We start from the raw sequence: 57,671 nt of genomic DNA, 5'->3' as shown, positions 1-57,671 counted from the left end.
TATCCTAAATTATCTGCAAGTCAGGTAAAACATATTATTATGAATTCTGGAACTAAAATTAACATTCAAGTTACAAAACCAGGTTCTGCTTCAAGAGAAAATCCTAAAGGAGAATTAGTTTCATTTGAAGACTTATCAGTTACTGGTAGAGTTGTAAATGCATACAATGCCTTAAAAATGGCTGATAGAATTGTAAACAGAAAAAAATAATTATTTAAATAAAAAAAGCGGCATTTTAAAAAATGCTGCTTTTTTTTGAAATTAAATCAACTTATATATGAGAAAAATTTACTTTTTAGGATTGTCACTAATCGTGTTAACAGCTTGTAAAGTTACAAAGGATACAGTTTTTGTAGCTAAAGAAACCTATTGGCAACAACATGTAGATTACACGATGGATATTGATGTAGATGTAAAAAAACATCAATACAAAGGAAAACAAACTTTAGTGTATACTAATAATTCTCCAGACGATTTAAAAAAGGTGTTTTATCATTTATATTTTAATGCATTTCAACCTGGTTCTCAAATGGATGTTCGTTCTTTAAACATTAAAGATCCGGATAAAAGAGTTAGAGACCGAATTAGTAAATTAAAGCCAAGTGAAATTGGTTATATCAAAGTAAACTCTTTAAAACAAAACGGAGTTGTAGTTTCTCATGAAACTGTAGGTACAATTTTAGAAGTAGTATTAAATCAACCTATAAAATCTGGTGAAACCGTTACTTTAGAAATGAATTTTGATGCTCAAGTACCTGTTCAAATTCGTCGTTCTGGAAGAAATAATAAAGAAGGCGTTGCATTGTCTATGGCACAATGGTATCCTAAATTAGCAGAATACGATTTTCAAGGTTGGCATACACCACCTTATATTGCAAGAGAATTTCAAGGTGTTTGGGGAGATTTTGATGTAACGATTCATATTGATAAAAACTATACTGTTGGTGGTTCTGGTAATTTACAGAATCCTCAAGAAATTGGTCATGGTTACCAAGATGATTCAAAGGAGATAAACTTGCCAACTGGCGATAAATTAACATGGAATTTTAAAGCACCAAATGTGCACGATTTTATGTGGGCTGCAGATCCAGAATACAAACACGATGTTTTAAAAATGGAAAACGGAATAGATTTACATTTTTTATATAAGAAAAATCTTGAAGAAGTTTATTTAAAAAACTGGAAAGAATTGCAACCTAAAGTTGCAGAATTAATGACTTATTTCAGTGAGAATGTTGGTCAATATCCATATAAACAATATTCTGTAATACAAGGTGGAGATGGAGGAATGGAATATGCAATGGCTACTTTAATTTCTGGTAAACGTAAATTTGGAAGTCTTTTTGGCGTAACTGCTCACGAAATGGCACACACTTGGTTTCAGTTTTTATTAGCATCAAATGAAAGTTTACATCCTTGGATGGATGAAGGTTTTACAAGCTATATTTCTAACCAAGCAGAAAATGAAATTTTAAAAGAGAATAAAAAAAATCCACATGCAGGTTCTTACAAAGGGTATAGAGCTATTGTTGCAAAAGGGTATGAAGAAACTTTAACTACGCATGCAGATAGATATCATACAAATAAGGCCTATGGAACAGCAAGTTATTCTAAAGGAAATATTTTCTTATCACAATTAGAATACATAATAGGAAAAGAAAATGTTGAAAATGGATTGAAAAAATACTTTATAGATTTCAGTTTTAAACATCCAACACCAAATGATATTAAGCGTTCTATGGAAAAAGTTTCTAATATTCATTTAGATTGGTATTTAAATGAATGGACACAAACTTTACATACTATTGATTATGGTGTAAAATCTGTTAATGGAAAAACAATAACACTAGAAAGAATTGGGCAAATGCCAATGCCTATGGATGTTGCAGTAGCTTATGTTGATGGAAGTACAGAAAGTTTTAATATTCCTTTAAGAATGATGAGAGGTAGCAAACCTACAACTTCAATAGTTTTAAAAGATTGGGGTTGGGCAATGCCAACGTATTCTTTTACTGTTTCTAAAACTGTAAAGTCTGTTACGATTGATAAAAGCGGATTAATGGCAGACATTAATTTAACAAATAATGTTTTTGAAGTAAAGTAAAGTCAAATAGATATATTAAAAAAAGCGAGGTGAAAACCTCGCTTTTTTTATGATTATTATTTAAAGTATGTTTAAAAGAAACCAGTTCCTGGCTCTTCCATACTTGTTGCTTGCGCTTTCTGAGGGTTTAATATTAAGTAAGTTCCTAATGCTGTTAATGCAGCATATTTACCATAATTTCCTATTTTTTTAATTGCTTGTTTACGAGTAATTTCTTGAGCAATATCTTGAGTTTTGTTTGTGTTCTTCATGATGTCTTGTCTTAAAAATTATCGTTATTATTCTAAAATTATTTTCTTATTCAACTTCCCTTTATCGGTCTGTAGTTGAACAATGTAAACACCAGTTGCTAATTTGGGTAAAGAAATGTCTTTAACACCATTTGAAGAAAAAGAAGTATCCATAATTTGTTTTCCAATAATATTAAATAATTTGAAAGAAGCATTTTTAGATGTTATTCCGGTTATTCTTAAAGAAGTATTGTCTAGTTTATATACACTTATGTTTTCTAATAGTAAATCGTTGTTAATACTTAATGTACTATTAGTAGTATGCATATAAAAACGACCAATTCCGTTCAAGGTTTCCTCTAAAGTGACTTTATAATTATTGCTATTTTCATCTAAACGAGTAAATGTATTTGTTAATCTATCTTCTAAATATATTTTTAGGTCTGAAGAAAAATTAGAAGCAACCATTGAGAATGTAATTTCTTTACCAGCTTCTGCATTTACACCAACAGGAACTACCATATTCTCATAATTAGTATTTGGTAAAGCTTGTATTGCAAGATCTACGCCTTCATTATTACTTACCAAATGAGTATATACCTTAAGGTTATTACTAACACCCGTAAAAGTACCTACATCAGAACCAACATCTAAACCAGTTGTTCTATTCTGTATATATCTAATCTTTGTTGAAGAGTTTTTAGTACCATCAGTAATTTGTAGTATTGCTTCAGGATAACTAGAGCCACTTTTCAAAAAGATATTTCCTGTTTGATGTGTTTGCATTGCTTCTGTAAAACTTGCAGAAGTACTACCTCCATCTGGAGCATGTACAAAGAAAGCTTGACCCGGTGCAATAAAGAAATCGTCATCTACCGATTTTTCTTCATAGGCAGTACCATTCCATACAGTTAAACCTGCTCTTGATGGGTCTAAAGTACTTGCATCAATATTTACTCTTAAAAAAGAATTAGTATCATCTGTACTACTTCCTCCTTTTAAAGAAGCTGTATATGGACTACTTATTAAATTCCATCTATTTCCTGCAGGATTATCTCCACCATCTGTAATAGCAATTGTTTCTCCAGCATTATTTACGTTTAAAGTCCCTGTAAAATCTAACGTACCTGCTGTTCCTATTTTAGCAGAATATCCTTTTGCAGTCACAAAATTACCAGCACTTGCAATAGGGTTTGCCATATCGGTTGTGTAATAATTCCAACGAGAAGCTGATACAACATTATTAACATAAGGCGTAATCGCTTTTTTAGTACCACTAGTTATAAAAGAACTAGAAAAGCTATTAATAGATTGTCCATTAACAGGAGCACCAATTAAATGCCAACCTTCTGCATTAACTCCAGAAGTTGTAAGGTGTCTTTTATAAGTTACATTTCCTGCAGAAGTACCTTTTACAATTAAAGAACCATTTGTTGTGGCATCAGAATTTATATTTAATGTTCCATTTTGGGTAAGGTTTCCATTTACAGTTAATGAGTTACCCGTTTGAATATTTAGAGTTCCTGTTATATTTAAATTGTTAATAGTGACAGAACTAATATTTAGCTCAGGACTATTAGGAATAACAACATTATCTGTACTTATAGGAATTCTATTTAAAGACCAATTACCTCCAACATTCCAGTTACCACCTGCAGAAAAATAAGTATTTGTTTGGTTTGCTTCTGTTGTAAAACTTAAGTCTGTTGTACTTGTAATACCTGCATAATTATTATCGGCAGCATCTTTAAAAGCAGTATTGTCTATTTGAATGTAATATTCAGTATTTAAATCAAAATTAGAAGAAGGATTTATAGTTGCAGATGTTGTATTTGTGGTTACTAAACCTGTTGTTACATCTATGGTAGCCATAGTACTATCATCTGAAGTTTTTTTGATGACAATATTCCCTGTTCCTTTACTAATATTCTCGTTAAATGTTAATACAATATTGGCACTCACCAAAACATCATTAGCATCATCTGCGGGAGATGTAGAAGTTAATGTTGGATTAGCAATATCTACTGTAGTAAAATTTAAGGTAGTCTTTACACTAATTCCGTCATAAGAATTTCCACTTGTATCGTCAATGGATGTTGCAGGTATTGATAAATAATAGCTTGTTTCATTATCTAAAGCAGATGTATTAGGATTAATTGTTAAAATATTATTACTAATTGAAGCTATATTAGAAGTAGCAGTAGGATTTGCAGCATCAATTGAAAAAACTGCGGAATCATTACTAGATTTTTTTAACTGAATAAAACCTGTACCAAAGGCAATGTTTTCATTAAAAGTCAACACAATATTACTATTGGTTGCTATTGTTGTAGCACCATTTGTTGGCGAAGAACTTGTTAAGGTAGGGTTTGTTACATCTAATGTTGTTACGTCTACTTTTGCTAAGCTATTTTGAGTATTACCAAGATTATCAACTGCTACTAAATAAATATCATAAGCTGTTTCAGAAGTTAATCCTGTCACGTTAAAAACATGAGTTTCCATATCTCCAAAAGGACCATTTGAATTTCCACTCGTTATTTGCCCCGAACCTCCGTTACCTGTTCCAGACTGAACATCGTTAACAGTTGGTGCTGCTGAACCATCAGGCACTATTACATAAAAAATAACTCCGCTTGTATCATTAATGTCTGCATTTAGTGTTAAAGTTGTAGCTGTAATAGAAGATGCAGTAGGTGTAGCGTCAAACAATGGAGCCATTGTGTCTTCGGTCGTAAAAGTTAATGTTGTATTGTTAGTAATTCCTCCATAAGAATTTCCACTCAGATCATCAATCGCTGTCGCCGCAATTTGGATAGCATAATAAGAAGGACCACCACTCATTAAGCTACTGGGATTAATAGTTAACACAGCTCCACTAATTGAAGCTTGTGCTCCTGGTGAAGCTGCATCAATAGTAAATGTACTAATGTGGTGTGAGACATCAATTACTTGAATGGTTCCTGTTCCAAAAGCGATGTTCTCATCAAAAGTCAACACAATATTACTACTCGTTGCAATGCCTGTAGCTCCGTCTGTTGGCAAAGAACTTGTTAATGTAGGATTTGTTTCATCTGCAGTTGTAAAATTGAATGTTGAATTGTCGGTAATTCCTGCAAAACTATTGCCTGCAGTATCATCAATTGCTGTCGCTGCAATCTGAATAGCATATACAGAGCTCTCAAACATTGAAGAAGTTGGATTGATATATAATTTATCGTTTACAATACCTAAAGCACCGTTTAAAGGACTAGTAGTTGCCGTTGCCGTTGCAATATCAATCGTTTCATAAATTGTACGTTCCCTAACATTATGCAACGTGATTAAACCTGTTCCCTTTACAATATCCTCATCAAAGTCAAGAACAATATCAGCGGATGTAGACACACCTGGTTCATTATCATTTGGAGTTGAACCTGCGCTATTAAAGTTAGGATTCGTAGTATCTCCTATAGTTTTAAAATTAAAGGTTGTATTGTTAGTTATTCCTGCAAATGCTTCACCACTTGTTGATACTATTGCTGTTGGAGCAATTTGAACGGCATAGTCTGTGTTTTCATCAAAATTTCCAGTCAAGTGAAAAATCACTTCTTCAGGGCTACGAATATCGATTTCTGCCTGTGTACCAGGATTAGCAACATCAATTGTATAGGTGCTTGATCCATCTGTTAAATCAATTATTTGAATATTCCCCGTACCAAAATTAATATTCTCAGAAAATGCAATATAAAAACTGTTACTTGTATCTCTTCCAAGATCAACTGCAACGTCCGTTGCTTCATCATTAGGATTTTGATAAATTATATTTAGTGAATCAAGTGTAGTAGCTACTATTCTTAGGGGAGTTGTTGATAGATTCTTAGTGGTTTCATCATCTTCGGCTACAACCCAAACATAATAAAAATGGTTCGCGGTCAGGCCAGTGACATTAATACTATTTACAAAATTGCCACCACTAACAACTGCGGTTCCATAATAGTCCGAATGACTTACTCCATCTCTTACGTTACCTGCTGTAAATCGGCCAGGTCGTCGGGGTGGATAACCTTCTGCAGGAGCAGTACCAGTATCTTCTAAGATATAATAAACGGTTCCTGCTTCGTCTAAGTCTATGTTCAAGGTAAACGAAGTTGTTGTTATATTAGAAACATTTGGTGTACCGTTTTCAAATACTGGCGCAGTAGTGTCTTGTGCATTAATAGTTGGTGTAATAAAGAAAAGAACACAAATAAAAAATAGAAGTTTATACTTAAGCATATTAAGTGGTTGTTTAAAACAAGGTTTAAATGATTTGTAATTGGTACTGCTGTTTTGAGTAAAATTATTTTTCATAATTAAAGTTAGCAGGGGGAGATTATTAGTTGACTTACAATGTTACAACTAATATGTAGAATAAAGGTCAATATTATAAAAATACAGGGGGTGGTTTTTCCCACCCCCTTAAATGTATTTTATTGATTTTTAGATTATTACATTTATTAAGAATAGGGTTTTTTTACAGTCTAGAATAATGAATAAAAATAATATGCTATAAAATAAGGGAGGTAAGGGTAATTTATTTTTTAAATAATAAGATTTAAAGGTGTATTTATTTATAATAAATAAGGTTTTTTTAATGAATTAAACTATCAATTTTTTCATTAGGGATAAATCCTTTTAGCATTAAAATTACACCAAAAAGAATTAAAAGAATTCCCATAATTTTTTTAACTCGATAAATTACTAAAGGAGTCATTCTATTTTTTAGTTGTTTTGCTAAGAGTATTTTACCTAAATCTGTAAGTGCATACCCTAAAATTACAGTTGCAAAGTACCAAAAAATACTTGTAGGATTCATATATAAAGTTGGCCCTACTACAACTACAATTCCTAGCCAACCAGCTAAAACACCAACGTTTATAAAGTTTAAAAAGTACCCTTTAAAAAACAGTTTTATATAATTACTTTTAATAGGAACTTCAATCGTTTTTGCATTCTCTAAAGCCTCTTTTTTACTTTGTCTATCGAAGTAGGTAATGAGTCCGTAAATAATAAGCACTAAACCACCGATAAAAAAAAGTCTAGGGTCATCTTTAATCTTTTCTAACATAGATCTACTTCCAAAGTAAGCGATCAAAATAAAAGTAATATCACCTAAAATAACACCAATATCAAAAGAAATTGCAGCTCTAGCTCCTTTTAAAATACTGGTTTGAATAAGTTTAAAAAATACGGGTCCGATCATGAAAGCCATGAAAAAACCAATTAAGAATGCATTTTTAAAGTCGTAAATATCCATTGCGAAAAAAAGATTAAAGAACTAAATAATTAAAAGATTCAAAAATTTAATAATCAAACGAAACAATTACACAATTAACCATTTCAACAATTAAACATATTACTAAACATCATCAAAATCAATACTAATTTTTGAAGTAGTTGGATATGCTTGACAAGCTAAAACTAAACCTTCTTCAACTTCACTATCTGATAAAATTGAGTTTTTAACCATCACAGCTTTTCCTTCTGTAACTTTACATAAGCAAGAGCTACAAACGCCACCTTGACAAGAATAAGGAGCATCTAAATTATTACGTAAACTTGCTGATAAAATATCGTCAGTTTGTTTCATTATAAATGTAGTTTCCTCATCATCTAACAAAACAGTTATTTCTGTATTTCCTTCTTTTATTTCAGAAACTGCCTCTTCATCAACAGAAACTGTAAATAATTCGAAATGAATATTTTCATCAGCAATACCATGTTCAGAAAGAGTGGTAGAAACTTCTTTAATCATTTCTTCTGGTCCGCATAAATAAGCAGCATCAAAAGTGGTGTCTTTGTATTTGTTATTGATGTAGAAATTAGTGTGTGCTTTATCAATTCTACCAAATAAAGAATCTTCTAATTGTTCTCTACTACAAATGTAATGGAGGTTAAAACGATCTGAATTTGCTTCTTTTAAAGCATCTAATTCGTTTTTAAAAATAGTATCAGCAACTGTTTTGTTTCCGTAGATTAATGTAAAAGTAGACGAAGATTCATTTTCTAAAACATCTTTAATCATAGACAGAATTGGCGTAATTCCAGATCCAGCAGCAAAAGCGATATAATTTTTATTAGGTTTTGGTTCTAATATAAATTTTCCTTCTGGTTCAGAAATTTCTATAAAATTTCCTGATCTTAATTCTGATGTAGCATATGTAGAAAAAATACCATTTTCAACAGCTTTAATTGCTACTTTTAAATAACTGTCGGTTGGAGAAGAACAGATAGAATATGCTCTTCTAACTTCTTTACCGTTAATTGTTTTTTTAAGTGTTAAGTATTGCCCAGAATGAAATGCAAATTTAGATTTTAAATTTCCAGGTATTTTAAAAACAAGAGAAACCGCATCGGCGGTTTCTCTTATCACATCTTGTATATTTATTTTGTGAAATGTTGCCATTAAAAATGTATGTTTTACACCAAATTATTTGCTATTAAATATTCGGCAATTTGAACTGTGTTTGTAGCAGCACCTTTACGTAAGTTGTCTGCAACGATCCACAAATTTAAGGTATTTTCTTGAGATTCATCCCTTCTAATTCGTCCAACAAAAACTTCATCTTTATTATGCGCATTTATTGCCATCGGATAGACGTTGTTATCTAAATCATCTTGAACAATAATACCTGGAGTATCTGTTAATATCTGACGAACTTCAGCTAAATCAAAATCATTTTCAAACTGAACATTTACAGCTTCAGAATGTCCACCAGCAGTAGGTATTCTAACAGCAGTTGCTGTTACAGAAAAAGAATCATCACGTAGAATCTTCTTTGGTTCTTTAACCAATTTCATTTCCTCTTTTGTGTATCCGTTTTCTAAGAAAACATCACAGTGGGGTATTGCATTTCTACCAATTTTATGAGGATATGCCATTTCACCATCAATACCAGCTTCTTCATTATCTAATTGCTGAACCGCTTTTACACCAGAACCAGAAACAGATTGATAGGTAGAAATTACGACACGTTTCATTTTATACTTTAAATGTAAAGGAGATAAAGCAGCTACTAATTGAATTGTAGAACAGTTAGGATTTGCAATAATTTTATCCTCTTTTGTTAAAACATCACCATTAATTTCTGGAACGACTAATTTCTTAGTAGGATCCATTCTCCAAGCAGAAGAGTTATCAATAACAGTGGTACCTACTTCTGCAAATTTTGGAGCCCATTCTAAAGAGGTATCTCCACCAGCAGAAAATAAAGCCACATCTGGTTTCATTTTTAATGCATCTTCTAAAGTAACTACTGTAAAATCCTTCCCTTTATAGGTTAATTTTTTACCAGCAGATCTTGCAGATGCTACAGGTATTAATTCTGTTATAGGTAAATTACGTTCTTCTAAAACTTTTAACATTACAGTTCCAACCATTCCAGTTGCTCCAACTACAGCTATTTTCATCACTTTTAATTTTAGTATTCTAAATTGAACTGCAAAGATGCTAAAAAAAGAAATAAATTAAATTACATAAAACGTTATAAATCAACCAAAGTTTAAAAATTTAGCAAATAAATTTCTAATGTTTAAAATTAAACTATTTGATATAAAATTAATATTTTTGAGGACTATACATATCTTCTTTAAACCCTTTCCATTTAGCAATGTCTCCAGTAAAGGAATATGTTGTTGTTTTTTTAAAAAGAGAAGATATAAAGCCAGCGGTTGTACCAACTAAGGTTAAAAAAATAGCCCCAACAGAAGCATAAGCATCATTGGAAACTGTTAAAAGAACAACTCCAGGTAAAGCACCCATTAACACGCTGTGACCTTTCGTTCTTTTGGTTTTTATATACATAATTTCACTTGATGGAACTGTAATTGATTTACTCCCTTTTTTTAAGACAAGTGTAGAGTCAGTAATCTGTAATATTTTACCTTTTGCAATTTTTTGATTTGAATTGTTGTAAACTCTTACAAATATTTTAGATTTTTTTGGTAATTCTTGAGCAGTAATGTTTAAAGATAAAAATAATGCAATGGCAAATAATAAGTACTTCATAGTAATAATTGTTTAGTTAGTTTTTTACAAGGTAGACTAAAAAAGTTTAACCATTTCTAAAATAAAAACCTCCAATAAAGGAGGTTTTTGATTTTTTTAATCTTTCTGGTTTTGTAAAAGACACCAAATATAGATATGAGTAATTATATATTTTTATCACAAGAAAGCTTCAATACCATAGCTTCCTTTTAGCATTCCTACTGTAAGAACTGCGGCAATACAAATAAGAAGTATGCTGAGCGGAATCACAATTCGATCTACCACTGATAATTTTTTTGCTCTTTCTTTATCTCCAATTAAACCATTATTATCTAAAAACATAGCTAAAGCCCAAGCTAAAACTGGGTTTGTTACCATTGCCATAAAAATACAGATTCCTGCAGCTTGTGCACAAGCACTTTCTCTAACCATTTGTATACCCGCTTCTACCATTGGTAAAAATACACCAACAAGTAAAGCAATAGATCTTACAGGTGGCCAAACAGCTACGTCCATTGGGCTTCCTAAAATTGCTACAGCCATAACCATTAATCCTAAAAGAATAGCTCCAGCAGGAATAGGTCTTTTTGCAATTGCAGCAGGAATCATGTAAGTACCCCAAGATGATGTAATATTACCACCACCAACTGCTGTACCAACAACTTGTCTAATAGAACACATTGTCATAGTATCATCTACATCCATTAAAACTTTTTCAGTTTTTTTCGGATAATTCATTTCTTGAAAAATACGGTGTCCTAAGAAATCTGGAGACCACATAGCAACTGCTAAAATAGCAAAAGGTAAAGAAGCTATAAAGTGTTGTGAAGTTGGTAAACCAAGCATCCATCCTTTATCTGTACTTCCCCACCAATAAGCAGGGTTAAGATTTGGTAATCCCATTTCTGTTGTAAACTGAATATCAAAACCAGCACCACCGATTAAAGCAATTGCTAATGCAGTAACAGCACAGGCAGGAATTGCTAACCATCGTTTACCAATTCTAGCAAGGTAACTGTATAAAATTACGGTAATAACTAAAATTATTAGCCCTAAATATCCCATTGATCCAGATTCTACAGCGGTAGATTCAAGTCCTGTACTCCAAGTTTGAATTGTCTTAATTTGACTCAATGCACCCATGAACCCTAGAAATATCAACAATCCACCAGCAACACCTTTACTAGTTAAATTTACTAAACGAGAACCTCCTTTAACAAAACTAAGTGTAAGACCAAAGACACCAATTAAGATTGCTAGCGCCAATGGATGAGCTCCAGCTAAAGCAATACTTGCAATAAGAGGAATCATAGGTCCGTGGTTTCCCGCCAAATTTGCTCTAGGATTAAAAAATCCGGATGCAAGAATAACAAACAAAAAGGCAGGAATAATCATCTCTACTCGAGAGACTTCAATAGCAAAATCTTTGCCTAAATTTACGTGATCCCAAGCTTCTGTTAAACCATCTGCCCAAGCCATCATTACAGAAGAATACATTGCAATAATACCAAGAGTTCCTGCGAGAGCTGGTACTAAATCTTCCCATTCGAATCTAAAATCTCTACCAGGAAGGTTTAATTTATACCTTCTAGGTTTCATTATTTGTAATTCGTGTTCTAAGTATTCCGATCGACTTTTAAACTCTGAAGCCGGTTTATGAAGTTCTTTGTAAGTTTTCATGCTATAATGTTTTGGGGGGGAATGAGGCTTTTAATCAAAGTTTTATTAAGAATTTTTTATATATAATTAAGCAGTTATCACCTTAAACTATATTAAAAGCAAAGTGGTAATGCGATTATAAATTATCTTGTAAAAAATATATATTGTAGACTCTATGGTTTGTTTTAGTTGATTTTTACTTTTTTGAAATATTTACTTAAAATATCTGACGCTTGTTGTAATTCTTCTTTTGTATTTTCTCTTGCGTCTTTCAATTCATAATCCCAACCTAAAGCTTCCCATTTATGGATACCTAATTTATGGTAAGGTTGTAATTCTATTTGTTCAATGGTTTTGTAGTCTTTAAAATAATCTCCTAATTGATGTAATAATTCTGGTGTGTTTGTAATGCCAGGAATTAAAACATAACGTAACCACATTTTTTTACCAGATTCTTCTCTGTGTTTTGCAAAATTGAATGTAGTTTCTATATTTCTTTTACCAGTAATATATTGAAAACCATCTTCAGTCATATGCTTAATATCTAGCATTATTAAATCTGCATAATCATCTAATAATTCAATAGTAGGATGATTTAACATTCGTCCATTAGTATCAATATTAGTATTAATTCCTTCTTCCTTTAATCGTTTAAAAAACGGAATCAAATTATGAGCTTGTAATAATGGTTCTCCACCAGAAACAGTAACACCACCTTTATCGCCATAATAAGCTTTCATTTTAATGACTCTTTGTACCAAATCTTCAATGTGGTGTTCTTCACCTCCATGAGTGTCTATTGTATCTGGGTTATGACAGTACAGGCATTTTAATTTACATCCTTGTAAAAAGATAACGGTTCTAATTCCTGGTCCATCATGAGTCCCAAAGGATTCAATAGAGTGTACATTTAATATGTTTTCTGAAGTTTTGATAATGTATAAGTTTAGTTAAATAAAAAAAGGGATTCGAAAAAATAAAATTAATACTTTCTTAAAAAGTAGGCTCTATAAAGAGTCAATTTTATTTTTTGAATCCCTTAATTAATACATAAAAAGGACTACATAGATTCGTGGAATGAACGCGAAATGACTTCCATTTGTTGTTCCTTAGTTAATCGTATAAAATTAACTGCGTATCCAGAAACTCTAATTGTTAATTGAGGATGATTTTCTGGATGCTCCATTGCATCTATTAAAGTTTCTCTATCGAATACATTTACATTAAGGTGTTGTGCACCGTTTTCAAAGTATCCTGTCAAGGTTGCTGCTAAATTGTCTATTCTTTCTTCTTCTGTAGAACCTAAAGATTTAGGTACAATAGAGAATGTATTAGAAATTCCGTCTTTAGAATCTTTATAATCTATTTTTGCTACAGAGTTTAAAGAAGCAATTGCACCATTTGTGTCACGCCCATGCATTGGGTTTGCACCTGGAGCAAAAGGAACACCTAAAGCTCTACCATCTGGTGTTGCTCCGGTTTTCTTACCATAAACAACGTTAGATGTAATTGTTAATACAGACATTGTTGGGTCTGCTTCTTTATAAACTCTTAATTTTTTAAGTTCATTACTAAAGTCTTTAACACCGTTTTGAGCAAAGATATCTACTCTATCGTCATCATTTCCATATTTAGGAAATTCTCCTTCGATTTTGAAATCTACAGTTAAACCTTCTTCATTTCTGATTGGTTTTACTTTTGCATATTTAATTGCTGATAAAGAATCTGCTACAATTGATAAACCTGCAATACCATAAGCGATATTAATTTGTGGGTTTGTATCAATTAATGCCATTTGAGCTTTTTCATAGTAGTATTTATCATGCATGTAATGAATAATATTCATTGAGTCATTATAAACACGAGCTACTTGCTTCATAGCAATTTTAAAGTTAGCCATAACTTTATCAAAGTCTAAATATTCGCTATCATCAGCTTCAATTCCATCAACCATATGAGTTCCTGAAATTTCACATTTACCTCCATTTACAGCTAATAATAATGTTTTAGCTAAGTTAGTTCTTGCTCCGAAAAATTGAATTTGTTTTCCAATTTCTTGGTAAGAAACACAACAAGCGATACCATAATCATCAGAACCTCTTACAGTTCTCATTAAATCATCATTTTCAAATTGAATTGATGAAGTATCGATAGCAACTTTAGCACAGAATTTTTTAAAGTTTTCTGGTAATAATGGAGACCATAAAACAGTAATATTTGGTTCTGGTGATGGACCTAAGTTGTATAAAGTATGTAAGAAACGGTAAGCCGTTTTTGTAACTTTAGATCTTCCATCGTTAAACATACCACCAATTGCTTCAGTTACCCAAGTTGGATCACCAGCAAAAATATCATCATAAGCAGCCATTCTTAAGTGACGTACCATTCTTAGTTTCATTACAAACTGGTCGATGTATTCTTGTGCTTCAACTTCAGTAATTGCTCCGCTTTGTAAATCTCTTTCAATATAAATATCTAAGAAAGTAGAAACGTTACCTAAAGACATTGCAGCCCCATCTTGTTCTTTTACAGCTGCTAAATAAGCCATATAAGTCCATTGTACTGCTTCTTGAGCAGTTTCTGCAGGTCTATTTAATTCTAAGTTGTAAAAGTTACCCATTACAACAATTTCTTTTAATGCTTTAATTTGATCTGCAACTTCTTCTCTTAAACGAATTGTTGCATCAGACATTGGTCCTCCAATGTTTGCTAAATCTTGTTTTTTAACTGCAATTAATTTGTCAACTCCGTATAAAGCTAAACGTCTATAATCACCAATAATTCTACCACGAGCATAATTATCTGGCAATCCTGTTAAGAAACCTAAAGATCTAAATTTTTTGATTTCTGCTGTGTATGCTGCAAAAACACCATCATTGTGTGATTTTACATATTTTGTAAACAAAGTATTAACTTCTTCACCTGGTTCTAAACCTTGTTCTTGTAATGCTTTTTGAACTACTTTGTAACCTCCAAAAGGTTTCATAGCTCTTTTTAAAAGTGAGTTCGTTTGTAAACCTACAATTGTTTCATTTTCTTTGTCGATGTAACCAGCTTCAAAACTAGAAATTGAAGAAATAGTCTCTGTATCAATAGAGTGTACTCCACCGTTTTCTCTTTCTATTTGAGTTCCTATTTTACAAATTTCCCAAAGTTTTTGAGTTTTTTTACTTGCCCCAACTAAAAATTGGTCATCTCCATAATAAGAAACGATATTTTTTACAACGAAATCTCTAACATTAATAGATGTATTCCAAGCTCCGTTAGTAAATGCTACTTTTTGTGGTTTTTCTAAGATTAATTCTTGTACTTCCATTATAATTTCTAATTTATTTTTTTTATGTATTATTTAATCCTCATTAACACTGCAAATTTATCTCTGAAGTATTTTTAAAAATATGATATATGTTAGCTTTAGGTCTTATTTAAGAAAACGATGTAGTAGTCTTTTATTCAATGTTAATGAGATAAAATGTTCATTTTTTGAATAATTCAGTTTTAAAAATTAACTACATTTGCAAAAAATATATTTAGTTTAACCTAATTAGTATAGCATGCAACTGTACAATAAGTTAAGCGCAATAGAACGCGCTGCATTAATTGATGAAGCTGGTAAAGACCGCCTCACAATATCATTCTATCAATATTATAAGATAGAAAACCCACAATTATTTAGAGATAAGTTATTCCTGGAATGGAATGCTTTAGATGTCTTAGGAAGAATTTACGTTTCTTTTGAAGGCATAAATGCTCAATTATCTGTTCCATCAGAAAACTTTTATGCCTTAAAAGATCAATTAGATAGTATTTCTTTTTTGAAAGATATTCGTCTAAATGTTGCTGTAGAACACGATAATAAATCATTTTTAAAGCTTAAGGTAAAAGTTAGAAACAAAATTGTTGCTGATGGTTTAAATGATGAAACTTTTGATGTTACTGCCAAAGGTGTTCATTTAAATGCAAAGGAATTCAACGAAATGTTGGCGAATCCTGATACAGTTTGTGTAGATATGCGTAATCATTATGAAAGTGAAATTGGTCATTTTGATGGAGCTATAACGCCAGATGTAGATACATTTAGAGATTCTTTAGATATTATTGAAGAAGACTTAAAAGACAATAAAGAAGACAAAAATTTATTGATGTATTGTACTGGTGGAATTCGTTGCGAAAAAGCATCTGCTTATTACAAACACAAAGGATTTAAAAATGTTTTTCAGCTTGAAGGCGGAATTATAGAGTACACACGTCAGGTAAAAGCCGAAGGAGTAGAGAATAAATTTATCGGTAAAAACTTTGTTTTTGATCATAGAAGAGCAGAAAGAATTACAGATGATGTAGTTTCTAATTGTCATCAATGTGGCAAAGCCTGTGATGAACATACAAACTGCGCAAATGAAGCATGTCATTTATTGTTTATTCAATGTGATGAATGTTCAGAAAAGATGGAGAATACTTGTTCTACAGATTGTCAAGAAGTAATTCAGTTGTCTTTTGAAGAACAAAAGGAATTAAGAAAAGGAAAAGGAAATAGTAATAAGATATTCAAAAAAGGACGTTCAGAAGTTCTAAAATTCAAAAAATAAAGTCATGCAAAAAATCGAATTAATGGCGCCAGCAGGAAACTTTGAAAGTTTACAAGCGGCTATAGATAATGGTTGTGACTCTATTTATTTTGGAGTAGAGCAGCTAAACATGCGAGCAAGAGCAACTGTCAATTTTACTTTAGATGATTTAGAAGAGATTGAAAAAAGATGTTCAGAAAAAAATGTGAGAACCTATCTTACATTAAATACGATTATTTATGATCATGATTTATCAATTGTAAAAACATTGATAAAAAGAGCAAAAGAAGCAAATATAACAGCTGTAATTGCAATGGATCAAGCTGTAATTTCTATGGCTAGAGAACAGCAAATGGAAGTTCATATTTCTACACAAATCAATATTACAAATATTGAAACAGTGAAGTTTTATAGCATGTTTGCAGATACAATCGTGTTAAGTAGAGAATTGAGTTTACGTCAAGTAAAAAAGATTACAGAAGATATTGAGAAAGATCAAATAAAAGGGCCTTCAGGAAGATTAATCGAGATTGAAATTTTTGGACATGGAGCTTTGTGTATGGCAGTTTCTGGTAAATGTTATATGAGTTTACATTCTCATAATTCATCAGCAAATAGAGGTGCTTGCAAACAAAACTGTAGAAAAAAATATACAGTTATAGATCAGGAAACTGGTTTTGAAATGGAGTTAGATAATGAATATATTATGTCTCCAAAAGATTTATGTACCATTGATTTTTTAGATCAAGTTGGAGATGCAGGAATTAAGGTTTTAAAAATTGAAGGTAGAGGTAGAGCACCAGAATATGTTGCAAAAGTTATTAAATGCTACAGAGATGCAATTGATAGTTTAGCAAACGGAACTTACGATAAAGAAAAAGTAATTTCTTGGATGCAGGAATTAGAAAAAGTTTACAACCGTGGTTTTTGGAATGGATATTATTTAGGTCAAAAATTAGGAGAATGGAGTAAAGAATCTGGTTCTCATGCAACTCAAAAGAAGGTCTATTTAGGAAGAGGAGAGCATTATTTTGATAAAGCAAAAATTGCTCAGTTTAAAATTGATGCTTATGATGTTGCTATTGGAGATACTATTTTAGTTACTGGACCAACAACAGGAGCGCAAGAAATGGAACTAAAACAGATGTTTGTAAATGATGCGCCAGCAGAAAAAGCTACAAAAGGAGATGAGGTTACCATGAAGTTAGATTTTAAGGTAAGAAGATCTGATAAGTTGTATAAAATTGTAAAAACTGAATTTGCAGAAAACTAATGGTTGTAATTACACTTCAAAGAAAAAAATGCATTGGTTGTAATTACTGTGTAGAGTTAGCGCCAGCACAATTTCAGATGTCTAAAAAAGACGGAAAAACGGTTTTGCTACATTCCATAGAAAAGAAAGGTTTTTTTACCATAAAATCTTTTGATGAATCTATTTTTGATTGTTCTAATGAAGCAAAAAAAGCCTGTCCTGTTAATATTATTGAGGTGAAACAAATTTAAGAAATACATAAATTTAATATAGAAAGACCTCAATTTTGAGGTCTTTTTTTTGCTTGTTAGATTTTTGAAGTTGAAGAGGTTTTGAGGTCTTTTAATGTTTAAAAAACTGATTATTGTACGAATTCTAATTCAATCCGAGCAAATTCTAAAGAGAACAAAAGTTAAGCAAACGTTCGAACTATATTTGGAGTATCATCAAATTAAAAAATAGTTATAAGAACTTTACATTAACCTATTTTTTCATTCTTTGAGAATGCGTATATTTACGAATTAGTGAAGATTAGGCTGTGTTTTTGTATCAGTCTGATAATCAATTTATGAACCAAGAGGTTTTTAGTCTTTTTGGCGTCTTTTTTAGTGGATTTGCTGCTAAAAATAAACCTTAAAGAATATTAACTATAAAAATATATATACTTACATGGCATGTGGAAGTTGTGGTACAACAGAGAATGGTGTACCAAAAGGTTGCAAAAGTAATGGTAATTGTGGTAGTGGAACTTGTGGAAGTGGTAGTAATAAACTAGCCGTTTTCGATTGGTTGTCTAACATGACTTTACCTAGTGGACAAGAAAAATTTAATATTTTTGAAGTTCGTTTTAAAAACGGAAGAAAGCATTTTTATAAAAACCCTGATAATTTACCCATAACTATGGGAGATATTGTTGCAACAGAAGGTTCACCAGGACACGATATTGGTACAGTTTCTTTAGCAGGAGAGTTGGTGAAAGTGCAAATGAAAAAGCGCAAAATAACTGCTGATCATGAAGATGTAAAGAAAATTTACAGAAAAGCAAGTCAGAGAGATATCGATATTTGGCAACAAGCAAGAGGAAAAGAAGAAGAAACTCAAAGAAAAGGTAGAGAGATTTTAGGGAAATTAGGTTTGCAAATGAAATTATCTGATGTAGAATATCAAGGTGATGGAAACAAGGCAACTTTCTATTATACAGCAGAAACAAGAGTAGATTTTAGACAGCTAATTAGAGATTTAGCAAGTGCTTTTTCTATTCGTGTAGAAATGAAACAAGTTGGTGCAAGACAAGAAGCTGCTAGATTAGGTGGTGTTGGTTCTTGTGGTAGAGAATTATGTTGTTCTACTTGGTTAACAGATTTTAGAAAAGTAACAACATCTGCAGCACGTTATCAACAATTATCATTAAATCCTTTAAAATTAGCAGGACAATGTGGTAAGCTTAAATGTTGTTTAAATTTTGAATTAGACACGTATTTAGATGCTTTAAAAGCGTTTCCAAAACAAGATTTAGTTTTAAAAACAGAAAAAGGAGATGCTGTTTTTGTAAAGATGGATATCTTTAAAAACCATCTTTGGTATACTTATAAAGAAGAACGTTTTAAGTGGTTTAGACTTACTTTAGAACAAGTTTTAGAAATAGTTGAGGTTAATAAGAATAATGAGAAATCTATTTCGTTAGAAGAATATGAAGCTGATGTTGAGATCCCTGTAAAAGTAGATTTTGAAGATGCTGTTGGTCAAGATAGTTTAACACGTTTTGATTTACCAAAAACTAACAAGCGTAAGAATAATAACAGAAATAAGAATAAGAAAAAACCAGTAAGAGCTGCTGCGACTGCTAATAATAGCAAACCAAAGCCAAACCCAAATCAAAAAAGGAAGCCGCAAGCAAAAAAGCAGCCAAATCAAAACCCAAACCAGAAACCTAAGCAGAATCCGAATTCTCAGCAGAAACCTAAACCCCAACCTAAACCAAAACCAAAACCTCAAGGGAATGCAAATCAACCAGAGGGTGAAGTTAAAAAGGTAAATAAACCAAGAAGAAATAATAGAAATCGTAAAAATAATAATCCAAAAAATGACGACAATTCTGAAAAGAAATAGTTTCTCAATTTTTTTATTATCTCTTTTTTTGATGTTTTCCTGTAATGATAAAACTGATTTTAATCAATATAAATCAATAGATACAGCAGGTTGGAAAGCAAATGAAAAAGTGTCGTTTGAGTTTGATGTAAAAGATACAATATCATCTAAAAACCTATTTATAAATATTAGAAATAATAGCAAATATGAGTTTAGTAATTTGTATGTTATTACTGAGCTTGTCTTTCCAAATGAAACGATAGTTGTTGATACTTTACAATACCAAATGGCTGATGAAACAGGTAGGTTTTTAGGTGTTGGTTTTACAGAAATTAAAGAAAATAAATTATTTTATAAAGAAAAAAAGGCGTTTCCAGTTTCTGGAAAATACATGTTTAACATACGTCATGCAATGAGGAAAAATGGTGCTATTGCTCCGATTGAATTCTTAAAAGGAATTCAAGATGTTGGTTTTAGTATAGAAAATTAGATTACAAGATGGTAAAAAAGAAAGTAACAAGTTTTAAAAAATATATTAAATGGTTTTGGATGATCGTCCTTGGAGGATTTTCTCTACTAATATTACTATTTTTTCTAACCTCAATAGATGTTTTTGGAGCCTTACCAACTTTTGAAGAGTTAGAAAACCCTGAAAATAATTTAGCTACAGAAATAATATCTTCAGATGGTAAAACTTTAGGAAAGTACGCAACAGAAAACAGAACTCCTATTAAATATAAAGACTTACCTGAGAATTTAGTAAAAGCTTTAGTTGCTACTGAAGACGAACGTTTTTACGAGCATTCTGGAATCGATTTTAAAGGAACTGCAAGAGCAGTTTTAAAACCAGGAAGTGGTGGTGCAAGTACTTTAACACAACAACTAGCAAAAATGTTGTTTACTGGAAAAGCTTCAAGAAATATTTTCTTTAGGATTGGTCAGAAAATGAAGGAATGGGTGGTTGCTATTAAATTAGAAAGCCAGTATACAAAGCAAGAAATTTTAACGATGTACTTAAATAAGTACGACTTTTTAAACCAAGCAGTTGGTATTCGTTCGGCAGCACGTATTTATTTTGGAAAAGAACCAAAAGAATTAGATGTTCAAGAATCTGCAATGTTGGTTGGAATGTTAAAAAATTCATCTTATTTTAATCCTTTAAGAAGAGCTGAATTGGTAAAACAACGTAGAAATGTTGTTTTAAAACAAATGAATCGTAGTGAGTTTATAACGGAACAAGAAAAAGACTCTTTACAACAATTAGACTTAGGTTTAGATATTCATAAAGAAGGACATAGTGATGGTTCTGCAACTTATTTTAGAACGTATTTGCAAAAATACTTAAGAAAATGGGTGCAAGAAAACCCAAAGCCGAATGGAGAACAATACAATATTTTTAGAGACGGTTTAAAGATTTATGTAACCATAGATTCTCGTATGCAAAAGTATGCTGAAGAAGCTATTACAGAGCATGTATCTAATTTACAATCTTACTTTTTTAAAGAACAGAAAAGAAATAAAACAGCTCCCTTTTATGATTTAGAAAAAGATCAAATTAAAGGAATTCTAGAAAGAGCAAAGAAAAATTCTGATAGATATAAGAGATTAAAAATTGCAGGAAAATCTAAAAAGGAAATCGATGAAATTTTCAATAAAAAAACCAAAATGAGTGTTTTTTCTTGGAAAGGTAATATTGATACAATTATGTCTCCATTAGATTCTGTAAGATATTACAAGTACTTTTTACGTTCTGGATTGTTATCTATAGAACCACAATCTGGCCATATTAAAGCTTGGGTAGGTGGTGTTGATAATAAACATTTTAAATACGATGCAGTTGCACAACAGAAAAGGCAAGTAGGTTCTACTTTTAAGCCATTTGTATATGCTACAGCAATAAATCAATTAAAATTATCTCCATGTGAAGAGTTTCCTAACATCCCATACACAATACCAAAAGGAAAATATGGAATTCCAGAAGCCTGGACTCCAAAAAATTCTGATGATAAGTATGGAGGAATGTTAACTTTAAAAGATGGTTTAGCAGGATCTGTAAATACAATGTCTGCAAGATTGGTAGATATGGTTTCTCCAGAAAATGTGGTTCGTTTAGCGAAGTCTGCAGGTATAGAAAGTGAAATTCAAGCAAACCCATCAATTGCATTAGGAGCAGTAGATTTATCATTATTAGAAATGGTAAGTGCATATGCTACTTTTGCAAACAAAGGTTTACGAGTTGCCCCAATGATTTTAACAAGAATTGAAGATAAAAACGGAACAGTATTAGAAGAATTTATACCAGAAACTAAAGAAGTTTTAAGTGAAGAAATTGCTTATGTTGTTTTAGATTTATTAAAAGGTGTTACATTATCTGGTTCTGGTGTTCGTTTACGTTTACCTTGGAAAAAACCAGATTATGTTACTGGGCATCCATATAAATTTACAAACCCAATTGCAGGTAAAACAGGTACAACTCAAAATCAATCAGATGGATGGTTTATGGGGATTGTTCCGAATTTAGCAACAGGAGTTTGGACTGGTGGAGAAGATAGAGCAACCCATTTTGCAGGTATTGCAAAAGGGCAAGGAGCAACAATGTCTTTACCTTCTTGGGCATTATATATGCAAAAATGTTATGCTGATAAAACATTAAATATTAGTTTAGAAGATTTCGAAAAACCAGAAAATTTATCTATCAATATTAATTGTGATGAAAAACCTGATAAAATAAATGAAGACAATAAAGATGTAATTCCAGAAGAAGAAGATACAGATTTTTAATTTTTGCAGAATTTACTTGTACTGAATTTGTTTTAGTACTTTTTAAACATAAATCATAAATAGAATTAGTATGATAAATAAAAAAGTAAACAACGTAGAAGAAGCTTTACAAGGTGTAAAAAGTGGAATGACTTTTATGCTTGGTGGTTTTGGATTATGTGGAATTCCGGAAAATGCCATATCAGAATTAGTCAAATTAGATGTTAGAGATGTTACTTGTATTTCAAATAATGCAGGTGTAGATGATTTTGGTTTAGGGTTATTACTTCAAAATAAACAAATCAAAAAAATGATTTCTTCTTATGTAGGAGAAAATGATGAGTTTGAACGTCAAATGTTATCCGGAGAATTAGAAGTAGAATTAACACCACAAGGTACTTTAGCTGAAAAATGTAGAGCTGCACAAGCAGGATTTCCTGCGTTTTATACACCAGCAGGTTATGGAACAGAAGTTGCTGAAGGAAAAGAAACGAGAGAGTTTGATGGAAAAATGTATGTTTTAGAGCCTGCATTTAAAGCAGATTTTGCATTTGTAAAAGCTTGGAAAGGTGATGCTGCTGGAAACTTAGTTTTTAAAGGAACTTCAAGAAATTTTAATCCAAATATGTGTGGAGCAGCAACAATTACTGTTGCAGAAGTAGAAGAAATGGTTGAAGTTGGTGAGTTAGAACCAAATAATGTTCATATTCCTGGGATATTTGTACAAAGAATCTTTCAAGGAGAAAATTATGAAAAAAGGATTGAACAACGAACTGTAAGACAAAAACAATAGTTATGGCTTTAGATAAGAATGGCATTGCCAAAAGAATCGCACAAGAAGTTCAAAACGGATTTTACGTAAATTTAGGAATTGGAATTCCAACTTTAGTTGCAAACTATGTTAGAAATGATATAGAAGTTGAGTTTCAAAGTGAAAACGGTGTTTTAGGAATGGGACCTTTTCCTTTTGAAGGAGAAGAAGATGCAGATATTATTAATGCAGGTAAACAAACGATTACCACAATGCCTGGAGCAAGTTTTTTTGATTCTTCAATGAGTTTTGCTATGATTCGTGGTAAACATGTTCATTTAACTATTTTAGGGGCAATGGAAGTTGCACAAAATGGAGATATCGCTAACTGGAAAATTCCAGGAAAAATGGTGAAAGGTATGGGAGGAGCAATGGATTTAGTTGCTTCTGCAGAAAATATTATTGTTGCAATGATGCACACAAATAAACGTGGAGAATCTAAGATCTTAAAAAAATGTTCTTTGCCTTTAACAGGTGTTGGGTGCGTAACAAAAGTGGTTACTAATTTAGCAGTATTAGAAGTAAAAGATAATGAATTTCACTTGTTAGAAAGAGCTCCTGGAGTTTCTGTTGAAGAGATTCAGAAAGCTACAGAGGGAACTTTAATTGTAAATGGAGAAATTCCAGAAATGAGTATTTAATATGAAACTATTTAAAAAAACATATTGGTTAATTTATCCAATTCTTATTGTAGTTTTTATGTTGATTTTTGATCAACTTTATAAAATGGATAGTCTGCCTATAAAAGCCGGTATTTGTGCTCTTTTAGCGTTCTTTTTATCACCAAGAAAAAAGATAATTCTAACACAAACAAGGAAAGTAAAACAGATAACTTGGTTGTTTTTAAAGGAACCAATAACTATAGATTAATTTTAAAGAAAGAGTATTTTCCTCTTAAAGGAAATGATAAGAGACTATATGAAAATAATATCATACAACGTAAACGGAATTAGAGCAGCTTTAAAGAAAGGTTTTTTAGATTGGTTAGAAGCTGCAAATCCAGATGTAATTTGCATTCAAGAAACAAAAGCACGTGAAGAACAGTTAGATGTAACTGAGTTCGAAAATGCAGGTTATCCTTATCATTATTGGTTTTCTGCTCAGAAGAAAGGATATTCTTCAGTAGCTGTTTTTTGTAAAGAAAAACCAAATCATATAGAATATGGAACAGGAATCGAATCTATGGATTCTGAAGGAAGAAATTTACGTGTAGATTTTGATGACGTTTCTGTGATGAGTTTGTATTTACCTTCTGGAACAAATTCTGAAAGATTGAGTTTTAAGTTTAATTATATGGATGAATTTCAAGAATACATCAATAATTTAAAACAAGAAATTCCGAATTTAGTAATCTGTGGAGATTATAATATTTGTCACGAAGCAATAGATATTCACAACCCAAAAATGAAAAATGTTTCTGGTTTTTTACCAGAAGAAAGAACTTGGATGGGAGATTTTATAAACAACGGATTTATAGATAGTTTTCGTTTTCTAAATCAAGAGAAACAAGAATATTCTTGGTGGAGTTACAGAGCAAACTCTAGAGCAAACAATAAAGGTTGGCGTTTAGATTATGCAATGGTTTCAGAACCATTAAAAGAGAAGATTTCTAGAGCGTATATTTTACCAGAAGCAAAACATTCAGATCATTGTCCTATTGTTGTAGAATTAGATATTTAAAATAAAAAATGAAGAAACTAATTATATTCCTCCTATTAACTAGTTCTATTTTTTCTCAAGAGAAAAAAGATACTTTATTTCTTAAAGTGAAAACGGATACTATATTTATAGCCAAAGATTCTTTAACAAGACAAGTTAAGGTAGATCCTTCGTTTATCGCTAAAGATTCAATAACTCAACCTATTGAAGAAGATTTTTTTTCTGATAGCGATTTAAAAATAATAGATAGTTTACTTGTTGAACAAAAATTTAATTCTGCATTAATTGATACACTTGTTTATGTAATTAATGACAAGGATATTATAGGAAACACAAATACAGTGTTAACTACCGATTTATTAAAGGTTCGTCTTTCTAATTTAAATGATAAAACGCCTTTTGATTTAGCTTACAATACTTCTTTAGAAAAAGTAATTAATAGCTATTTACTGTATCGTAAAAAATATTATCCTGCCTTAATGGCAAAAGCGAAATATTATTTTCCAATGTTTGAGCAATATCTAGATCAATATGATATTCCTTTAGAAATGAAGTATTTGGCGATTGTGGAATCCGCTTTAAGACCTAAAATAAAATCGAGAGTTGGCGCAACAGGTTTGTGGCAATTTATGTATGGAACAGGGAAACAGTTCGATTTAAAAGTGAGTTCTTATGTTGATGAGCGCCAAGATCCTGTAAAAGCAACCGTTGCAGCTTGTAAATATTTAAGTCAGTTATTTACCATTTTTGGTGATTGGGATTTAGCTTTAGCAGCTTATAATTCTGGTCCAGGAAACGTAAGAAAAGCGATAAAACGTTCTGGAGGTTATAAAAATTATTGGAATATTAGACCTCATTTACCAAGAGAAACAGCAGGGTATGTTCCTGCATTTTATGCAACGATGTATATTTTTGAATATGCAAATGAGCACAAAATTTATTCTGAAATTCCACAGTTTTTTGATTTTCAGACAGACACAATTCAAGTGAAAAGAACGATTAGTTTCGATCAAATTTCAGAAAAAATTGATGTTGATGAAGCCATTTTAACGCATTTGAATCCTTCTTATAAGTTAGATATTATTCCGTTTGTAAAAGATAGAAATTACGCTGTAAGATTACCAAGTAATAAAATTGTTGAATTTTTAGAAAAAGAAAAGGAAATTTATGATTTGGCTACTGCAGATGATGCTCAAAGAGAAAAACCCTTACCAAAATACTTTGAAATGGATAAACGTATTCGTTACAAAGTTAGAAGTGGAGATTTTTTAGGAAAAATTGCTAATAAATTTGGTGTTCGTGTAAGTGATCTTAAACGTTGGAATAGCTTAAAAAGTAGCCGATTAAAAATAGGTCAAAGATTGTCTGTTTATCCTAAGAAGTTAGGGGTTTCAGTAACAAAAACATCAAAAAAGAAAACAGTAAAATCTACCGTAAAAGGTGCACATAAAATCTATGTAGTTAAAAAAGGAGATTCACTTTGGAGTATTTCTCAAAAATTTAAAAATGTTTCTGTTGATAAAATTAAAAAATGGAACAATATTTGGAGTGCTAAAGGTTTAAAGCCTGGAACTAAACTTAAAATATTTAAAAGCTAAATTTATGAAAAAATTAATTGCGCTATTTGCTATCACAGTTTTATTAACATCATGTGGAGGTAATGATAAAGTTATTTTACGAGACTCAATTGGTAAAATAAACAAAGTATTGGTTGTTACTAAATCAAGCGATTGGGCAGGTGATATTGGAAAAGAAATTAGAAATTCTTTTGGAGAATTAATGGTCGGTTTACCACAACCAGAAACTCTTTTATCTGTATCTCAAACTGCTCCAAATGGATTTGGAACGATGATGAAGGTTACTAGAAATATTTTAGTGATTGGTATTGGAGATGAAGAAAAATACTTTGTAAGAAATAACGTTTATGCACAACCACAAACAATTATCTATGTATACGCTAAAGATAATGAAGGTGTTGTAAAAATGTTTAAAAAACATGAAAAAGAAATTATAAAAACATTTATTCAATCTGATATAAGTAGAACTCAGAGTCTGTTTAGAAAGAATAAATTAGATGATTCTCAATTTAAAACATTGCAAAATTTAGGGGTTTCATTAACGATTCATAATAAATTTAATACTGTAGATGATACAGGGGAATTCTTATGGTTACGTAATCATTTATCAAGTGGAATTGCAAAAACCGGAAGTAATAATATTTTAATATATTCAGTTCCTTTAGAAGATGAGACTAAGGTGTCAGATAGTATTGTTGCTGTTAGAAATAGGATTGGTAAAAAATATATTCCAGGTTCAGACCCAAAAACGATGTATATGATTACTGAATTAGCATACACACCTTTTACTTTTGATGCTGTTATAGATGGAAAAAAAGCTTATGAAACTCGTGGTAAATGGGAGGTTCAAAACGATTTTATGGCGGGTCCATTTTTAAATTATACAGTAGTTGATAAAAAGAATAACAGACTTGTTGTTTTTGAAGGGTTCACTTACGCACCATCTGTAAATAAAAGAGCCTTTTTGTTTGAATTAGAGGCAATTGCAAAATCTATGAAGATTAAATAAAAAAACATTTAATTATAAATTGAAACCGAAAGTATTTGCTTTCGGTTTTTTTTATGGAATTAAGTGTCAATTTCATATTTCCTATATTTGACATTCAACCAAAAACTATTTTATCATGGAAACAAATTTTTATATCTTTTTTTTAGCAGCATTAATTCCTTTATTAATGGGTTTTATCTGGTATGGTCCTATATTTGGAAATGCTTGGATGAAAGAAATGGGCTTCACTAAAGAATCATTAGAAGGTCAGAATATGGCTAAAGTATTTGTACTTAGTTATATTTTTAGTCTTCTAGTCGCTTTCTTTCTTCAGTTTATTGTAATTCATCAAGGTGGTGTTTTCTCTACACTTTTAGAATCAGGTTCAACTGAATTAGAAGGTGATGTTCTAGTCTATTTTGAAAACTTCATGGCTAAATATGGTACTAATTATAGAACTTTTAAACATGGTGTTTTACATGGTGTTTTATCTGGAATCTTTTTTGTGTTACCTGTATTGTCTATTATTGCAATGTTTGAAAAGAAGAGTGCAAAATATGTAGCTATAAATGCCGGTTATTGGATTGTTACTTTAGCAATTATGGGAGGTATTATTTGTCAATGGTTATAAACTATAAACTTTTACAAAATAAAAAACCACGCATAATGCGTGGTTTTTTTATGAATTTCGATTCGATTTAATATCCTATTTTAGCTCTTACTCTTTTTAGAACTCCATTAGCAACTTCATTTGCTTTTTCTGCACCAACTTTTAAAGCTTCATCAATTTCATGCTTGTTTTCCATAAAGTGATTATAACTCTCTCTAACTGTTGAAAATTTTTCAATAATCAACTCGTATAAAGCTTTTTTTGCATGACCATAACCATAATTTCCACCTTCGTAATTTGCTCTCATTTCTGCAATTTGAGCATCAGAAGCTAATAATTTATACAAACCAAAAACGTTGTCTGTGTCTGGGTTTTTAGGTTCTTCTAAACCTAAACTATCCGTTTTTATAGACATTATTTGCTTTCTCAGTTTTTTGTCTGGTAAGAAAATATTAATAATGTTATTTCTAGATTTACTCATTTTTTCACCATCAGTTCCAGGAACTAATTTTGTACCTTCTTGTATTTTAGCTTCTGGCGGAACCAATGTTTCTCCTACAATATTGTTAAATCTGTTGGCAACATCACGAGTCATTTCTAAATGTTGTAATTGATCCTTTCCAACAGGAACAATTTCTGCATCATATAATAAAATATCGGCAGCCATTAACATCGGATAAGAAAATAACCCTGCATTAACATCTCCTAATCTATCAGCTTTATCTTTAAAACTATGTGCCAATGTAAGCCTTTGGTAAGGAAAGAAGCAACTTAAATACCAGGTTAACTCTGTTGTTTGTGGTACATCACTCTGTCTATAAAAAACAGTTTTACTAATATCTAAACCACAAGCTAGCCAAGTAGCTGCAGTGCTGTATGTGTTTTCTCTTAATTCTTTTCCATCTTTAATTTGAGTTAAAGAATGCATATCTGCAATAAATAGAAAAGCTTCATTTTCTGGATTATTAGCCATTTCTATGGCAGGTAAAATAGCACCTAATAAATTCCCTAAATGTGGTGTTCCAGTACTTTGTACACCTGTTAAAATTCTTGACATGAATAGTATATTTAATATATTTTGAGCATGATTGAGTTACCTAATCGGTCTGCGACCGTAAAAATAAGGTTTTGTTTAAGAAAACCAATCAAACAAAAGAATAATAGTATTTTTGTCTGCATTGTAGCGTTTAATAAGTCAACTTTGTTTATTACCAGATAATTAAAATATTAATTTAACGTTTATAGATTCTGTGAAGTATATTAAAATTCCTTTTTTATTAATTTGGCGATTATGGTTCTATCTTTTAATGATTATAACCGTTATCGTTTTGTCTCCTTTTTTATTATTATTTTCTTTTAAAGAAGAACATTATCATATTTTTTGGAAAGTTGCCAGAATTCTTTCTAAAATTTTAGTTTACGGGATGGGGTTTCGTTTAGATTTCGAAACAGAAGAGAATATTCATCCAGATAAAAGTTACATGTTTTGTCCTAACCATGCATCAATAATGGATCCATTTGTGTTGATTGCTTTAAGTAAGAATCCAATAGTTTTTGTTGGTAAAAAGGAGTTAGCCAAAATACCTGTTTTTGGATTTTTCTACAAAAGAGTTGTTATTATGGTAGATAGAAGCAATCCTAAAAGTAGAAAAAGAGTTTATGAAATGGCTAAAAAGAGATTGCACGGTGGGGTAAGTATGGCTATTTTTCCTGAAGGATTAGTGCCAACAGAAGATGTAATTTTATCACCATTTAAAAAAGGAGCTTTTAGTTTGGCAATAGAATTTGATATACCAATTGTACCACAAGTTTATTACGATTGTAAGCGTTTATTTTCTTGGGATGTTTTAAAAGGAGGTTTTGGAATTTTTAGAGTTCGACAGCATAATTTTATTTCAACAAAAGAGATGTCTATTGATGAAATGGAGAATTTAAGAGACAAAACATTTGATCTTATTTACAATGATTTGGCAAATGATATAGAGTATATGAAAGACACAAATAGAAAAAAATGAGCGAGAAATTAAATCATACATATTCAAATTCTGAAGAGCAATTAAATATTTGGTCTCATGGTTTAGGTTTGGTTGCCAGTATTATTGCATTTCCTTTTTTAATACTAAAAGCAATTTCTTATTCATCTTTTTGGGATATAACCAGTTTTATAATTTACGGGTTGAGTTTAATTATTTTATATGCAGCTTCAACTTTTTACCATGCTGCAAAAAGTCCGAAGAAAAGAAGAAGACTAAATATTTTAGATCACGCTGCTATTTATGTTTTAATTGCTGGTAGTTACACACCTTTTTGTTTGGTAGCTTTAGACTCTGACTTAGGTTGGTATATGTTTATTGCTGTTTGGATTTTTGCTCTAACAGGTATCATTCTTAAACTATTTTTTACAGGAAAATTCGATAAAATTTCTACTGCTATGTATCTTTTAATGGGGTGGCAAGTAATGTTTTTTATAAAACCATTAATAAATGCATTAACAACTTTTAGTTTAAACTTATTAATTGCTGGTGGAGTGTTTTATACGGTTGGAGCAATTTTATATTCTATTAAGAAAATGCCATATAATCACGCGATTTTTCATGTGTTTGTTTTACTAGGAAGTGTAAGTCATTTTCTGGCCTTGTATTTTTTGTAGTTAAAAGATTCTTTTAGAAAGACTTGAAAAATTTCAAAATCTTTAAGTTGGATGGAAATTTGACAATCCCATAAAAAAAAAGTATTTTTGTAGTGCTTGGTATTTTAACGAAAGTTAAATGTCTAAGTATTATAAATCTTATTTAGGGGGTAGGTTTATTAAATTTCCTCGAACTTTTGTTCGAGGTTTTTTTATGCCCAATCTTTAAAAGGTAGTTTACTAATACTTGAGTTATAGTATTTTATGTCTCCTGTAACTTCTTCATTTAACCAATCTGGTTTTGTGAAGTTTTCAGCTTCATTACTTAATTCGACTTCTGCAATAACTAATCCTTTGTTATTACCATAAAACTCATCAACTTCAAAAGTATGCTGACCAACTTTTACTAAATATCTGGTTTTATCAATGATACTTGGTTCACAAAGTAGGAGTAAATCTTCTGCTTCTTCTTTTTTTATCTCTTTTTCCCATTCGAATCTTGTTGTGCCTGTTGCGTTAGATTTGCCCTTAATCGTCATAAAAGCTTTGTCATTGGCAATTCGAATTCTTACGGTTCTATTTTTATCAGAATTTAAATATCCTTGTTTAATATGTTTCTCTGCATGACTCTCTTTTTTAAAGTCATCATTTTTAACCAAAAATTTTCTTTCTATTTCTACACTCATAAAATCTTCTGATTTTTGTACTAATGTAAGGTGTTTTATCGTTATTGTAACAATAAATAAATATCTTTGATAATCAAATTTTAATAATGAAAAAACTCCTTTCGTTTTATATTTTATTTTTTTCACTGCTATTTTCTGCTCAAACAGATTATAGTGATTCGTGGGAAGATTTTTATTCTTACAATAATGTAAAGGATTTTGTTAAGGTAGATGCTATTATTTATGCTTTGGCAGATAATGCTGTTTTTACTTATAATGTAACTACAGATGAAATTAGTAAGTTGTCGTCAGTACAAGGTTTATCAGGTGAAACTACTTCATCAATTCATTATAATACTAGTTTTCAAAGGTTGTTTATTGGTTATGAAAACGGATTGGTAGAAGTGGTAGATAATGATGGTGCTATAACAATTTCATCAGATATTGTAAGCTTTAATCAATCTGGAGAAAAGAGTATCAATCATATTAAAGAATTTGATGATAAACTATATTTATCAACACCTTTCGGAATTGTGATGTATGATATAGAGAAGTTGGAGTTTGGAGACACTTTTTTTATTGGAAACAATTCAAGCTCATTAGAAGTTAATCAAATAGAAGTTTTTAATGGACTAATTTATGCAGCAACAGATACTGGGGTTTTTATAGCAGATATTACAAGTAATTTATTAATTGATTTTAATAATTGGAATGAGCAATTTTCTGGAAGAAATTTTAGTCAAATCTCACTATTTGATAACCAATTGTATGTTGTAGAAGGTGCGAAACTTTATCGATTAGATGGAAGTGTTTTAGTTGAAGTAAGAAATTTTAATGAAAATGTTTTGACTATTAAATCTTCGGATTCTCACTTATCTGTTACGTTAAGTTCTTCGGCAATCGTTTTAGATTCAATAATGAATCAGGTTTTTCAGTTTTCTCCAAATACAGAGTTCGATTTTACTTTAAACAATTCTTATTTTGAAAATAATATTGTGTTTTTAGGTTCCAAAGAATTTGGAATTTTAAGTACAAATACAAGTCAATTAACCAGTTTTACAGAAATTCATCCAGAAGGTCCTTTATTTAATGATGTTTTTTCAATTGCAACTAAAGATAATAATGTTTGGGTTGTATATGGAGGTTATACTGGTACTTATACACCAATTGGTAATAGAAAAGGGTTTAGTCACTTCAATGGAGAAAACTGGATAAATACAAAATTTGATCCTAATTTTCCATTGACAGATTTAAACCATATTTCTATAGATCCAAATGCAGAAAATAGAGTTTATATTAGTTCTTTTGGAGATACAAATAATGTTAACAGTGTTTCCACAGGAGGTTTATTAGTTGTAGAAAATGATGAAATAAAGACTTTTTATAATCATCTAAATAGCCCTTTAGAAGATATTGTTGCAGATATATCAAACAGAGTAACTATAAGGGTTAGTGGTACTGTTTTTGACTCTAATGGGAATTTATGGGTTGCTAATATTGGTCTTGAAAAAGAGCTAAAAAAGCTATCGCCAAGTGGTCAATGGACTAGTTTCGATATGAGGTCTGTAGAAACTAGTGCTTCATTTGGGTTAAGTGAAATTGCTGTAGATGGAAATAACAGTGTTTGGTATGGCTCTAGAGGAAATGGGGTTTACGCCTTTAATGAAAATGGAAATAGAAAAAAAGCATTAATTACAACTCCTAATTTAGGAAACCTTCCCGATTTAAATGTTAGAACTGTTGCAATAGATAGTAATAACAGAGTTTGGTTAGGTACTAAATCTGGTTTGGTTGTTTATAGTAACGCTTCAGGTATTTTTGATGATACAACACCTAATGCAAGTAATGTTGTAATTAATGGAGATGAAGATGGGTTTGGTGAAAGACTTTTGGGAGATCAAACAGTTAATTCTATTGTTGTTGATGGGGCAGAAAATAAATGGTTTGGTACAGACAATGGAGGTGTTATTTATACAAATCCAAATGGGCAAACAACATTAGCAAATTTTAGCATGCAAAATTCTCCACTACCGTCTAATCAAATTATAAAAATAGCAGTAGATGATAGTTCTGGTAAAGTATATTTTGCTACCAATAAAGGTATCGTAGCTTATAATAGTAAAGTAGCACCTTTTGGTGATGTTTTGGGTGCTGTTTATTCGTATCCAAATCCGGCTCTTAAAAATCATGAAACGATTACTATAGATGGTAGAAATGGAACTCATTTACCAAAAGGAACAAATGTAAAAATTCTAGATGTTGCAGGTAATTTAGTCTATGAAAGTAATGTGGTAGAAGGGCAAGAATTACAAGGAGGTAAAGTTGTTTGGGATAAAAAAAACCTTGCAGGAACAAAAGTTGCTTCTGGTATTTATATTGTTTTACTATCTAATGATGATGCCACAGAAACTGCAGTAACAAAAATAGCAATTGTTAACTAATGGCAGTAGTTACAACCAAAGCCATTGTATTAAGTTCTCTTAAATATAGTGATTCTAGTTTAATTGTAAAATGTTACACACAAGAAGAAGGTTTAAAATCATACTTAATTAGAGGTATTCTTAAAGCAAAAAAAGGAGGATTAAAAGTTGCTTACTTTCAACCATTAACGCAACTTAATATTGTTGCAAGTCATAATAATAAAGGTACTTTAAACTCAATAAAAGAAGTACAGATTTCTAATCCATACAAAACTGTTTATAAAGATATCATAAAGCAATCTGTTGTAATGTTTTTGTCTGAAGTTTTATCTTATTCTATTAAAGAGGAAGAAGAAAATTCTCAGCTTTTTGATTATTTAGAAACAGGACTTATTTGGTTAGATTTACACGATAAGATTGCAAATTTTCACTTATTATTTTTATTGAATTTAACTCGTTTTCTAGGTTTTTATCCAGATTTATCAGAAAAAGACAAACTTGGATTCGATTTAGTAGAAGGGAATTTTACAGATGTAACTTCTCAGAAAAATATTATATATGGAAACAATTATTATCAATTTAAAAAGCTGTTAGGCATAAATTTTGATAGTATAGAAAACGTGTCCTTTAATAAACACGAAAGACAGGTAGTCTTAAAAATAATAATTAGATATTTTGAACTACATTTGGACGGGTTTAAAAAACCGAAATCGTTGCAAATTTTAGAAACAGTTTTTAGTTGATGAGAAATATAATTTTCATATTCTTTTTTTTAATAAATGGTTATGCTTTTTCCCAAAAAGTAAAGATTTTAGATAAAAAAACAGGTAAAATTGTTAGAAACGTAACTGTTTATAATGAAGCTTTGACGATTAATTTATCTTCTGATAATAACGGTTTTGTAGATGTTTCTGAATTTGATGAGAATGAAAAAATCATTTTTTCACATATTTCATATGCTTTATTAAAAGTTAATAAATCGAGATTATTAAAGCAGAAATTCATTGTTAATTTAACCAATCAATCAGAGCAATTAGATGAGGTTGTTTTATCTGTTTTTAAGAAAGCAGAAAAAACAAATAGAATTGCAGAACAAATTGCTGTTGTTTCAGCAAGAGATATTCAAAAAAGATCACCTCAAACTTCTGCTGATTTATTAGCTACAATACCTGGTATTAAAGTACAGAAATCTCAATTTGGAGGAGGAAGTCCTGTGATTCGTGGAATGGAATCTAACCGTATTTTATTGGTGGTTGATGGTGTTAGAATGAATAACGCTATTTATCGAAAAGGACATTTACAGAGTTCTATAACTGTGGCGCCAAATATGTTAGATAAAACGGAGGTTGTTTTTGGACCATCATCTGTAGTTTACGGCTCTGATGCTTTAGGAGGTGTAATTCATTATTATACAAAAACTCCAAAGCTGTCTGAAGAAAAAGAAGTGAAAAGCCAGTTGTTTTCTCGCTTTTCATCAGTGAATCAAGAAACTACTACAAATGTTTCTGCGGAATTAAGTTTTAGTAATTGGGCTTCTTTTACAAGTATTTCTTATAGCGATTTTGGTGATTTAAAAACCGGTTCTAATCGTAATCATGGTTTTGATGATTGGGGTAAAGTATTCTATTATTCAAAAAATGTAAACGGAAACTATGGTGAAAATCCAACTAAAAATTCTGATCCAGAAATATTAAGAAATACAGGCTATAATCAAACAGATGTATTGCAAAAATTCTTTGTTCCATTATCAGAAAATACAGATTTAAAAGTTAATTTACAATATTCAACATCTTCAGATGTACCAAGATTTGATAGATTAACAGAGTTAAGTGATGAAACAGATGTTTCTGATTTAAAATTTGCTGAATGGTATTATGGACCTCAAGATAGATTATTAATTTCTTCACAATTATTGATAAATCCAAATAAAAACTGGCTTGAAAAAGGTACAGTTACAGTTGCATATCAAAATATTGGCGAAAGTAGAATTCAACGGAAATTCGGAAGTTTAGATCGTTCTTATAGAGAAGAAACGGTGAATGTTTTTAGTGTAAATGGAGATTTTTCTATATCATTAACAGAAGATAAAAAAAGAGCAATTTCTTATGGTTTTGAGTTTGCATATAATGATGTAGCTTCTAATTCTTATGGAAAAACTTTAAATATTGTTAATGGAGAAATCGATGGGTTTTCAGATGATTTTAAAGTACAATCTCGTTATCCAGATGGTGGTAGTAATTATATGAGTTCTGCTGTTTATATAGATTATAGACAAGATGTTAGTCCTAAGTCAACATTAAATTCAGGTATTCGTTTTACCAACACAAATTTAAATGCAACTTGGATTGATGAAACTTTTATTGTTTTACCAGACAATGATATTAATGCCAATTACTCTGCAGTAACAGCTACAATTGGTTATGTTTATAGGCCAAATAAAGATTGGCAATTAAATAGTGTTATTTCTTCTGGTTTTAGATCACCAAATATAGATGATGTTGGTCGTGTTCGTGAAAAAAGTGGCAATGTTACAGTACCAAATATTGATGTAAAACCTGAGTTTGCTTACAACGCAGAAGTAGGTGTTCAGAAGTATTTTAATGATAAGAAGTTTCGTTTAGGAGCTACCTTTTTCTACACCTTGTTAGATAGTTATATTATTAGAGATGAGTTTACCATAAATGGAAGTAATCAAATTGAATTTGATGGAGAGTTAGGTAATGTTGTTGCTAATCAAAATAGAGGAAATGCATACATTACAGGTTATACTGCAAATTATTTAGGTAAAATTTCTAATACTTGGAATACTTCTGGTTTTATAACGTATACAAAGGGAAGAACGTATGATACTGAAGAACCGATGTCTTCTATTCCGCCTTTATTTGGGCAATTTGGATTAAACTACAAGAAAAATAAAATTGAATTAGGAGCTGATTTAAGATTCAATAGTAAAAAAGATATTGAAGATTTTAACTTTAGAGAAGGTATCGATAATCATGATCTAACGCCCATTGTAGATGCAAATGCAACTAGTGATGTAGATAAATACTATGGTACACCAAATTGGATGACATTTGGTGTAAATGGTAGTTATCTTTTAAATGATAAATTCTCTGTTCAGGCAAGATTAAGTAATTTGTTTGATGAACATTATATAGAATTTGCATCAGGAGTGTCTGCTCCAGGAAGAAATTTATCAGTTTCTTTTGTTGCTAATTTTTAAAAAAAATAATGAATTTAAATATTTACTTTTGAATGATACAATTCACTAAATTTTTTAAGAACAATAAAGTTGCACTATTTATTTATTTAGTAATCAATTATTTTTTTTTGCTAAAATATGCTGACAGACAAGAGTTTGTACCTAAATTTCTTGTTTTACTTCTTTATAACATCGTTATCATTTTAACACTGTATTTAATTGACTTATTTAAAAACTATTTAAATAAAATTAAAAGCAATAATTATTATTTTCTAGGATTCTGCCTAATCGTTTTTATCATTTTTATGGCTATTAATATTTTTGTTGATGGTAATAGTATTAATTCTGATAGATGGTCTGCAATGGAAGCAACTATTAGAGGTGTATTAAATGGTGAATATCCGTATAAATTAAAAGATCATTTAGGGAAAACATCATCTAATTTACCAGGGTTATTTTATTTAGGGTTGCCTTTTTATTTGTTAGGAAACGTTAGTTTGCTCCAGCCGTTTGTTTTCTTAATTATAAGTCTATTAATTTTTAAGTCTAGAATCTTAATTGATAAAAAGCTAACACTAATTTTTTTATTAATAGCTTCTCCTGCCTATTTATGGGAAGTGATTGCAAAAAGTGATTTATTAAGTAATATTATTTTGCTAGTATTATTTTTAATTTTATGGGATTATAAATTTAAAAATAATTACTTTAAACTACCTTTTTTATTATCTTTCTTTTGCGCATTTTTTATACTTACAAGAGGTATTGTAGCTATTCCTTTAACTCTTTTTTTGTTTAGAGAATTTTTAAACACTTCAATAAGTAAAAAACTAAAATTTTCTTTTGGCCTTGTTTTTTTTATAATTTTAATTTCTTTCCCTTTTTTATTAACACTTCCAGATTTTGAAATAATTAAAGAGCACAATCCGTTTAATCATCAAACAAGATTTACGCCAAAATGGGTGCAAATATTTTTTATTGTTTTACCTTTTATATTAGCCATTAAAATAAAAAAAATACATCAGGTTATATTTCAATCCCTTATTCTTTTTACGCTTTTATTATTTTTAAGTTTTGTTTTTGAAATTATAGATGAAGGTTTTAAAAATACTTTATATAAAAGTTATTTTGATATTTCTTACTTAACTATGGCTATGCCTTTTGCTATTTTATATTATGTATTTAGAACAAAGGATTTTGGAGATAAATTAGAAGAATAAATTTTATTTATTTCTTCTTTTTCCCTTCTTCAGTAAAGTTTTCATTCAAAGATTTTTCTGTTTTTATAATACATACAACTACAGAAAGAAATACTAAAGCCATTGGTTGCCAAGTAAATTCTGTGGCTGCAAAATTGGCTAGTACTAAACCACCTAAAAAAGAAATACCTGAATAAATTATTAAGTTTTTTGTGAAAACTGTGTTTGCAAAATCCCATATTTTTTGATTCAGCATTGTTTTGTGAGTTCTATAACCATACCAATTATTTATTTTCTTTGGTGGAAACTTCCCAAAAAGAATACTTAATAAAAAAAGCAAACCATTTGTGGTTAAAATATAGGTAAAAGGATTCATTTTGTGTTTTATTTTTTCTGAGTTACAAACTTACTAAGTTTTAATGAAAGTGTTTCTAAACATTACTATAAACAACCGTTATTTTTATTTGGTTCAAAGGTTCAGAGTTATTTCGTTGATAACTTTGAACGATTATCATACTGAGCTTGTCGAAGTCTTTTTATTCTTGATAACTGATAACTGATAACTGATAACTGATAGCTGATAACTGATAACTGATAACTGATAACTGTTACCTCTTTTTCGGTCTTAACAAGCCTTCTTGTGCAAAAGAGGCAATTAATTGTCCGTCTCTTGTGAAAATATTTCCTTTAGATAAACCTCTTGCTCCAAAAGCATTTGGAGATTCTGCAGAAAATAACATCCAATCATCAAAATCGAAATCTCTAAAAAACCACATAGAATGATCTAAACTTGCCGTTTGTGTGTTTCCAAAATTGTATTTACTCGCGTTTGGATTAAAAGCTGCGTTTAACACATTGTAATCAGAAATATAGGTTAGAATTTCTTGTTTTACTCTAAAAGTCATTTCTTGTTTTTCACCTTTTAAACGAAACCAAACTTGTTCATTTGGAGGTAAATTTTCTGGTTGTAATGGATTTGGAATTCTAACAGGTTTAAACTCAATTGGTCTTTCAATACTTAAAAAGTACTTCATAGATTTTGGTAAAAAATCACCAAATTGTTCAAGCATATCATCCCAACTTAACAATTCTTCTGGTTGTTTAATTCCTGGTTCTAATGCTACTTGGTGTTCAAAACCATCTTCTTTTCTATGAAATGAAGCCGCTAAAATGAAAATTATTTTATCATTCTGACTTGCAGTAACTCTTCTTGTAGAAAAACTACCACCATTTCTTACTTCTTGTACATTGAAGTTTATAGGAATCGTTAAATCTCCTGCTTCTAAAAAATAAGAGTGTAAAGAGTGTAGTATTTTATCTTCAGGTATTGTTCTATAAGCTGCATTTACAGCTTGTGCTAATACTTGTCCACCAAAAACAAATGGACTTCCAATAGTTACACTATTTCCACTAAAATTATGGTTTCCTAAATCTTCTAAATTTAAAAGAGCAATTAATTCTTTACTGTTTTTCATGCCTGATTTCTATAGTTTTAAATGGAAATTTTTGTTGAAAAGGAGTTGGTTGAACTCGTTGTAAAAATAACTTTAAAATTTTATTTGTAATCGTTTTCTTATGACGAAGATACATGGTTAAATCTTGAGGAATTGCACCAACAGAACTTTTTATTTCGCTAGCAGTTCTACCAAAATTAATGATTTTTAGATTTTTGCTGATGGCAATTTCAATGTAATCATACAACATTCTCTGGTAAATTGCATATTCTCTGTTTAGCTGATAATCAATACCTACAAAGTGTGCGTCTAAAGATTTTTTGTTGATAATACCAGAAATGAAACCGACGATTTTATCATCTAACCAATACGATTTTAAGATATAATCATCACCAAATTTCTCTTTTAAATCTCTGTATGTTTCTAAATTAAAAGTACCTAAATTAAATGCTGCATTCAAAGCAACTTTTTCATACAAAGCTGTCATTTCAGGTAACTTTTGGTCAATGTTTTTTAAAGTAACTTCTTCAATACGAATGTTTACACTTTGCTTAAAAGCTTTTTTTGCTTTTACACGAAACTTCGTTTTCATTGATGCTAAATAATTATCAAAATTTTGCCAACTATCGTGTAATTGAAGCTGCATATTAGGTTCTACAGAAAAAGTATGATATTTAAAATCTTTTAATTCATCTGTAATAAATAACGATTCTTTAGCAAAGTCTTTCAGTAAAAAAGCATCAATTTGTTTTTTTAGTTTTTTATCAGAATTTACAAAATGATTAAGGCTTTCTGCGAGTTCTTTTATGATCGCTTTTTTATCCTGATTTTCTTTTATAAAAACGCCATGTTCTCCGGTCACAAAAGTGTTGCCACAGATTAATAGTTTTAATGGTTTTTTATCAGGAAATACATGTAGTTTTCTACCAATATCTTTTAAAAATTCTAAATCATTTTTAATTGAATTTAGATAAAAATCAATAATTTTTAAACTTGCAAAAGCTGTAGGTTTATTCTTTTTATCAACCAAAACAATATAAGAAAAGATTATTTTAGGGTGATTTTTTTCTACGGATTTTAAAAAATTTGGATGAAAATAGATGTTTTTTGTGCAGCCTAAATCTTCCCAAGTTTGAGAAGGAATTTCATCTATAGAAGAGAAAAATAATGCGGTATTTGTGTTTGTACAACAGATCAAATTAATTCATATAATGTGTTAAGTTTTCTGGACCTTCTAAAAGGGTTCTTTTAATTTGCATAGTTCCGTTTTCTTGAGTAATAATATGCCATTTTATTAAACAAATTTCATTGTTTTCAATTTCTATACCTGTAATAGATCTTGGATGTACACAACTTCCATCATTAAAAAAAGGAATTTCACTTTTACCAGGAAAACGTGGTCTGTGTGTATGACCTGTAATCATCATTTGATTATTATTTTCTTGAATCCATTTTTCTAATTTATGCTCAACTTTTATACGTTCTTTAAAGTTTTGAGCAGGACTTGTTGGGTCAGAAAATCCTAATATTTGTAAAGGTTTCCATAATATTTTTACCAAGAAACTACTAAATCGCCAACAAACATAATTAAACCAATCTGCTTGATGCCCGTGTAACAGAAAAATTCCTTTTCCTGTATTTTCATCTTCTAAAACAATTGCTTCAGAAAAGGATGCACCTATTAGTAGCTCTTTCTTCGAGTTTGTTACAGAGTCGAAATAATAGTGTAAGTTCTTACGAATTGCAGTTGGATTTTTATATTTCATGTCATGATTTCCCCAAATGAAGTGCAATCGGTTTTTTTTATGAAACTTTTTAAGCCACAAATAAATATGTTTATTGGCACTAAAAATTCTGCTAAAATTTCTGTTTTCCCAAAGTTCATCACCATCACCTAGCTCAATATAGGTAAAGTCATTGTTGTAATAATGCTCTAAAGCATGTTTAAACATGTTTCTGTTACGAGCAAAATCATCAGCAAAACCATTGTCTCCTCTATGAGAATCGCTAAAAAACACGAATTTAGAATCTGCATTAAAACAAATCCTTTTCGCATTTTTAAAAGCACGAGATATTCTTTTATTAGATGACATTTACTTTTTTTAGTAATCATAAAGATGCTAAAAAAAAGTGATTTGAGAAATTTTAGTTTTATAAGATAATGCTAATTTTTCTTTTTATAAGTTCTACTATACCATAAAAAAGTTCCTGTAATTGGTAAACTTGCTGCTAGCAAGCTAATTATGAAGGTTAAGGTTTACCATATTTTCTTAAATAAGATTATGTTTTATTTAAGAAAACTTTAATTAGTTGCGCGTGCAACTAATTAAAGTTTTTAGTTAATTTTGCAAAAGTGAAAAAAGACAATACAAATATCGATTTTGAAAATTCCATTGGACCTTGGTTAGGGAAAACAGGGAAGTTGGTTGATTATTTTTTTCAAGAATCATTTAAATCAAAAAACCTAGATCTTACAAAAGAACAAATGATTGTTTTAAAGAAGTTACATGATCAAGATGGTTTAAATCAAAATGAATTGGCTTTTTTAACATTGAGAAATAAATCCTCTTTAACCCGTTTATTGACTAAAATGGAGAAGAAGAATTATATTTTTAGAAAACAGAGTAAAGAAGATAAGCGTATTAAAAATGTATACTTAACTGAATTCGGAAAAGAGATATTTGAGAAAACGAAACCTGTTATTCATAATTTAATAGCAACTATGGAACAAAATATTTCCTTAGAAGAGAAACAACAAATAATAAAAATATTTAAAAAAATACAAACTAATTTTTGCATAAAAGCAGAACATATTTAATAAACCATACATGAGAAATACAATACTAGCTATTCTTGGAGTTTTAACTATTGTTGGAGCAATATTTTTAGGAAATTATTTAATTGATAAAAACCAAAAGCCTAGACCTAAATTCAATAAGCAAATAAAAACTGTATTTGTAGAGAATATAGAAAATGGCGATGTCCCTATTGTTCTGTCTGCAAGTGGAAACTTGATTGCAAAAAATAAAATTGAAATTTTTTCTGAAGTTCAAGGAATCTTAAAACCTTCTAGAAAATCTTTTAAAACAGGATCAAATTACTATAAAGGAGAAACCTTATTAAGCCTAAATAGTGATGAGTTTTTGGCCGGATTGCAATCTCAAAAAAGTGTCTTATACAATTTAGTAACGGCTGTTTTACCAGATTTACGTTTAGATTATCCAAATCAATTTAAAAAATGGAAACTTTTTTTACAAGGTTTTGATATGAATAAACCAACGCCTAAGTTGCCAAGTTTTTCATCAGACAAAGAAAAATACTTTATTTCAGGTAGAGGGATTTTAACTGCATATTATAATGTTAAAAATTTAGAGGTTCGTTTGTCTAAACATCAAATTAGAGCTCCTTTTTCTGGTATTCTTACAGAAGCTTTAGTGAGCCCAGGAACTTTAGTGAGAGTTGGTCAGAAATTAGGCGAATTTATAGATGCTAGTATTTACGAAATGGAAGTTTCTATAAATTCTGAATTTGCAGGTTTCTTAAAAGTTGGTAATACGGTTAAGTTATCAAATTCAGAAAAAACAAAAACCTATTCAGGAAAAGTTGTTCGTGTCAACGGAAAAGTAGATCAAGTTTCTCAAACTATAAAAGCATTTATAGATGTAAAACATCCAGATTTAAAAGAAGGAATGTTTTTGGAAGCTAATTTGGTTGCAAAATCAGAAAGTAATGCAATAGAAATTTCTAGAAAATTATTGGTAGATAATAACGCTGTTTACATTTTAGAAAATGATAGTATTTTAAAGTTGAAAGAAGTAAATCCTGTTTATTTTGGCGCAGAAAAAGTTGTCATAAAAGGATTAAATAATAATGATAAGATTTTAACACAAACTTTACCAGGTGCTTTTGATGGAATGATTGTAAAAACCAACAAAAAGAAGTAGCCAAATGAAAAAAATAATCACATATTTTATAAAATATCCTGTTGCAGTAAATGTAATTATTATTGCATTTATTGCTTTTGGATTGGTTGGTGCGTTAAGCATGAAATCTTCCTTTTTTCCTTTAGTAGACTCTCAATTAATTAGAATAAGTTTAGCGTATCCTGGAGCTTCTCCTCAAGAAATGGAAGAAGGTGTTGTTTTAAAAATTGAAGATAATTTAAAAGGAATTGTTGGTGTAGAAAGAGTAACATCTGTATCTAGAGAAAACTCTGCAAGTGTAAATGTGGAGGTAGAAAAAGGTAAAAACATTGATGTTGTTTTGTCTGATGTAAAAAATGCAGTAGATAGAGTTCCTTCTTTTCCTTCAGGCATGGAACCCGCTGTAATTGCAAAAGTAGAAACTGTTAGACCAACGATCAGTTTTACAGTAAGTGGAGAGAATATTTCACTTAAATCTCTAAAACAATATGCTAGAAAAGTAGAAAATGATATTAGAAGTATAGATGGTATTTCTCAAGTTGCGCTTTCTGGTTTTCCAGACGAAGAAATTGAAATTGCTGTAAGAGAAAATAATTTAAGAGCTTATAATTTATCTTTTGAAGAGGTTGCAACAGCCATTAGAAATTCTAATTTATTAATTACAGGTGGTAATATTAAAACGGCTCAAGAAGATTATTTAATTAGAGCTAGTAATCGTTCTTATTATGGTGTTGAACTACAAAATTTAATTGTAAGAACGGAACCCAATGGAACAATTATTAGATTAAAAGATATTGCTAGTGTTAAAGATATCTGGTCAGAAAACCCAGATAGATTGTATTATAATGGCAATTTAGCAATTAACATTACGGTAAGTAATACAAATAATGAAGATTTAGTTTCATCCGCAGAAAAAATTAAAGATTATATTCATAAATTTAATCAAGAACAACAAAATGTTCAATTAAATGTTTCTAGTGATGCTTCTATAACATTAAATGGTAGAACAAAATTATTAATAGAAAATGGTATTGTAGGTATTCTATTAGTCCTTTTCTTTTTAGCTTTATTTTTAAACCTTCGTTTGGCAATTTGGGTTGCTTTTGGGTTGCCAATTGCATTTTTTGGGATGTTTATTTTTGCCGCACAATTTGATGTAACAATTAATGTATTGTCACTTTTTGGGATGATTATAGTTATTGGTATTTTGGTTGATGATGGAATTGTGATTGGAGAAAATATTTATCATCATTACTACGATTTAGGAAAAACGAAGATACAAGCAGCTATAGATGGTACAATGGAAGTGATTCCACCAATTGTCTCTGCTATTTTAACAACTATTATTGCATTTTCTACGTTCTTTTTTGTTGATGGTAGAATAGGAAGTTTCTTTGGTGAAGTTTCTACAATTGTATTGCTAACATTATCTGTTTCTTTAATTGAAGCCTTAATAATCTTACCTGCTCACATTGCACATTCTAAAGCTTTAGATAGAAAAAGACTAGAAAAAGGTGAAGAGAAAAAGAAGAATGCAATTGACGCTTTTTTTAATAAAGTAAACAAAATAGCAGATATTGGCTTGTGTAAATTAAGAGATAATTACTATGTTCCATTTTTAAAATTTTCTTTAAAAAATAAAATATTTGCATTTTCAATCCCTATTGCTATTTTAATATTTAGCAAACTAGCTGTAGATGCAGGTGTTGTTAAAACTTCATTTTTTCCAAGAATTGCTAGTGATAGAGTTCAGGTTACTTTAAACATGCCTCAAGGTACTAATGAGAAAATTACAGATTCTATTATTTCATTTATTGAAGAAAAAGTTTGGTTAACAAATGCAGAATTTACAGAGAAACAATCCGGAGATCAAGAAGTTGTTCAGAATGTAATTAAAAGAGTTGGTCCAGGAAGTGCAAATGGAACGTTAACAGTAAATTTATTACCAGGAGAAGCTAGAGATTTTTCATCATCAGAAATTACAAATTCTATTAGAGAGAAAGTAGGGAAAGTGTATGGAGCAGAAAGTTTAATTTTTGGTTCTGGAGGTAATTTTGGAGGAAGTCCTGTAGCTGTTTCTTTATTAGGGAATAATATTAAAGAGTTAAAAGCAGCTAAAGAAGAGTTAAAATTAGTTTTAGAAAACAATGAGCTTTTAAAAGATATTACTGATAATGATCCTGCAGGAATTAAAGAAATAAAAATTACTTTAAAAGACAATGCATATTTATTAGGTTTGAATTTGCAAACGATAATGTCTCAAATTAGGTATGGATTTTTTGGTTTTCAAGCACAACGTTTTCAACGTGGGCAAGATGAAATAAAAGTTTGGGTACGTTATGATAAAAAAGACAGATCTTCTATTAAAAATTTAGATGATATGAGAATTGTTGCTCCAAATGGAATAAGAATTCCGTTTTCTGAAATAGCAAATTATACGATAGAAAGAGGAGATATCGCAATAAATCACTTAAAAGGAAAAAGAGAAATTCAAATTTCATCAGATTTAAAAGATGTAGAAACAAGTGCCACAGATATATTAGAAGATATTAAGGCGAACGTAATGCCAGAAATACTTTCTAAATACCCAACAGTTACTCCATTATATGAAGGTCAGAATAGAGAAGCAGGAAAGGTACAGAAATCTGCTGGTAGGGTTATTTGGATAATTTTAGGGCTCATTTATATTGTTATCGCATTTACTTTTAGGTCTTACAGTCAGCCAATTCTGTTAATTGTTATGATTCCTTTTAGTATGATTGGTGTTGTTTGGGGACATTATTTCCACAACTTTCCAATAGGGATTTTATCATTTTTAGGAATCATTGCTTTGATAGGAATTATGGTAAATGATGGCTTGGTTTTAATAGGTAAATTTAATAGTTATCTAAAAGAAGGAATGAAATATGATAATGCATTAACAAGAGCAGGTCAATCTCGTTTTAGAGCTATTTTCTTAACCTCTTTAACAACAATTGCAGGTTTAGCACCTTTATTATTAGAAAAAAGTAGACAAGCACAATTTTTAATTCCGATGGCAATTTCTATTGCTTATGGAATTGCAATTGCTACTGTTTTAACTTTGGTTATGTTGCCTTTATTATTGTCTGTTTCTAACTCTGTAAAAGTCGGCATTAAATGGCTAAAAACAGATAGAGATGTTACAAAGGAAGAAGTAGAAAGAGCTATTATTGAATCTAAATTTGATGAAAATGAAACTGAGTAAAATAAGTGTAGCTATTGTCGTTTTATTATCGACTTTACAAGGGATTTCACAAGAGATTTTAACTAAAAAAGATGCGTTAGCAATAACTTTAGAAAATAACTTCGGAATTAAAATTGCAAACAATAATTTAGAGGTTGCAAAAAACAATAAAAGTATTTATAACACAGGTTTTTTACCAACAGTTTCTGCTTCATCTGGCGCAAATTATAAGAACGATAATCAGACAATTACACGTCAAGATGGAACCTCTACAAGTATAGATGGAGCTGTGACAAAATCGTACAATGCATCTTTAAATTTAAATTATACCTTATTTGATGGCTTAGGGAGAAAGTATAATTATCAGCAATTAAAAGAAACGTATAATTTATCTGAGTTACAAGCAAAAGCAACCATTGAAAACACGTATTTACAATTATTTTCAGTGTACTTTCAAATAGCTCGTTTGTCTGAAAATGCTAAAAATTTAGAGGAAGCTTTATTAATTTCTAAAACAAGATTAAAACGTGCAAAATATCAATATGAATATGGGCAATCTACTAAATTAGAATTGTTAAATGCAGAAGTAGATGTAAATAACGATCGCATCACTTTAATAAATGCAAATCAATTATTGTCAAATGCAAAACGTGCTTTAAACGTGATTTTAGGGGTAGAGAAGGAAGTGAAATATAGTGTAGAAACTGAGGTGGATTTTAATAAATTGATGAATTTTAAAGATTTACAACAAAAAACGATTAGCAATAATATAACCTTAAAACAAAACGAAAAGAATATTGCTATTAGTGAATTTAATATTAAAATCAACAAATCAAATTATTTGCCAAGTTTAGGTTTTTCTACATCTTATGGATGGAATAAAAGCGAGAACCCTGCAACATCCTTTTTAGCCAATGCAACTTCTAATGGATTAAATGCAGGTTTAAATTTATCTTGGAGTTTATTTGATGGAGGAAATACAAAAACTAGAGTTGCAAATGCAAAAATTGCATTAGAAAGTCAGCAAATACTATTAGAGCAACAAAAACTGAATATAGAAAACAACCTAAAGAATACTTGGGATAATTATCAAAACCAATTGTTTATTCTAAAAGCACAAGAAACAAATGTGTTAACCACACAAAATAATTTTGAGAGAACAGAAGAACGATATAAATTAGGAAGAGTTACATCAATAGAATTTAGACAAGCTCAAATTAATTTAATCAATTCTAAAACGGTTTTAAACAACTCAAAGTTTGATGCTAAGTTAATAGAGTTGCAACTTTTACAACTAAGTGGAGATATTTTAAATGTAGATTTTTAGAAAACTGATTTTTGTCATAAATTAAATTTAAGTTTGGTTTTATCTTTGCATTAAAATATTAATAGATGAGTTTTTTAACATTACCACAAGTTTCTTGGACAAATGGTACCATCATGATTGGTGTCTTCGCCTTAGTTGTTGTAGGCTTAGTTGTTGCGGTATTTCTTTTAATGAAGAACGATAAGAAACCTAAAAAGTAAATAGTGTAGTAGTTTAGTAGATAGAAATCCGAGTTTTAACTCGGATTTTTTTTTTAATTTAAGTTATATTTCACTAAATTTATCTAATTAAAAAATACTTTTTAGATGTTAGAAATTGAAAATAAGTTAACTGCAAGTTTTGGGTACCTTTTCGAAGAAGATTTAATTTCAGAAATTCAAGAATTAGCTGTTCCTAAAGAGTTTAAAGAAGATTCTAATATTATAGAAGTAGGAGATTATATAAAATCGATGCCATTATTAGTTTCTGGAGCCATTAAAATTCTTAGAGAAGATGAACATGGAGATGAGCTAGTTTTATACTATTTAGAAAAAGGAGATACATGTGCAATGACACTTTCTTGTTGTATGGGGCAAACAAAAAGTAAAATTAGAGCAGTAGCAGAAACAAATGTTGAACTAATTATGTTGCCAAAAGAAAAAATGGCCGAATGGTTGGGGAAATACAAAACTTGGCAAGCTTATATTTTACAAACCTATCATAATAGAATGGATGAACTTCTAGAGGCTTTAGATACAATTGCTTTTTTAAAAATGGATGAACGCCTTTTTAAATATCTCAAAGATAAGGCAATGGTTACTCATAATGATCTTTTACATGTTACTCACAAACAAATTTCTGAAGATTTACATACCTCTAGAGTAGTAGTTTCTAGATTATTAAAGAAGTTAGAAAATGAAAATAAAATAGCCCTTTTTAGAAATAGCATAAAAGTTATAGAACTGTAACATTTGTTACCGTTTACTAACAATAAGGATCTTATTTTTGTAAAAAAAAAGAGATGAAACCATTTACATTATTAATAGTAATTGCTTTTATATTTAGTTGTAAAGATTCTAAAAAGCCTTCTTATTCTAATAAGAAAATAGATTCAAGTACAGAAACACAAAAACATTCTGGTAAAAAGTTAATGGAAACAAACTGTTATGTTTGTCACAGTTTAACAGCTGGAGAAGATAACAGAATTGCACCTCCAATGATTGCTATAAAAAAGCGATATTCAGTTGGTAATACTACAAAAGAAGCTTTTATAAATTCGATGCAAAACTGGATTAAAAATCCAACAGAAGAGAACGCTAAAATGTTTGGGGCTGTAAAGCGTTTTGGAGTAATGCCAAAACAAAGTTTTCCTGAAGAAACCATCAAACAAATTGCTGATTATATGTTTGATAATGAAATTGAAAAACCAGTTTGGTTTGAAGAGCATTATAAAGAACAACATGGAAACGGAAATGGTAGAGGTAAAGGAATGGGAATGCAAAATAATAAGCAATGAACTGATCTCAAAAACTTGCCTTACAGTGAAAGAGGATTAAAATATGCTCTTTCTACAAAAGGTGTGTTAGGAAAAAATTTGATGAGTAAAATTCAAAAAGAAGGAACCTTAGCCGCATTAAAATTTTGTAATATAAAAGCGTATCCATTAACTGATAGTATGTCTGTTGCATATAAAGCAGTAATAAAAAGAGTTTCAGACAAACCAAGAAATTATAAAAACAAAGCAAACGCTTTAGAAAATGAATATATAGCTGTTTTTAAGAAAGAGCTAAAATCCAATAAAGAATCAGAACCAATTGTTGTAGAATCTGCAGAGAACGTAAATTTCTATTATCCGATTAAAACAAATAGTATGTGTTTACAATGTCATGGAAAACCAATGTCAGATATAAAAAGCAACACATTCGCTCAGATAAATAAATTATACCCAAAAGACTTAGCAACTGGTTATAGTGAAAATCAAGTAAGAGGAATCTGGAGTATCAGTTTTAATAAATAATAATAAATAGTTCTTAGGCATGAGCAATTTTTCAGAAATCATCAATCAAGATAAGCCCGTTTTAGTAGATTTTTTTGCAGAATGGTGTGGACCTTGTAAAATGATGAGTCCAATTTTAAAAGAAGTAAAGAGTGCTTTTGGTGATAAAATTTCTATTATTAAAATAGATGTTGATAAAAATCAACCTTTAGCAGCAAAATACCAGGTTAGAGGTGTACCTACTTTAATTTTATATAAATCAGGTAAACAAGTTTGGAGAAAATCTGGTGCAGTACAGAAAAACGAATTAGTTTCTATTATTAATAATTTTGGTTGATTATTATAATAGTGTTGGTTGATAGATAGGCATCTAATTAATTTTAGATGCTTTTTTTATTTTGAAATACAATCTAAACTATAAAAACCTCCACAATTTTCTGTTCTCTTTTTAGAGAACTGTGTGATTAAATAAGCAGTTGTAATTAAGTTTCTTAATTCGCACAAATCTACAGAAAGTTCAGAGTGGTCATACAAACGTTTATTGTCTTCATAAAGCACACGTAACTTCTTTTCAGCACGTTTTAAGCGCTCGTTAGAGCGAACGATACCAACATAATTAGTCATAATAGTTTTTACTTCATTTCTATCGTGAGCAATTAATATTTTTTCCATGTTTTTAACAACACCACTATCATTCCAAACCGGAATGTCTTTTGGTATTTTAGCTTTGTTGTATTTTTTAGAAACATTTAAAAAAGCTCTATGAGCATACACCAAACCTTCTAATAAAGAATTAGAAGCTAACCTATTTCCACCATGTAAACCAGTTCGAGTTACCTCTCCACAAGCGTATAATTTCTTGATAGACGTTTTTGCGTTTCTGTTCACATTTACACCACCACAAATATAATGTGATGCTGGCACAACTGGAATATAATCTTTCTGGACATCAATATTAAGAGAAGCACATTTTTCTGTAATATTAGGAAAATGCTCTTTAAATTTATGTTGATCTAATTGTGTACAGTCTAAATATACATGAGATTTCCCACTCTTTTTTAACTCATTATCGATGGCTCTAGCAACAATATCTCTAGAAGCTAATTCTTCTCTTTCATCATATTTATGCATAAAGAAATTGCCATCAGAATCTCTTAATTTGGCACCAAAACCCCTTACAGCTTCAGAAATTAAGAAAGCAGGATATTCTCCTGGATTAAATAATGCTGTTGGATGAAACTGAATAAATTCCATTTCAGAAATTTCTGCTTTTGCTCTATATGCAATTCCTATTCCATCACCAGTTGCAACAACAGGGTTTGTAGTAGTTTCATACACTTGCCCATTTCCACCAGAAGCTAAAACTGTAAATTTACTTACAAAGGTTTTTACTGTAGCATTTTTTTCATCTAAAACATAAGCACCATAGCAAGAAATTTTGCCATTTCGTTTCGTTTTTCTTTTTTTTGTTTGATGCTCAGTAATTAAATCGATTGCATAATGATGCGTCAAAAAATCAATGTTTTCAAGCGCATTTACTTGTGCTAATAATGCACGTTCAATTTCTGCACCTGTAATATCTGTATGATGTAATATTCTATTTTGAGAATGACCTCCTTCACGACCTAAATCGTAATCTCCATTTTCGTTTTCGTCAAATTGTGTTCCCCAATCAATTAATTCCTGTAATCTTTTTGGAGCATCACCAATAACCATTTTTACAACATCTTCATCACATAAACCATCTCCAGCAATTAAAGTGTCATTAATATGTTGCTCAAAAGTATCTACAGTTTTGTTGTAAACAGTAGCAATTCCACCTTGAGCATATTTTGTGTTAGACTCACTTTGTTCGTCTTTTGTAACGATTGTAATTTTTGCATCTTTAAATTCTGATGCTGTTTTAAGCGCAAAAGTTAATCCTGAAATACCAGAACCAATCACTAAAAAGTCTGTAGAAATTATTTTTTTGTCAGCTAACATTTTAAGGTGTTATTTAGAAAGTTCTAACATTCTGTTAATCGGAATAATTGCTTTTTCGCATAATTCTGCATCAACCTCAATATTTGGTAATTCGTGTTTTAAGCACAAATACAATTTTTTCATTGTATTCATTTTCATATAAGCACATTCACTACAAGCACAGGTATTATCTTCTTTTGCAGGAGCAGGGATAATTATTTTATCAGGGTTTTCTTGCATCATTTGGTATAAAATACCAGCTTCTGTTGCCACGATAAATTTTTCCTTTTTACTGTTCTTTACATGATTTAAAAGCCCTGAAGTAGAACCAATATATTTAGCAACTTTAAGCATGTGTGCTTCAGATTCTGGATGTGCAATTAATTCTGCATCTGGATGTTCAATAGCTAAATCAATCAGTTTTTCCATAGAAAAAGCTTCATGAACCATACAAGCTCCATCCCAAAGTAACATTTCTCTACCAGATACTTTATTTAAATAATCCCCCAAATTTCTATCAGGAGCAAAAATAATTGGTTGATCTTGTGGTATTGAATCGATTATTTTTTTAGCATTAGAAGACGTACAAACGTAATCACTTAAAGCCTTAATTTCTGCGGAACAATTAATATATGTAACAACAATATGATCTGGATGTTGCTTTTTAAATTCTGAAAATTTTTCTGGTGGACAAGAATCCGCCAAAGAACAACCAGCTAATAAATCTGGTAAAAGTACTTTTTTAGTAGGATTTAATATTTTTGCAGTTTCTGCCATAAAATGAACACCTGCAAAAACAATCATGTCTGCATCCGTTTTGGCAGCTTGTTGCGCCAAAGCTAAACTATCACCTACAAAATCTGCAATTTCTTGAATTTCATCAATCTGATAATAATGCGCCAAAATAACTGCATTTTTCTCCTTTTTTAGCTTTAAAATCTCTTCAACATAATCAATATTGGGAGTTTTAATATCTAAAAATCCTTTTTCGTTAAGATTCTTCTTTGCAGTTTCTAAAGTTTCCATAAAAAATGTCTATTTTGATCTAGAATGCAAATATAAACTCTATTTTTTTGGTAGGGAAATGATTATTGTTATTCTATTAAATTATAACTATAATACAAAGAATGTTGAATTTATCTGAAGATTTTTGGGAGAACAAGTATAAAGCAAACAACATCGGTTGGGATTTGGGTGAAGTCTCTCCGCCTTTAAAAACGTACTTTGATCAACTTACAAATAAAGACTTAAAAATTTTAATTCCTGGTGGAGGAAATTCTTACGAAGCAGAATATCTTTTTAACAAAGGTTTTAAAAATGTTTATGTTGTAGATCTTTCTAAAACGGCTTTAGATAATGTGAAAAAAAGAGTTCCTAGTTTTCCTTTATCACAATTAATTCATGCTAATTTTTTTGATTTGAATCATACTTTTGATTTGGTGATAGAACAAACTTTTTTCTGTGCAATTGACCCCAAATTAAGAGAGAAATATGCAGTAAAAATGAAGGATTTGTTAATTAGGAATGGAAAGTTAATCGGTTTGCTCTTTGATGCGAAACTGAATGAAGATCATCCACCTTTTGGTGGAAATACCGAAGAATATATCTCTTATTTTGAATCCCATTTTACAATGGATATTTTTACAAAATGTTATAATTCATTTCATAATAGACAAGAAATGGAGTTGTTTGTGAAGTTTATTAAAATATAAAAAAGAGCGTATTACAATTGTAATACGCTCTTTTTTAATTAAAATTTATACTGTAAAAAAGCAGAGAAATTACGTCCTGGTTCTGTAACAGGAGTTCTTCCAAAATTTGCTTGGTTTGTAAATGAAAAGTTTAAATGACTGTTATAACCTTTATCAAAAACATTTAAAACCGCTAAACCTAAAGTTACATTTTTAAGAGGTTTTCCTCCAAAACGTAAGTCTAAAGTTTGGTAACCACTTGTAGAAGTTTCACCATAACTTTCAGAAATATTATCTTGTTTAGAAACTAGATTATATTGTGCGTTTGCCCATAATTTTTCCTTTTCAAAACCAACCGTAAATTTGGTTGTAAAAGGTGGTGTTAAAGGTAAAGACTCATCTAAATCGTTATTCTTTGTGTACACATAAGAAAACTCAGATTTAAAATTATAAAAATCTAAAAAGTTTACTTGTGTCATTGCTTCAAAACCTGTTTTGTATGCTTCATCTAAATTCTGAAACACTTTTACATTGGTTGGTGATGCTGTAGGATTGAATTTTCTTGTAATAGTTGGGTCTACAATACCAACAATATAATTCTCGAAGAAAGAATAGTAAACAGAAGTTTCAAATTGAAAACTATTAAAACCATTTTTAAGTTCTTCTATACCTTTAATTCCTATTTCGAATTGATTATTTACTTCTGCATTTAAATTAGGATTACCAATATATTCATAAGGATCTTGACCTACATTAAAATGATTTATAAAACGCTCTATCATATTGGCAGTTCTAACTCCACGACCATAAGCAGCTTCTAAAATATAATTATTTGAAAGTTCTTTTTTTACTGAAACTGTTCCGCTAAAAGTATGTTCTGTACGTTTTTCTAAATCATACATTGCAGCAAAATCTGCTTCAGGATCTTGTATGTCAGACGTTACATTGTCATAACGGATTCCTGCTGTTAGTATCGTGTTTTTATTTAAATTATACTTTGCTTCTGTAAAAAAACCAAGATCTGTAATGTAAGAATCTTGCCAAACTTTGTCGTTAAAAGTTACAGGATTGGTAAGCACATTTCCATTCATCACTTTTACAAGTCTTGTTCTTTCTCCATCTCTTGTAATATTCATTACATCAATTCCAGAAAAAAGATTTACGTCTTTTGCTGGTTTCCAATTCATTTCTATTTTACCACCAATTGTAGTTGCTTCAACTCCAGATGCAGCTTCCATCATCATAAAAGAAGGTCTGTTATCATTAGTCATTAAATGGTCTACATAACTATGGTATGCTTTTGCAGAAATAGATTTTACAACCTCTCCAATATTTTCAATTTTATAGTCTACAGAAAGGATGCTACTGTTATCATACTCAGTATCCATTGGTAAAGCAGCGTGTAAAACATCACGCCCAAAAGATTGTCTCCAATCAATTTTTAAACGTTGATTTTTAGTAAAATTGTAGCCTAATTTAATTCCATAATCAGAACTTTTAAAAGAAGAAGGAATTGTAGTTCCAAAACCATCTTTATAGTCACCAAAATCTCTGTAACCAACATTGGCAACAATATCAAATTTTTCATTGATATATTGCAATTCAGCTAAATTTACCAAAGAATTTCCGTTGCTTTCATAACCAGCAGAAACTTTTCCGTGAAAACCATAATCTTCATAATCTGGTTTTTGTGTAACTAAGTTTATAATTCCGCCAAAAGTTGCTCCATATCTAACTGTATAAGGACCTTTTATAATTTCTATTTTAGAAACTTCTTCAGGAATAATATGCGTTGTTACTGGATCCATTCTGTTCGGACACGCGTGCATTGCTTTTGTACCACCATCATATTGAATGTTTAATTGCTCGTATTGAGCACCTCTAAAAGAAGGATCTATTGCGTAATTTCCTCTTTTAATCACAGAGAAACCATTGATGTTATTAAAAAGATCAGCAACATTTTTCGGTTGCACAATTTTTTTAGCATAATTATTTGAAGAAGCGCTGAATACAGGGTCTTTTTTTAATTTACCTGTAACGATAACTTCATCAAGTTTTACTGTTTTTTGTTTAATACTGTCTTTTTTAGTCTTTTCTTTTTCTTGACTATAAGATGTAGCAGAAATTAGCGTACATAAAAGCACACCATAAAATATTTTCATTTTTAATTGTTTTAATTTTAAATATGTATTGTTCTATAGGAATCCTATAAAATGAAAAAAACAATTATGCGTTTGGCGGATGAAAACAAGTCTCTAGTAATTTAAAATTATAGAGATTTAAATAAAAATAAGAAGGTTTCTTTTGAAGTGTATTCTCACTTAAATTATGAGAGTATTTTTTTTGATTGTAAAATAAGATATCTTTAAAATCGATGAGTTCTATGGGTTGATTCTTTTCTTCGTTGTTTGTTTTGGTAATCTTTTTTAAATGACATTTACCATTACACTGTAATTCTGGCTTGTCTTTATTCTCACAAAGGGCTTCAATAAAACCAACTGTGTCAATATTATAATAAATATACGTAATAGACACTCTTAAACTATTGTATAGAATAAGAATGCTAAATAATATAGAAAAAATAAATTTCCAGTTTTTCACAAATACAAAATTAAAACATATAATTCATTTACAATTATTTTAATGCTCTTTATATGATAAGGAATTGCTATGATAATATCATTATTATAGATTGTTTAAGTGACTAATGTTACAAAGAAATAGAGTGATGAAGTTTAATTTTACCTGAGAATATAATTTTTAAAAATATAAAATAATGGATTCACAAGAAACAACACAACAAGAAGTTTTTACGATGCCAAGAATTGGTGATAAAGCTCCTCAATTTACGGCGACAACTACACAAGGAGAAATTAATTTTCCTTCAGATTATAAAGGAAAATGGTCTATCTTATTTAGTCATCCTGCAGATTTTACACCTGTTTGTACTTCAGAGTTTATGACGTTTGCAAATTTAGAAGAAAAATTTAATAAAGCAAATTGTAGCCTTATTGGTTTGTCTATTGATGGTTTGTATAGTCATATTGCTTGGTTAAGAACAATTAAGGATAAAATTAAATTCAACGGAATGGAAAACGTTGAGGTTAAGTTTCCATTGATAGAAGATATTTCTATGAATGTTGCTAAGAGATATGGTATGGTTCAGCCAGGAGAAAGCAAAACACAAGCAGTTAGAGCTGTCTTTTTTGTGGATCCTAATGAAACTGTTAGAGCAATTATTTATTACCCTTTAAGCTTAGGACGTAATTTTGATGAATTATACAGAGCTTTAATTGCAATGCAAACTTCAGATCAATTTAATGTTGCAACTCCTGCAGATTGGAATCCTGGTGACGATGTTATCGTTTCTCCAGCAGGATCTTGTGGTGTAGCAGAAGAAAGAATGGGTAATACTGATGAGTTAGAATGTATGGATTGGTTTTTCTGTACAAAGAAGCTTGATAAAGATTTAATCTTAGATACAATTCTTAAAAAATAATATAATTTTTCAAATTAAAAGAAAGCCTCATTTTGGGGCTTTTTTTTGTAACAAAAATGCTTAGTGTTTACGAACTGCTTTGTATTTTTATAGTCTAAAATCAAGATATGGAAGATATGATCTTTTACGATAGATTGCAATTTGCATTTACTATCACATTTCACTATATATTTCCCCAATTAACAATGGGTTTGTCATTATTGATTGTTTAC

Annotated in this window: 51 protein-coding genes (2 of these 51 only partly in view); 32 read left to right on the top strand and 19 right to left on the bottom strand. The window is 30.1% G+C overall.

Annotated elements, in window-relative coordinates:
- Positions 1-210: the end of a S8 family serine peptidase gene (locus BTO07_RS10810; protein WP_087521239.1), read on the top strand. It extends 1,422 nt beyond the left edge of the window; the window shows 210 of its 1,632 coding nt (coding positions 1,423-1,632); its start codon lies off the left edge, out of view; its stop codon occupies positions 208-210.
- A 67-nt stretch (positions 211-277) separates the two neighbouring features.
- The gene (locus BTO07_RS10805; RefSeq protein ID WP_157663328.1) at positions 278-2,104 is read left to right on the top strand and encodes a M1 family metallopeptidase; all 1,827 of its coding nucleotides are present in this window, start codon (positions 278-280) and stop codon (positions 2,102-2,104) included.
- Between the two features lie 71 nt (positions 2,105-2,175).
- Here the strand turns inward: BTO07_RS10805 and BTO07_RS10800 are convergent, their stop codons facing one another.
- The 9 genes from BTO07_RS10800 to pflB all read right to left on the bottom strand — a co-directional run bounded on the left by BTO07_RS10800 (position 2,176) and on the right by pflB (position 15,317).
- Entirely contained in the window at positions 2,176-2,355 is a 180-nt protein-coding gene (locus BTO07_RS10800; RefSeq protein ID WP_087521238.1) for a hypothetical protein, read from the bottom strand.
- 27 nt (positions 2,356-2,382) lie between these two features.
- Complete coding sequence (locus BTO07_RS10795) at positions 2,383-6,591, bottom strand: Ig-like domain-containing protein (RefSeq protein ID WP_198342455.1); 4,209 nt, start codon at positions 6,589-6,591, stop codon at positions 2,383-2,385.
- A gap of 355 nt (positions 6,592-6,946) precedes the next feature.
- A complete protein-coding gene (locus BTO07_RS10790) occupies positions 6,947-7,612 on the bottom strand; it encodes a LysE family translocator (protein WP_087521236.1) in 666 nt (221 codons plus the stop codon).
- Between the two features lie 102 nt (positions 7,613-7,714).
- Positions 7,715-8,761, bottom strand: coding sequence for a ferredoxin--NADP reductase (locus BTO07_RS10785; protein WP_087521235.1), 1,047 nt, complete (start codon positions 8,759-8,761; stop codon positions 7,715-7,717).
- Positions 8,762-8,775: 14 nt separating this feature from the next.
- The gene (locus BTO07_RS10780) at positions 8,776-9,765 is read right to left on the bottom strand and encodes an aspartate-semialdehyde dehydrogenase (RefSeq protein ID WP_087521234.1); all 990 of its coding nucleotides are present in this window, start codon (positions 9,763-9,765) and stop codon (positions 8,776-8,778) included.
- Between the two features lie 148 nt (positions 9,766-9,913).
- Positions 9,914-10,363, bottom strand: a complete 450-nt coding sequence (locus BTO07_RS10775; RefSeq protein ID WP_087521233.1) for a hypothetical protein — start codon at positions 10,361-10,363, stop codon at positions 9,914-9,916.
- 156 nt (positions 10,364-10,519) lie between these two features.
- Entirely contained in the window at positions 10,520-12,022 is a 1,503-nt protein-coding gene (locus tag BTO07_RS10770) for a DUF3360 family protein (protein WP_087521232.1), read from the bottom strand.
- Between the two features lie 164 nt (positions 12,023-12,186).
- Positions 12,187-12,900, bottom strand: coding sequence for a pyruvate formate-lyase-activating protein (gene pflA, locus BTO07_RS10765; protein WP_257789774.1), 714 nt, complete (start codon positions 12,898-12,900; stop codon positions 12,187-12,189).
- A 161-nt stretch (positions 12,901-13,061) separates the two neighbouring features.
- Positions 13,062-15,317, bottom strand: coding sequence for a formate C-acetyltransferase (pflB, locus tag BTO07_RS10760; protein WP_087521230.1), 2,256 nt, complete (start codon positions 15,315-15,317; stop codon positions 13,062-13,064).
- A 238-nt stretch (positions 15,318-15,555) separates the two neighbouring features.
- Between pflB and trhO the strand changes: the two genes are divergently transcribed.
- From trhO to BTO07_RS10695, 13 genes are all read left to right on the top strand, one after another.
- Positions 15,556-16,587, top strand: coding sequence for an oxygen-dependent tRNA uridine(34) hydroxylase TrhO (gene trhO / locus BTO07_RS10755; protein WP_087521229.1), 1,032 nt, complete (start codon positions 15,556-15,558; stop codon positions 16,585-16,587).
- A gap of 4 nt (positions 16,588-16,591) precedes the next feature.
- A complete protein-coding gene (locus tag BTO07_RS10750; RefSeq protein WP_087521228.1) occupies positions 16,592-17,839 on the top strand; it encodes a peptidase U32 family protein in 1,248 nt (415 codons plus the stop codon).
- Entirely contained in the window at positions 17,839-18,069 is a 231-nt protein-coding gene (locus BTO07_RS10745; RefSeq protein ID WP_087521227.1) for a ferredoxin, read from the top strand. The genes BTO07_RS10750 and BTO07_RS10745 overlap by 1 nt, the downstream gene beginning before the upstream one ends.
- Positions 18,070-18,487: 418 nt before the next feature.
- Positions 18,488-19,927, top strand: a complete 1,440-nt coding sequence (locus tag BTO07_RS10740; RefSeq protein WP_087521226.1) for a PSP1 domain-containing protein — start codon at positions 18,488-18,490, stop codon at positions 19,925-19,927.
- A 31-nt stretch (positions 19,928-19,958) separates the two neighbouring features.
- Complete coding sequence (locus tag BTO07_RS10735) at positions 19,959-20,396, top strand: gliding motility lipoprotein GldH (RefSeq protein WP_232457017.1); 438 nt, start codon at positions 19,959-19,961, stop codon at positions 20,394-20,396.
- A gap of 8 nt (positions 20,397-20,404) precedes the next feature.
- Positions 20,405-22,687, top strand: coding sequence for a transglycosylase domain-containing protein (locus tag BTO07_RS10730; protein ID WP_087521224.1), 2,283 nt, complete (start codon positions 20,405-20,407; stop codon positions 22,685-22,687).
- A 70-nt stretch (positions 22,688-22,757) separates the two neighbouring features.
- On the top strand, positions 22,758-23,459 hold the full coding sequence (locus BTO07_RS10725; protein ID WP_087521223.1) for a CoA transferase subunit A: 702 nt from the start codon (positions 22,758-22,760) through the stop codon (positions 23,457-23,459).
- 2 nt (positions 23,460-23,461) lie between these two features.
- Positions 23,462-24,118 carry a 3-oxoacid CoA-transferase subunit B gene (locus BTO07_RS10720; RefSeq protein ID WP_087521222.1) on the top strand — a complete coding sequence of 219 codons (657 nt, stop codon included), beginning with the start codon at positions 23,462-23,464 and terminating at the stop codon, positions 24,116-24,118.
- Position 24,119: 1 nt separating this feature from the next.
- Complete coding sequence (locus BTO07_RS10715; protein WP_087521221.1) at positions 24,120-24,347, top strand: hypothetical protein; 228 nt, start codon at positions 24,120-24,122, stop codon at positions 24,345-24,347.
- Positions 24,348-24,395: 48 nt separating this feature from the next.
- Positions 24,396-25,157, top strand: coding sequence for an exodeoxyribonuclease III (locus tag BTO07_RS10710; protein ID WP_087521220.1), 762 nt, complete (start codon positions 24,396-24,398; stop codon positions 25,155-25,157).
- 8 nt (positions 25,158-25,165) lie between these two features.
- Positions 25,166-26,734, top strand: coding sequence for a lytic transglycosylase domain-containing protein (locus tag BTO07_RS10705; protein ID WP_087521219.1), 1,569 nt, complete (start codon positions 25,166-25,168; stop codon positions 26,732-26,734).
- 4 nt (positions 26,735-26,738) lie between these two features.
- Positions 26,739-27,722 carry a DUF4837 family protein gene (locus BTO07_RS10700; RefSeq protein WP_087521218.1) on the top strand — a complete coding sequence of 328 codons (984 nt, stop codon included), beginning with the start codon at positions 26,739-26,741 and terminating at the stop codon, positions 27,720-27,722.
- A gap of 115 nt (positions 27,723-27,837) precedes the next feature.
- Positions 27,838-28,332: a DUF1761 domain-containing protein gene (locus tag BTO07_RS10695; RefSeq protein ID WP_087521217.1), complete on the top strand. Its 495-nt coding sequence runs from the start codon at positions 27,838-27,840 to the stop codon at positions 28,330-28,332.
- A 67-nt stretch (positions 28,333-28,399) separates the two neighbouring features.
- Here BTO07_RS10695 and trpS read toward each other — a convergent pair whose 3' ends face one another.
- Positions 28,400-29,368 carry a tryptophan--tRNA ligase gene (gene trpS / locus BTO07_RS10690; RefSeq protein WP_087521216.1) on the bottom strand — a complete coding sequence of 323 codons (969 nt, stop codon included), beginning with the start codon at positions 29,366-29,368 and terminating at the stop codon, positions 28,400-28,402.
- A 193-nt stretch (positions 29,369-29,561) separates the two neighbouring features.
- Between trpS and BTO07_RS10685 the strand changes: the two genes are divergently transcribed.
- Together BTO07_RS10685 and trhA are read left to right on the top strand one after the other, a co-directional pair.
- A complete protein-coding gene (locus BTO07_RS10685; protein WP_087521215.1) occupies positions 29,562-30,326 on the top strand; it encodes a lysophospholipid acyltransferase family protein in 765 nt (254 codons plus the stop codon).
- Positions 30,323-30,961 carry a PAQR family membrane homeostasis protein TrhA gene (gene trhA, locus BTO07_RS10680; protein WP_087521214.1) on the top strand — a complete coding sequence of 213 codons (639 nt, stop codon included), beginning with the start codon at positions 30,323-30,325 and terminating at the stop codon, positions 30,959-30,961. Before BTO07_RS10685 ends, trhA begins: the two co-directional genes overlap by 4 nt.
- Positions 30,962-31,152: 191 nt before the next feature.
- On the opposite strand, the gene BTO07_RS10675 is transcribed toward trhA, so the two are convergent.
- Positions 31,153-31,626, bottom strand: a complete 474-nt coding sequence (locus BTO07_RS10675; protein WP_087522617.1) for a CYTH domain-containing protein — start codon at positions 31,624-31,626, stop codon at positions 31,153-31,155.
- Positions 31,627-31,712: 86 nt separating this feature from the next.
- Here BTO07_RS10675 and porZ point away from each other — a divergent pair, with 86 nt between their 5' ends.
- The 4 genes from porZ (at position 31,713) to BTO07_RS10655 (ending at position 38,444) form a co-directional block, all read left to right on the top strand.
- The gene (porZ, locus tag BTO07_RS10670; RefSeq protein WP_087521213.1) at positions 31,713-34,046 is read left to right on the top strand and encodes a type IX secretion system anionic LPS delivery protein PorZ; all 2,334 of its coding nucleotides are present in this window, start codon (positions 31,713-31,715) and stop codon (positions 34,044-34,046) included.
- Positions 34,046-34,768, top strand: a complete 723-nt coding sequence (gene recO, locus BTO07_RS10665; RefSeq protein WP_087521212.1) for a DNA repair protein RecO — start codon at positions 34,046-34,048, stop codon at positions 34,766-34,768. The genes porZ and recO overlap by 1 nt, the downstream gene beginning before the upstream one ends.
- Positions 34,768-37,248 carry a TonB-dependent receptor gene (locus tag BTO07_RS10660; RefSeq protein WP_087521211.1) on the top strand — a complete coding sequence of 827 codons (2,481 nt, stop codon included), beginning with the start codon at positions 34,768-34,770 and terminating at the stop codon, positions 37,246-37,248. The genes recO and BTO07_RS10660 overlap by 1 nt, the downstream gene beginning before the upstream one ends.
- Before the next feature lie 284 nt (positions 37,249-37,532).
- Complete coding sequence (locus BTO07_RS10655; protein ID WP_087521210.1) at positions 37,533-38,444, top strand: hypothetical protein; 912 nt, start codon at positions 37,533-37,535, stop codon at positions 38,442-38,444.
- 7 nt (positions 38,445-38,451) lie between these two features.
- Here BTO07_RS10655 and BTO07_RS10650 read toward each other — a convergent pair whose 3' ends face one another.
- The 4 genes from BTO07_RS10650 to BTO07_RS10635 all read right to left on the bottom strand — a co-directional run bounded on the left by BTO07_RS10650 (position 38,452) and on the right by BTO07_RS10635 (position 41,970).
- Positions 38,452-38,799, bottom strand: a complete 348-nt coding sequence (locus BTO07_RS10650) for an SdpI family protein (RefSeq protein WP_087521209.1) — start codon at positions 38,797-38,799, stop codon at positions 38,452-38,454.
- Between the two features lie 232 nt (positions 38,800-39,031).
- The gene (locus BTO07_RS10645; RefSeq protein ID WP_087521208.1) at positions 39,032-39,898 is read right to left on the bottom strand and encodes an acyl-CoA thioesterase; all 867 of its coding nucleotides are present in this window, start codon (positions 39,896-39,898) and stop codon (positions 39,032-39,034) included.
- Positions 39,885-41,075 carry a peptidogalycan biosysnthesis protein gene (locus BTO07_RS10640; RefSeq protein WP_232457016.1) on the bottom strand — a complete coding sequence of 397 codons (1,191 nt, stop codon included), beginning with the start codon at positions 41,073-41,075 and terminating at the stop codon, positions 39,885-39,887. Before BTO07_RS10640 ends, BTO07_RS10645 begins: the two co-directional genes overlap by 14 nt.
- 1 nt (position 41,076) lies before the next feature.
- Complete coding sequence (locus BTO07_RS10635; RefSeq protein WP_087521207.1) at positions 41,077-41,970, bottom strand: metallophosphoesterase; 894 nt, start codon at positions 41,968-41,970, stop codon at positions 41,077-41,079.
- Positions 41,971-42,230: 260 nt separating this feature from the next.
- Between BTO07_RS10635 and BTO07_RS10630 the strand changes: the two genes are divergently transcribed.
- The 8 genes from BTO07_RS10630 to trxA all read left to right on the top strand — a co-directional run bounded on the left by BTO07_RS10630 (position 42,231) and on the right by trxA (position 50,644).
- A complete protein-coding gene (locus BTO07_RS10630; protein WP_087521206.1) occupies positions 42,231-42,695 on the top strand; it encodes a MarR family winged helix-turn-helix transcriptional regulator in 465 nt (154 codons plus the stop codon).
- A 10-nt stretch (positions 42,696-42,705) separates the two neighbouring features.
- Entirely contained in the window at positions 42,706-43,821 is a 1,116-nt protein-coding gene (locus BTO07_RS10625) for an efflux RND transporter periplasmic adaptor subunit (RefSeq protein ID WP_087521205.1), read from the top strand.
- 4 nt (positions 43,822-43,825) lie between these two features.
- Entirely contained in the window at positions 43,826-47,026 is a 3,201-nt protein-coding gene (locus BTO07_RS10620; RefSeq protein ID WP_087521204.1) for an efflux RND transporter permease subunit, read from the top strand.
- Positions 47,013-48,332, top strand: a complete 1,320-nt coding sequence (locus BTO07_RS10615) for a TolC family protein (protein ID WP_087522615.1) — start codon at positions 47,013-47,015, stop codon at positions 48,330-48,332. The genes BTO07_RS10620 and BTO07_RS10615 overlap by 14 nt, the downstream gene beginning before the upstream one ends.
- Positions 48,333-48,637: 305 nt before the next feature.
- Positions 48,638-49,279, top strand: a complete 642-nt coding sequence (locus BTO07_RS10610) for a Crp/Fnr family transcriptional regulator (protein ID WP_087521203.1) — start codon at positions 48,638-48,640, stop codon at positions 49,277-49,279.
- A 53-nt stretch (positions 49,280-49,332) separates the two neighbouring features.
- The gene (locus BTO07_RS17550) at positions 49,333-49,827 is read left to right on the top strand and encodes a c-type cytochrome (RefSeq protein WP_232457015.1); all 495 of its coding nucleotides are present in this window, start codon (positions 49,333-49,335) and stop codon (positions 49,825-49,827) included.
- Between the two features lie 81 nt (positions 49,828-49,908).
- Entirely contained in the window at positions 49,909-50,328 is a 420-nt protein-coding gene (locus BTO07_RS17545) for a Tll0287-like domain-containing protein (RefSeq protein ID WP_232457014.1), read from the top strand.
- Positions 50,329-50,347: 19 nt separating this feature from the next.
- Entirely contained in the window at positions 50,348-50,644 is a 297-nt protein-coding gene (gene trxA / locus BTO07_RS10600; protein ID WP_087521202.1) for a thioredoxin, read from the top strand.
- Positions 50,645-50,700: 56 nt separating this feature from the next.
- Here trxA and nadB read toward each other — a convergent pair whose 3' ends face one another.
- Together nadB and nadA are read right to left on the bottom strand one after the other, a co-directional pair.
- On the bottom strand, positions 50,701-52,290 hold the full coding sequence (gene nadB, locus BTO07_RS10595; RefSeq protein WP_232457013.1) for an L-aspartate oxidase: 1,590 nt from the start codon (positions 52,288-52,290) through the stop codon (positions 50,701-50,703).
- 9 nt (positions 52,291-52,299) lie between these two features.
- Positions 52,300-53,295 (bottom strand): quinolinate synthase NadA, encoded by a 996-nt coding sequence (gene nadA / locus BTO07_RS10590; protein WP_087521201.1) that lies wholly within the window; start codon positions 53,293-53,295, stop codon positions 52,300-52,302.
- A gap of 104 nt (positions 53,296-53,399) precedes the next feature.
- Between nadA and BTO07_RS10585 the strand changes: the two genes are divergently transcribed.
- On the top strand, positions 53,400-53,981 hold the full coding sequence (locus BTO07_RS10585; RefSeq protein WP_087522613.1) for a methyltransferase domain-containing protein: 582 nt from the start codon (positions 53,400-53,402) through the stop codon (positions 53,979-53,981).
- Positions 53,982-54,019: 38 nt separating this feature from the next.
- Here the strand turns inward: BTO07_RS10585 and BTO07_RS10580 are convergent, their stop codons facing one another.
- Complete coding sequence (locus tag BTO07_RS10580) at positions 54,020-56,122, bottom strand: TonB-dependent receptor domain-containing protein (protein WP_087521200.1); 2,103 nt, start codon at positions 56,120-56,122, stop codon at positions 54,020-54,022.
- A gap of 64 nt (positions 56,123-56,186) precedes the next feature.
- A complete protein-coding gene (locus tag BTO07_RS10575) occupies positions 56,187-56,495 on the bottom strand; it encodes a hypothetical protein (protein ID WP_157663327.1) in 309 nt (102 codons plus the stop codon).
- A gap of 241 nt (positions 56,496-56,736) precedes the next feature.
- Here BTO07_RS10575 and BTO07_RS10570 point away from each other — a divergent pair, with 241 nt between their 5' ends.
- Together BTO07_RS10570 and BTO07_RS10565 are read left to right on the top strand one after the other, a co-directional pair.
- A complete protein-coding gene (locus tag BTO07_RS10570) occupies positions 56,737-57,459 on the top strand; it encodes a peroxiredoxin (RefSeq protein ID WP_087521198.1) in 723 nt (240 codons plus the stop codon).
- Positions 57,460-57,566: 107 nt separating this feature from the next.
- Positions 57,567-57,671, top strand: partial view of a cytochrome ubiquinol oxidase subunit I gene (locus BTO07_RS10565; protein ID WP_087521197.1) — the beginning only. The gene runs 1,227 nt beyond the window's last position; the window shows 105 of its 1,332 coding nt (coding positions 1-105); the start codon lies at positions 57,567-57,569; its stop codon lies off the right edge, out of view.

Source organism: Polaribacter sp. SA4-12 (assembly GCF_002163675.1).
In the GTDB taxonomy this organism is placed as follows: domain Bacteria; phylum Bacteroidota; class Bacteroidia; order Flavobacteriales; family Flavobacteriaceae; genus Polaribacter.
Note: the sequence above shows the minus strand (reverse complement) of the source record. Positions and strands in the feature narration are given on the sequence as shown.

What these genes read in the sequence shown, in the direction of transcription:
- BTO07_RS10805 (WP_157663328.1), top strand. Translation starts at nt 278, where the DNA reads ATGAGAAAAATTTACTTTTTAGGATTGTCACTAATCGTGTTAACAGCT.
- BTO07_RS10800 (WP_087521238.1), bottom strand. Translation starts at nt 2,355, where the DNA reads ATGAAGAACACAAACAAAACTCAAGATATTGCTCAAGAAATTACTCGT.
- BTO07_RS10795 (WP_198342455.1), bottom strand. Translation starts at nt 6,591, where the DNA reads ATGCTTAAGTATAAACTTCTATTTTTTATTTGTGTTCTTTTCTTTATT.
- BTO07_RS10790 (WP_087521236.1), bottom strand. Translation starts at nt 7,612, where the DNA reads ATGGATATTTACGACTTTAAAAATGCATTCTTAATTGGTTTTTTCATG.
- BTO07_RS10785 (WP_087521235.1), bottom strand. Translation starts at nt 8,761, where the DNA reads ATGGCAACATTTCACAAAATAAATATACAAGATGTGATAAGAGAAACC.
- BTO07_RS10780 (WP_087521234.1), bottom strand. Translation starts at nt 9,765, where the DNA reads ATGAAAATAGCTGTAGTTGGAGCAACTGGAATGGTTGGAACTGTAATG.
- BTO07_RS10775 (WP_087521233.1), bottom strand. Translation starts at nt 10,363, where the DNA reads ATGAAGTACTTATTATTTGCCATTGCATTATTTTTATCTTTAAACATT.
- BTO07_RS10770 (WP_087521232.1), bottom strand. Translation starts at nt 12,022, where the DNA reads ATGAAAACTTACAAAGAACTTCATAAACCGGCTTCAGAGTTTAAAAGT.
- pflB (WP_087521230.1), bottom strand. Translation starts at nt 15,317, where the DNA reads ATGGAAGTACAAGAATTAATCTTAGAAAAACCACAAAAAGTAGCATTT.
- trhO (WP_087521229.1), top strand. Translation starts at nt 15,556, where the DNA reads ATGCAACTGTACAATAAGTTAAGCGCAATAGAACGCGCTGCATTAATT.
- BTO07_RS10750 (WP_087521228.1), top strand. Translation starts at nt 16,592, where the DNA reads ATGCAAAAAATCGAATTAATGGCGCCAGCAGGAAACTTTGAAAGTTTA.
- BTO07_RS10745 (WP_087521227.1), top strand. Translation starts at nt 17,839, where the DNA reads ATGGTTGTAATTACACTTCAAAGAAAAAAATGCATTGGTTGTAATTAC.
- BTO07_RS10740 (WP_087521226.1), top strand. Translation starts at nt 18,488, where the DNA reads ATGGCATGTGGAAGTTGTGGTACAACAGAGAATGGTGTACCAAAAGGT.
- BTO07_RS10735 (WP_232457017.1), top strand. Translation starts at nt 19,959, where the DNA reads ATGTTTTCCTGTAATGATAAAACTGATTTTAATCAATATAAATCAATA.
- BTO07_RS10730 (WP_087521224.1), top strand. Translation starts at nt 20,405, where the DNA reads ATGGTAAAAAAGAAAGTAACAAGTTTTAAAAAATATATTAAATGGTTT.
- BTO07_RS10725 (WP_087521223.1), top strand. Translation starts at nt 22,758, where the DNA reads ATGATAAATAAAAAAGTAAACAACGTAGAAGAAGCTTTACAAGGTGTA.
- BTO07_RS10720 (WP_087521222.1), top strand. Translation starts at nt 23,462, where the DNA reads ATGGCTTTAGATAAGAATGGCATTGCCAAAAGAATCGCACAAGAAGTT.
- BTO07_RS10715 (WP_087521221.1), top strand. Translation starts at nt 24,120, where the DNA reads ATGAAACTATTTAAAAAAACATATTGGTTAATTTATCCAATTCTTATT.
- BTO07_RS10710 (WP_087521220.1), top strand. Translation starts at nt 24,396, where the DNA reads ATGAAAATAATATCATACAACGTAAACGGAATTAGAGCAGCTTTAAAG.
- BTO07_RS10705 (WP_087521219.1), top strand. Translation starts at nt 25,166, where the DNA reads ATGAAGAAACTAATTATATTCCTCCTATTAACTAGTTCTATTTTTTCT.
- BTO07_RS10700 (WP_087521218.1), top strand. Translation starts at nt 26,739, where the DNA reads ATGAAAAAATTAATTGCGCTATTTGCTATCACAGTTTTATTAACATCA.
- BTO07_RS10695 (WP_087521217.1), top strand. Translation starts at nt 27,838, where the DNA reads ATGGAAACAAATTTTTATATCTTTTTTTTAGCAGCATTAATTCCTTTA.
- trpS (WP_087521216.1), bottom strand. Translation starts at nt 29,368, where the DNA reads ATGTCAAGAATTTTAACAGGTGTACAAAGTACTGGAACACCACATTTA.
- trhA (WP_087521214.1), top strand. Translation starts at nt 30,323, where the DNA reads ATGAGCGAGAAATTAAATCATACATATTCAAATTCTGAAGAGCAATTA.
- BTO07_RS10675 (WP_087522617.1), bottom strand. Translation starts at nt 31,626, where the DNA reads ATGAGTGTAGAAATAGAAAGAAAATTTTTGGTTAAAAATGATGACTTT.
- porZ (WP_087521213.1), top strand. Translation starts at nt 31,713, where the DNA reads ATGAAAAAACTCCTTTCGTTTTATATTTTATTTTTTTCACTGCTATTT.
- recO (WP_087521212.1), top strand. Translation starts at nt 34,046, where the DNA reads ATGGCAGTAGTTACAACCAAAGCCATTGTATTAAGTTCTCTTAAATAT.
- BTO07_RS10660 (WP_087521211.1), top strand. Translation starts at nt 34,768, where the DNA reads ATGAGAAATATAATTTTCATATTCTTTTTTTTAATAAATGGTTATGCT.
- BTO07_RS10655 (WP_087521210.1), top strand. Translation starts at nt 37,533, where the DNA reads ATGGCTATTAATATTTTTGTTGATGGTAATAGTATTAATTCTGATAGA.
- BTO07_RS10650 (WP_087521209.1), bottom strand. Translation starts at nt 38,799, where the DNA reads ATGAATCCTTTTACCTATATTTTAACCACAAATGGTTTGCTTTTTTTA.
- BTO07_RS10645 (WP_087521208.1), bottom strand. Translation starts at nt 39,898, where the DNA reads ATGAAAAACAGTAAAGAATTAATTGCTCTTTTAAATTTAGAAGATTTA.
- BTO07_RS10635 (WP_087521207.1), bottom strand. Translation starts at nt 41,970, where the DNA reads ATGTCATCTAATAAAAGAATATCTCGTGCTTTTAAAAATGCGAAAAGG.
- BTO07_RS10625 (WP_087521205.1), top strand. Translation starts at nt 42,706, where the DNA reads ATGAGAAATACAATACTAGCTATTCTTGGAGTTTTAACTATTGTTGGA.
- BTO07_RS10620 (WP_087521204.1), top strand. Translation starts at nt 43,826, where the DNA reads ATGAAAAAAATAATCACATATTTTATAAAATATCCTGTTGCAGTAAAT.
- BTO07_RS10615 (WP_087522615.1), top strand. Translation starts at nt 47,013, where the DNA reads ATGAAACTGAGTAAAATAAGTGTAGCTATTGTCGTTTTATTATCGACT.
- BTO07_RS10610 (WP_087521203.1), top strand. Translation starts at nt 48,638, where the DNA reads ATGTTAGAAATTGAAAATAAGTTAACTGCAAGTTTTGGGTACCTTTTC.
- BTO07_RS17550 (WP_232457015.1), top strand. Translation starts at nt 49,333, where the DNA reads ATGAAACCATTTACATTATTAATAGTAATTGCTTTTATATTTAGTTGT.
- BTO07_RS17545 (WP_232457014.1), top strand. Translation starts at nt 49,909, where the DNA reads ATGAGTAAAATTCAAAAAGAAGGAACCTTAGCCGCATTAAAATTTTGT.
- trxA (WP_087521202.1), top strand. Translation starts at nt 50,348, where the DNA reads ATGAGCAATTTTTCAGAAATCATCAATCAAGATAAGCCCGTTTTAGTA.
- nadB (WP_232457013.1), bottom strand. Translation starts at nt 52,290, where the DNA reads ATGTTAGCTGACAAAAAAATAATTTCTACAGACTTTTTAGTGATTGGT.
- nadA (WP_087521201.1), bottom strand. Translation starts at nt 53,295, where the DNA reads ATGGAAACTTTAGAAACTGCAAAGAAGAATCTTAACGAAAAAGGATTT.
- BTO07_RS10580 (WP_087521200.1), bottom strand. Translation starts at nt 56,122, where the DNA reads ATGAAAATATTTTATGGTGTGCTTTTATGTACGCTAATTTCTGCTACA.
- BTO07_RS10570 (WP_087521198.1), top strand. Translation starts at nt 56,737, where the DNA reads ATGGATTCACAAGAAACAACACAACAAGAAGTTTTTACGATGCCAAGA.